The sequence below is a fragment of the Amycolatopsis vancoresmycina genome (assembly GCF_000716785.1).
Classification (GTDB): Bacteria; Actinomycetota; Actinomycetes; order Mycobacteriales; family Pseudonocardiaceae; genus Amycolatopsis; species Amycolatopsis vancoresmycina.
The window spans coordinates 1,029,165-1,086,370 of the sequence record NZ_JNYY01000001.1 but is presented as its reverse complement, the minus strand read 5'-3'; the positions used below and the strand labels follow the sequence as shown (position 1 = coordinate 1,086,370).

The 57,206-nt window shown below is 72.4% G+C and carries 51 protein-coding genes (2 of these 51 cut by a window edge); 25 read left to right on the top strand and 26 right to left on the bottom strand.

The window, feature by feature from the left end; all coding sequences use genetic code 11:
- The 7 genes from OO60_RS04590 to OO60_RS04560 all read right to left on the bottom strand — a co-directional run.
- Positions 1-826, bottom strand: partial view of a CE1 family esterase gene (locus tag OO60_RS04590; protein WP_004558965.1) — the 5' portion only. It extends 5 nt beyond the left edge of the window; only the first 826 of its 831 coding nucleotides appear in the window; the start codon lies at positions 824-826; its stop codon lies off the left edge, out of view.
- Positions 827-905: 79 nt separating this feature from the next.
- On the bottom strand, positions 906-1,814 hold the full coding sequence (locus OO60_RS04585) for an FG-GAP repeat domain-containing protein (RefSeq protein WP_004558966.1): 909 nt from the start codon (positions 1,812-1,814) through the stop codon (positions 906-908).
- 108 nt (positions 1,815-1,922) lie between these two features.
- Positions 1,923-3,923, bottom strand: coding sequence for a glycoside hydrolase family 31 protein (locus OO60_RS04580; protein ID WP_004558967.1), 2,001 nt, complete (start codon positions 3,921-3,923; stop codon positions 1,923-1,925).
- 9 nt (positions 3,924-3,932) lie between these two features.
- Positions 3,933-4,748, bottom strand: a complete 816-nt coding sequence (locus OO60_RS04575; protein ID WP_004558968.1) for a carbohydrate ABC transporter permease — start codon at positions 4,746-4,748, stop codon at positions 3,933-3,935.
- Positions 4,745-5,683 (bottom strand): carbohydrate ABC transporter permease, encoded by a 939-nt coding sequence (locus tag OO60_RS04570; protein ID WP_004558969.1) that lies wholly within the window; start codon positions 5,681-5,683, stop codon positions 4,745-4,747. Before OO60_RS04570 ends, OO60_RS04575 begins: the two co-directional genes overlap by 4 nt.
- Entirely contained in the window at positions 5,680-6,912 is a 1,233-nt protein-coding gene (locus OO60_RS04565; protein ID WP_004558970.1) for a sugar ABC transporter substrate-binding protein, read from the bottom strand. Before OO60_RS04565 ends, OO60_RS04570 begins: the two co-directional genes overlap by 4 nt.
- A 33-nt stretch (positions 6,913-6,945) precedes the next feature.
- Positions 6,946-7,953, bottom strand: coding sequence for a LacI family DNA-binding transcriptional regulator (locus tag OO60_RS04560; protein ID WP_004558971.1), 1,008 nt, complete (start codon positions 7,951-7,953; stop codon positions 6,946-6,948).
- Positions 7,954-8,301: 348 nt separating this feature from the next.
- Here OO60_RS04560 and OO60_RS04555 point away from each other — a divergent pair, with 348 nt between their 5' ends.
- The gene (locus OO60_RS04555; protein ID WP_004558972.1) at positions 8,302-11,229 is read left to right on the top strand and encodes a glycoside hydrolase family 3 protein; all 2,928 of its coding nucleotides are present in this window, start codon (positions 8,302-8,304) and stop codon (positions 11,227-11,229) included.
- A 55-nt stretch (positions 11,230-11,284) separates the two neighbouring features.
- On the opposite strand, the gene OO60_RS04550 is transcribed toward OO60_RS04555, so the two are convergent.
- Positions 11,285-12,106, bottom strand: coding sequence for an SAM-dependent methyltransferase (locus tag OO60_RS04550; protein WP_004558973.1), 822 nt, complete (start codon positions 12,104-12,106; stop codon positions 11,285-11,287).
- A 123-nt stretch (positions 12,107-12,229) separates the two neighbouring features.
- On the opposite strand from OO60_RS04550, the gene OO60_RS04545 reads away from it, so the two are divergent.
- From OO60_RS04545 to OO60_RS04535, 3 genes are all read left to right on the top strand, one after another.
- A complete protein-coding gene (locus tag OO60_RS04545; protein WP_004558974.1) occupies positions 12,230-13,561 on the top strand; it encodes a cytochrome P450 in 1,332 nt (443 codons plus the stop codon).
- A 78-nt stretch (positions 13,562-13,639) separates the two neighbouring features.
- Positions 13,640-14,737, top strand: coding sequence for an alpha/beta hydrolase (locus OO60_RS04540; protein ID WP_004558975.1), 1,098 nt, complete (start codon positions 13,640-13,642; stop codon positions 14,735-14,737).
- Positions 14,738-14,830: 93 nt separating this feature from the next.
- Positions 14,831-16,933, top strand: coding sequence for a putative bifunctional diguanylate cyclase/phosphodiesterase (locus OO60_RS04535; RefSeq protein ID WP_033260817.1), 2,103 nt, complete (start codon positions 14,831-14,833; stop codon positions 16,931-16,933).
- A 1-nt stretch (position 16,934) separates the two neighbouring features.
- On the opposite strand, the gene OO60_RS04530 is transcribed toward OO60_RS04535, so the two are convergent.
- A complete protein-coding gene (locus tag OO60_RS04530; RefSeq protein WP_004558372.1) occupies positions 16,935-17,597 on the bottom strand; it encodes a nitroreductase family protein in 663 nt (220 codons plus the stop codon).
- A gap of 221 nt (positions 17,598-17,818) precedes the next feature.
- Between OO60_RS04530 and OO60_RS04525 the strand changes: the two genes are divergently transcribed.
- The 4 genes from OO60_RS04525 to OO60_RS45345 all read left to right on the top strand — a co-directional run bounded on the left by OO60_RS04525 (position 17,819) and on the right by OO60_RS45345 (position 21,330).
- Positions 17,819-18,235 carry a hypothetical protein gene (locus OO60_RS04525; protein ID WP_004558371.1) on the top strand — a complete coding sequence of 139 codons (417 nt, stop codon included), beginning with the start codon at positions 17,819-17,821 and terminating at the stop codon, positions 18,233-18,235.
- 31 nt (positions 18,236-18,266) lie between these two features.
- Positions 18,267-20,360 carry a (Fe-S)-binding protein gene (locus OO60_RS04520; protein WP_004558370.1) on the top strand — a complete coding sequence of 698 codons (2,094 nt, stop codon included), beginning with the start codon at positions 18,267-18,269 and terminating at the stop codon, positions 20,358-20,360.
- Between the two features lie 85 nt (positions 20,361-20,445).
- Complete coding sequence (locus OO60_RS04515; RefSeq protein WP_004558369.1) at positions 20,446-21,183, top strand: FHA domain-containing protein; 738 nt, start codon at positions 20,446-20,448, stop codon at positions 21,181-21,183.
- A complete protein-coding gene (locus OO60_RS45345; RefSeq protein ID WP_155848986.1) occupies positions 21,184-21,330 on the top strand; it encodes a hypothetical protein in 147 nt (48 codons plus the stop codon).
- Here the strand turns inward: OO60_RS45345 and OO60_RS04510 are convergent.
- Together OO60_RS04510 and OO60_RS04505 are read right to left on the bottom strand one after the other, a co-directional pair.
- Positions 21,327-22,634: an MFS transporter gene (locus tag OO60_RS04510; RefSeq protein WP_004558368.1), complete on the bottom strand. Its 1,308-nt coding sequence runs from the start codon at positions 22,632-22,634 to the stop codon at positions 21,327-21,329. The genes OO60_RS45345 and OO60_RS04510 overlap by 4 nt on opposite strands.
- A gap of 137 nt (positions 22,635-22,771) precedes the next feature.
- Positions 22,772-23,416 (bottom strand): TetR/AcrR family transcriptional regulator, encoded by a 645-nt coding sequence (locus OO60_RS04505; protein WP_004558367.1) that lies wholly within the window; start codon positions 23,414-23,416, stop codon positions 22,772-22,774.
- A 112-nt stretch (positions 23,417-23,528) separates the two neighbouring features.
- On the opposite strand from OO60_RS04505, the gene OO60_RS04500 reads away from it, so the two are divergent.
- From OO60_RS04500 to OO60_RS04470, 7 genes are all read left to right on the top strand, one after another.
- Positions 23,529-24,377: a shikimate dehydrogenase gene (locus OO60_RS04500; protein WP_004558366.1), complete on the top strand. Its 849-nt coding sequence runs from the start codon at positions 23,529-23,531 to the stop codon at positions 24,375-24,377.
- Complete coding sequence (locus tag OO60_RS04495; protein WP_033260816.1) at positions 24,367-26,154, top strand: sugar phosphate isomerase/epimerase and 4-hydroxyphenylpyruvate domain-containing protein; 1,788 nt, start codon at positions 24,367-24,369, stop codon at positions 26,152-26,154. Before OO60_RS04500 ends, OO60_RS04495 begins: the two co-directional genes overlap by 11 nt.
- Positions 26,155-26,488: 334 nt before the next feature.
- Positions 26,489-27,793 carry a sugar ABC transporter substrate-binding protein gene (locus OO60_RS04490; RefSeq protein ID WP_003096597.1) on the top strand — a complete coding sequence of 435 codons (1,305 nt, stop codon included), beginning with the start codon at positions 26,489-26,491 and terminating at the stop codon, positions 27,791-27,793.
- Positions 27,790-28,776: a carbohydrate ABC transporter permease gene (locus OO60_RS04485; RefSeq protein WP_003096594.1), complete on the top strand. Its 987-nt coding sequence runs from the start codon at positions 27,790-27,792 to the stop codon at positions 28,774-28,776. The genes OO60_RS04490 and OO60_RS04485 overlap by 4 nt, the downstream gene beginning before the upstream one ends.
- Positions 28,773-29,603: a carbohydrate ABC transporter permease gene (locus OO60_RS04480; RefSeq protein ID WP_003096592.1), complete on the top strand. Its 831-nt coding sequence runs from the start codon at positions 28,773-28,775 to the stop codon at positions 29,601-29,603. Before OO60_RS04485 ends, OO60_RS04480 begins: the two co-directional genes overlap by 4 nt.
- Before the next feature lie 3 nt (positions 29,604-29,606).
- Complete coding sequence (locus OO60_RS04475) at positions 29,607-31,043, top strand: glycoside hydrolase family 3 protein (protein WP_033260815.1); 1,437 nt, start codon at positions 29,607-29,609, stop codon at positions 31,041-31,043.
- 137 nt (positions 31,044-31,180) lie between these two features.
- Positions 31,181-31,939, top strand: a complete 759-nt coding sequence (locus OO60_RS04470) for an SH3 domain-containing protein (RefSeq protein WP_033260814.1) — start codon at positions 31,181-31,183, stop codon at positions 31,937-31,939.
- Between the two features lie 112 nt (positions 31,940-32,051).
- Here OO60_RS04470 and OO60_RS04465 read toward each other — a convergent pair whose 3' ends face one another.
- From OO60_RS04465 to OO60_RS04440, 7 genes are all read right to left on the bottom strand, one after another.
- Positions 32,052-32,540, bottom strand: a complete 489-nt coding sequence (locus tag OO60_RS04465) for a GNAT family N-acetyltransferase (RefSeq protein ID WP_004559290.1) — start codon at positions 32,538-32,540, stop codon at positions 32,052-32,054.
- Complete coding sequence (locus tag OO60_RS04460) at positions 32,533-33,777, bottom strand: MDR family MFS transporter (RefSeq protein WP_033260813.1); 1,245 nt, start codon at positions 33,775-33,777, stop codon at positions 32,533-32,535. Before OO60_RS04460 ends, OO60_RS04465 begins: the two co-directional genes overlap by 8 nt.
- An 8-nt stretch (positions 33,778-33,785) precedes the next feature.
- Positions 33,786-35,963: a YcaO-like family protein gene (locus OO60_RS04455; RefSeq protein WP_033260812.1), complete on the bottom strand. Its 2,178-nt coding sequence runs from the start codon at positions 35,961-35,963 to the stop codon at positions 33,786-33,788.
- A gap of 78 nt (positions 35,964-36,041) precedes the next feature.
- Positions 36,042-36,176 carry a hypothetical protein gene (locus tag OO60_RS48155; protein ID WP_004561011.1) on the bottom strand — a complete coding sequence of 45 codons (135 nt, stop codon included), beginning with the start codon at positions 36,174-36,176 and terminating at the stop codon, positions 36,042-36,044.
- A 231-nt stretch (positions 36,177-36,407) separates the two neighbouring features.
- Complete coding sequence (locus tag OO60_RS04450; RefSeq protein ID WP_004561010.1) at positions 36,408-37,838, bottom strand: DUF1996 domain-containing protein; 1,431 nt, start codon at positions 37,836-37,838, stop codon at positions 36,408-36,410.
- 473 nt (positions 37,839-38,311) lie between these two features.
- Positions 38,312-38,830, bottom strand: a complete 519-nt coding sequence (locus tag OO60_RS04445) for a P-loop nucleotide/nucleoside kinase family protein (protein WP_004561009.1) — start codon at positions 38,828-38,830, stop codon at positions 38,312-38,314.
- A gap of 31 nt (positions 38,831-38,861) precedes the next feature.
- Positions 38,862-39,476: a sigma-70 family RNA polymerase sigma factor gene (locus tag OO60_RS04440; protein WP_004561008.1), complete on the bottom strand. Its 615-nt coding sequence runs from the start codon at positions 39,474-39,476 to the stop codon at positions 38,862-38,864.
- A gap of 242 nt (positions 39,477-39,718) precedes the next feature.
- Between OO60_RS04440 and OO60_RS04435 the strand changes: the two genes are divergently transcribed.
- The 4 genes from OO60_RS04435 (at position 39,719) to OO60_RS04420 (ending at position 42,995) form a co-directional block, all read left to right on the top strand.
- Entirely contained in the window at positions 39,719-40,126 is a 408-nt protein-coding gene (locus OO60_RS04435) for a pyridoxamine 5'-phosphate oxidase family protein (protein WP_004561007.1), read from the top strand.
- A 166-nt stretch (positions 40,127-40,292) separates the two neighbouring features.
- Positions 40,293-41,795: a GAF domain-containing sensor histidine kinase gene (locus tag OO60_RS04430; protein WP_033260943.1), complete on the top strand. Its 1,503-nt coding sequence runs from the start codon at positions 40,293-40,295 to the stop codon at positions 41,793-41,795.
- Positions 41,792-42,445, top strand: a complete 654-nt coding sequence (locus OO60_RS04425) for a response regulator (RefSeq protein WP_004561005.1) — start codon at positions 41,792-41,794, stop codon at positions 42,443-42,445. The genes OO60_RS04430 and OO60_RS04425 overlap by 4 nt, the downstream gene beginning before the upstream one ends.
- A 115-nt stretch (positions 42,446-42,560) precedes the next feature.
- A complete protein-coding gene (locus tag OO60_RS04420) occupies positions 42,561-42,995 on the top strand; it encodes a hypothetical protein (RefSeq protein WP_033260810.1) in 435 nt (144 codons plus the stop codon).
- On the opposite strand, the gene OO60_RS04415 is transcribed toward OO60_RS04420, so the two are convergent.
- A complete protein-coding gene (locus OO60_RS04415) occupies positions 42,992-43,438 on the bottom strand; it encodes an anthrone oxygenase family protein (protein ID WP_004559829.1) in 447 nt (148 codons plus the stop codon). The genes OO60_RS04420 and OO60_RS04415 overlap by 4 nt on opposite strands.
- A gap of 73 nt (positions 43,439-43,511) precedes the next feature.
- Here OO60_RS04415 and OO60_RS04410 point away from each other — a divergent pair, with 73 nt between their 5' ends.
- On the top strand, positions 43,512-44,204 hold the full coding sequence (locus OO60_RS04410; RefSeq protein WP_004559830.1) for a TetR family transcriptional regulator: 693 nt from the start codon (positions 43,512-43,514) through the stop codon (positions 44,202-44,204).
- Position 44,205: 1 nt separating this feature from the next.
- On the opposite strand, the gene OO60_RS04405 is transcribed toward OO60_RS04410, so the two are convergent.
- Complete coding sequence (locus tag OO60_RS04405) at positions 44,206-45,411, bottom strand: NAD(P)/FAD-dependent oxidoreductase (protein ID WP_209441371.1); 1,206 nt, start codon at positions 45,409-45,411, stop codon at positions 44,206-44,208.
- Entirely contained in the window at positions 45,411-46,031 is a 621-nt protein-coding gene (gene folE / locus OO60_RS04400; protein ID WP_033260809.1) for a GTP cyclohydrolase I FolE, read from the bottom strand. Before folE ends, OO60_RS04405 begins: the two co-directional genes overlap by 1 nt.
- Before the next feature lie 88 nt (positions 46,032-46,119).
- Here folE and OO60_RS04395 point away from each other — a divergent pair, with 88 nt between their 5' ends.
- The gene (locus OO60_RS04395; RefSeq protein ID WP_033260808.1) at positions 46,120-46,776 is read left to right on the top strand and encodes a helix-turn-helix transcriptional regulator; all 657 of its coding nucleotides are present in this window, start codon (positions 46,120-46,122) and stop codon (positions 46,774-46,776) included.
- A gap of 172 nt (positions 46,777-46,948) precedes the next feature.
- Here the strand turns inward: OO60_RS04395 and OO60_RS04390 are convergent, their stop codons facing one another.
- Both OO60_RS04390 and OO60_RS04385 read right to left on the bottom strand, forming a co-directional pair.
- Positions 46,949-48,073, bottom strand: a complete 1,125-nt coding sequence (locus OO60_RS04390) for a CU044_5270 family protein (protein ID WP_209441370.1) — start codon at positions 48,071-48,073, stop codon at positions 46,949-46,951.
- Positions 48,073-48,639, bottom strand: a complete 567-nt coding sequence (locus OO60_RS04385) for an RNA polymerase sigma factor (protein ID WP_033260807.1) — start codon at positions 48,637-48,639, stop codon at positions 48,073-48,075. Before OO60_RS04385 ends, OO60_RS04390 begins: the two co-directional genes overlap by 1 nt.
- Positions 48,640-48,754: 115 nt before the next feature.
- Here OO60_RS04385 and OO60_RS04380 point away from each other — a divergent pair, with 115 nt between their 5' ends.
- The 3 genes from OO60_RS04380 (at position 48,755) to OO60_RS04370 (ending at position 54,382) form a co-directional block, all read left to right on the top strand.
- Positions 48,755-49,039 (top strand): hypothetical protein, encoded by a 285-nt coding sequence (locus OO60_RS04380; RefSeq protein WP_156081294.1) that lies wholly within the window; start codon positions 48,755-48,757, stop codon positions 49,037-49,039.
- Positions 49,040-49,065: 26 nt separating this feature from the next.
- Positions 49,066-50,109 carry a LacI family DNA-binding transcriptional regulator gene (locus OO60_RS04375; RefSeq protein WP_051767627.1) on the top strand — a complete coding sequence of 348 codons (1,044 nt, stop codon included), beginning with the start codon at positions 49,066-49,068 and terminating at the stop codon, positions 50,107-50,109.
- Positions 50,110-50,263: 154 nt separating this feature from the next.
- Positions 50,264-54,382 carry a beta-galactosidase gene (locus OO60_RS04370; RefSeq protein WP_033260804.1) on the top strand — a complete coding sequence of 1,373 codons (4,119 nt, stop codon included), beginning with the start codon at positions 50,264-50,266 and terminating at the stop codon, positions 54,380-54,382.
- On the opposite strand, the gene OO60_RS04365 is transcribed toward OO60_RS04370, so the two are convergent.
- Positions 54,363-55,067: a DUF6008 family protein gene (locus OO60_RS04365; RefSeq protein WP_240490830.1), complete on the bottom strand. Its 705-nt coding sequence runs from the start codon at positions 55,065-55,067 to the stop codon at positions 54,363-54,365. The genes OO60_RS04370 and OO60_RS04365 overlap by 20 nt on opposite strands.
- Positions 55,068-55,179: 112 nt before the next feature.
- Positions 55,180-55,797, bottom strand: a complete 618-nt coding sequence (locus OO60_RS04360) for a LysE family transporter (RefSeq protein WP_205624250.1) — start codon at positions 55,795-55,797, stop codon at positions 55,180-55,182.
- A 218-nt stretch (positions 55,798-56,015) separates the two neighbouring features.
- Between OO60_RS04360 and OO60_RS04355 the strand changes: the two genes are divergently transcribed.
- Positions 56,016-56,810, top strand: coding sequence for an SDR family NAD(P)-dependent oxidoreductase (locus OO60_RS04355; protein WP_003057155.1), 795 nt, complete (start codon positions 56,016-56,018; stop codon positions 56,808-56,810).
- A 4-nt stretch (positions 56,811-56,814) separates the two neighbouring features.
- Here the strand turns inward: OO60_RS04355 and OO60_RS04350 are convergent, their stop codons facing one another.
- Positions 56,815-57,206, bottom strand: partial view of a cellulose binding domain-containing protein gene (locus OO60_RS04350; protein ID WP_420835529.1) — the final stretch only. It continues 1,042 nt past the right edge of the window; 392 of the gene's 1,434 nt are visible here — the last part of the coding sequence; its start codon lies off the right edge, out of view; its stop codon occupies positions 56,815-56,817.

The following is a 57,206-nucleotide window of genomic DNA, read 5'->3' as shown; positions in this document are numbered from 1 at the left end:
GCAGCGGGTTGCGCGCGAAGAACGCCCACATGCGTTCGGCGATGTCGGCCCGGTCGCCGTCCCCGGGCCAGAAGTGCGTGCCCCGGTAGACCCGCCAGACCACCTGGACGCCCGCGCGGCACGGGCCGTACACGGCGGCCTCCACCGGGACGCCCGGCTCGGTCACCGGCGTCGCCGGGCAGCCGTTGCGCTGCAGCCACTCGTTCCGGTGCGCCACCGCGAGCGGGGGCAGGCTGATCAGGTCGCCGTCGCTGTGGAACAGGCCCACCGAGATCGGCCGGTCCGGCGTGCACGGGCTGCCGGTGAACGCAGGGGACACGCCGGCGTAGGCGGCGACCGAGGCGAACACGTCTGAGGCGTCGCAGGCGAGCCGCGCGGACATGTTGGCGCCGCTGGAAAAGCCCTCCACGTGCACCCGGTGCGGATCGACGCACCAGGTCCGGGAGACGTCCTCGACGACGGCGCGCAGGTAGGCGACGTCCCCCGAACGCCGGTCGGCGTCCCACGCCGGCCCGGCCGCCGACGGGTAGGCGACGATGAAGTGCTTCGCGGCGGCGCTGTCCGACCACCGCGTCTCCCGTTCGTGCAGGGCGTACGGCTGGAGCGCGCCGTGGAGGCTGAGCAGCAGGGGCACCGGAGCTCCGGGCAGGCCCGGCGGCACGTTCACGTGGTAGGCCCGGCCCGCCGCCTCGCGGGCGACGGTGCCCGAAGTGGGGGCCAGGGTGCAGGCGGTGCTCGCGGACGCCGGTGGCGGGCCGGCCACGACCGGGCCCGTGCCCAGCAGGAAAGCGAGAACCGCCCCGGCGAGCTTTCGGGGGTGCAGCATGGGAACTCCTCGTCGACGACGGGGGTGAACCCGGCGCTTCCCCTCCCCCTCGGTGCGGGAAGCGCCGGGTTCACCGGGATCAGCCGAAGTTGCCGGTGGCGACGGCCTTCCACTCGTTCGCGCAGCCGGGGCCGCACTTCCAGGACAGCCGCGGGTCGCCGGTCACCCCGCCGTGGCCGTCGAGCGTCCAGGTCGCGACTTCACCGGTGGTGGCGTTGTGCCACACGACGTCGTTCTTGAAGTCGTTGTCGAAGTCGTTGACCCCGACGATCTGCCACTGGTTCGCGCAGTCGGGCCCGCACTTCCACGACAGCTTCAGGTCTCCGGTGACCGTCTGCTTGCCGTTGAGGAGCCACGCGGACACTTCGCCGGTCGTGGCGTTGTGCCACAACAGGTCGTCGAGGCCGTCTTCGTTGAAGTCCCCGGCGCCGACCACCTTCCACTGGTTGGCGCAGGCAGGCCCGCACGGCCAGGACAGGTCCGGGTTGCCGGTCACGTGCCCGTTCCCGTCGAGCAGCCACACGCTCACCTGGCCGGTGGTCGCGTTGTGCCACACGACGTCCGACTTGTTGTCGGCGTTGAAGTCCCCGATGGCGACGGCCTTCCACTGGTTCGCGCACTCCGGGCCGCACTTCCAGTCGAGCGACAGCGCCTTCGTGACGGTGCCCTGGCCGTCCAGGATCCACGCGGACAGCTCGCCCGTCGTGGCGTTGTGCCACAGCACGTCGGAGGTGAAGTCGTTGTCGAAGTCACCCGCGCCGACCACCCGCCACTGGTTCGCGCAGTCCGGCCCGCACTTCCAGGACAGCCGGTTGTCCTTGAGCACCGTGCCGTGCCCGTCGGTGAGCCAGGCACCCAGCTCCCCGGTCTTCGCGTCGTGCCACAGCAGGTCCGCGTTGCCCGCCACGGCTTCGGCGGGCGGCGCGACGGCGAACGCGAGCGCGGCCGACACCACCCCCGCCACGGCGGCGATCTTCCTTCCCAGCATGGTTCCTCCCCCTGGAGTCGACGATGTGGACCCGATGAGGATCCGCCGGCGCGGGGGAGCCCGGGTACCCCGAGCTTTGGGGGTTGACAAGATCGAATACGGCCGGTATCAATCGCGAATCGGCAGCTCCACGCCGTCGCGGAGGAACACCGGGATCCGCTCGGCCGGGGCCGGCGCCTCCACCCGGGTGCCACCTTCGTGGCGCGTGCCGGTCACCGCGTCCGTCCAGGAAGCGCCCGCGGGCAGGTACACCCGGCGGGCCGTCACGCCGGGTTCGAGGACCGGCGCCACCAGGAGGTCCGGGCCGAGCAGGAACTGGTCGTCGACGTCCCAGGCCGCCGCGTCCGCCGGGAAGTCGACGAACACCGGCCGCATCGGCGGGATGCCCTGCTCGTGCGCCACGCGCATCTGCTCCATCAGGTACGGCCGCAGCCGCTCGCGCAACCGCAGGGACGCCGTGATCGCCTCGTACGCCGGCGCACCGAACGACCAGACCTCGTTGGGGCCGCCGGTCATCTCCGGGCCGAACGCCGGCCGCGGGTCGCGGAAGCCGTGCAGCCGGAACAGCGGGCAGAACACGCCGTAGGAGAACCACCGCACCATCAGCTCGCGGTATCCGGGCGACGCCGGGTCGCCGCCGTGGAAGCCGCCGATGTCGGTCGTCCACCACGGGATGCCGGCCAGTGCCACGTTGAGCCCGGCCCGCACCTGCGCCCGCAGCGACTCCCACGTCGCCCCGACGTCACCCGACCACAGCGCCGCGCCGAACCGCTGGCTGCCCGCCCACGCCGACCGGCTCAGCAGCACCACCTCGTCGTCGCCCTCGGCGCGGATGCCGTCGTGGAACGTCTGCGCGTTCGCCTGCGGGTAGAGGTTGAACACCTCCGCGCCCGGGCCGGCGTGGAAGCCGAGGTTGTGCGGGTGGCCGGGCTGGATCTCCGGCTCGTCGCCGTCCAGCCACCACGCGCGCACACCCAGGTCGTAGTAGTTCTCCTTGACCTTGTTCCAGACGAACCGCCGCGCTTCCGGGTTGGTCGCGTCGTAGAACGCCACCGGCATCTCGACGCCGAACCCCTTGTCCTTCCACGGCGCGTGCGCCGGGACGCCGCTCTCGGCAGCCACCAGGAGCCCCTGTTCGTGCAGCTCGCGGTAGTTCTCCGAGAGCGGGCTGACCGACGGCCACACCGAAACCATCAGCTTGACGCCGAGCTCGGAAAGCGAGCGCACCAGCCCGGCCGGGTCCGGCCACTCCGCCGGGTCGAACTTCCAGTCGCCCAGGTGCGTCCAGTGGAAGAAGTCCGCCACGATCACCGAAAGCGGCAGCCCGCGCTCGTGGTACTCCCGGGCGACGGCCAGGAGCTCCTCCTGGGTGCGGTAGCGCAGTTTCGACTGCCAGAACCCGGCCGCCCACTCCGGCAGCATCGGCGCGTGGCCGGTCGCGTCGGCGTAGTGGCCCAGGATCTGCCGCGGGCCGTCGCCGGTGGTGATCCAGTAGTCGAGCTGGCGGGCGTCGTCGGCGACCCAGCGGGTGCCGTTCTCCGCCAGCTCGACCCGGCCGACGGCGGGGCTGTTCCACAGGAACCCGTAGCCGCGGCTGGACAGCAGGAACGGCACCGACACCTCGGCGTTGCGCTGCACCAGGTCGAGCACCAGGCCCTTCTGGTCGAGCCGGCCGTGCGTGTGCTGCCCCAGGCCGTAGAGCCGCTCGCCGTCGTAGGCGCTGAACCGCTGTTCCAGCCGGCCGTAGCCGTTGCGCGACGGCATGAACAGCCGGGCGCCGGGCCACCAGAAGTGCGCGCGCTGCTCGGACAGCAGCTCCTCGCCGGTGTCCGTGCGGACGAACCGCAGCTGCGCGTCGATCCCGGTGTCGGTGTCGGCGATCTCGACGATCGCGGTGAGGCCGCCGTTGACCACCCGGCCCGAGCGCCCGGACGCCTCCGCGGACGCCGCCGACGGCTTCGCGGGCAGCAGCGCGCCCGGGACGTCGTCGAGGATGCGGTGCCGCCCGGCGCGCACGCGCAGGCTGCCCTCGCCCCACGGCTCGATGCGCAGCACCTCGTGCCGCACGCTGACTTCGAGCGAGCGGCCGTCTTCGGTCGTGGCGATCAAGCGGACTCCTTAGTCTTTGACGGCGCCGCTGGTCAGCCCGGCGACGACGTAACGCTGGGCGACGACGAGCAGGACGGCCGCGGGGATCGCGGCGAGGACGGCGGTGGCCATGATCCCGTTCCAGTCGGCGGACTGGTTGCCGACGAACCGGTAGATGCCCACGGTGATGGGCTCGAACGACTGCCCGGTGGTGAGGGTGACGGCGAACAGGAAGTCGGCCCAGGCGAACAGGAACGCGAACAGCCCGGCGGTGACCAGCGCGTTGCGGCTGACCGGCAGGATGATCGAGAAGAACGTCCGCCAGTACCCGGCACCGTCCACCCGGGACGCTTCGGTGAGCTCCTTCGGCACGGAGATCATGAACGCCCGCAGCAGGAGGATGGCGAACGGGATGGTCGCGGTGGAGTCGGCCAGCACCAGCCCGAGGTAGTTGTCGATCAGGCCGAGGTTGCTGAACACCGTGTAGAGCGCGTTGGCCATCACGATCCCCGGGATCATCTGCACGATGAGCAGCACGAACACCAGCACCGGGCCGCCGCGCACCTTCAGCTGGGCCAGCGCGTACGACGCGGGCGCCGCCACCAGCAGCGACACGAGCACCGTGCCGGCCGCGACGACGACGCTGGAGAGCAGGTTCGGGCCCTGCGTGGCGAGGGCCTTCCGGTAGCCGTCCAGCGTGCCGCCGGTGGGGAAGAACGCCGGGTCCGGGCGCAGCAGCGCGCCGCTGGGCTGCAGGGAGGCGTTGACCATCCAGTACAGCGGGAACAGCAGCACCGCGACGATCAGCACGCCTGCCGCCGTCCGCGGCCAGTTCGCCGTCTTCACGCCGCCTCCGCCAGGGTCGCCTTCGCCGAACGCAGGTAGAGCAGCCCGAACACCGTGGCCACCACGATGAGGACGTTGCCGACCGCGGCGCCCTGGCCGAACGCGAAGTCCTGGAAGGACAGCCGGTAGGACCACGTCGTCAGCGTTTGGGTCGCGTTGGCCGGGCCGCCGCCGGTGACGACCATGATCACGTCGAACACCTTGATCGTGTAGACCAGCCCGAGCATCAGCACGATCCCGGTGACCGGCCGCAGCAGCGGCCAGGTGACGTGCCGGAACCGCTGCCACGCCCCGGCGCCGTCCAGCTCGGCGGCTTCGTAGAGCGACGCCGGGATCGCGCGCAGCCCGCCGTGCAGGATGACCAGGTTGAACGGGATGCCGATCCAGATGTTGGTGAGGATCACCGCCGGAAGGGCCCAGTTCGTGCTGCTCAGCCACGGCACCGCGTCGAGGCCGACGGCACGCAGGCCCGCGTTGAGCACGCCGTGGTCCTGGTCGAACATCCACCGCCAGACCGCGCCGCTGACCACCAGCGGCAGCAGCCACGGCAGCAGGAGCAGCGACCGCAGCAGCGCGCTGCCGAGGAAGCGGCCGTTGAAGAACACCGCGAGCGCCAGGCCGATGCCGAACTGGAAGACGAGCGACCCCGCGGTGAACAGCACCGTGTTCAGCGTCGCCGTCGAGAACAGCGGGTTGTTCAGCACGGCCGAGTAGTTCGCGAAGCCGACGAAAGGTGCCTCGCCGGTGTAGAACGACTTCACCGTGTAGTTCTGGGTGCTCATCACCAGGTTCGCGGCCAGCGGATAGCCGAAGAACACGACGACGTAGGCCAGGGCGGGCAGCAGGAACGCCCACGCGGCGAACCGGTTGTCCCGGCGGGACTTCCGGTTCGCGCGCGGCGCCGACGAGACCGCCGGGGCGGCGGCGAGCGTCACGAGCCGCTCGTCTGCTGCGCGGCCTTGAGGGCCTGGTCGACCGGGGTCTTGCCGGTCAGCGCCGCCTGGAGGGCGTCGGCCAGCGCCTGCGAGACCTTCGGGTACTTCTCGCCGAGCTCGGCGGTGCGGGACCGGGCCGTGCCGACCTCGTCGACGAACGCCTGCATCGCCGGCTGCTCGGTGCCGAACTTCTGCGCCGTGGCCGTCTTCGACGGGATGTAGGCGTGCGCCTTGCTCCACTCGAGCATCGTCGGCTCGGACAGGATGCAGGAGAGCACCTTGCCGGCGGCCTGCTGGCCGGGCCCGTTCGTGACCGGCACGGTGCCGACCTCGCCGCCGAGCGCGACCACCGGCTTGCCGCCGGCCTGCGGCACCGGGATCGGCACCACGCCGTAGTGCAGCGACTTCTGCTCGTCGAGCCGGGCGATGTTCCACGACCCGTTGACCATCATCGCCGCGTTGCCGCCGACGAACTGGTCGGCGACGTCGTTCTGGTTCCAGGTCACCACGGACTTCGACGCCGAACCGGAGTTCACCAGATCGGTGACGTACTGCAGCGCCTGCGTCGCCTGCGGAGAGTCCAATCGGGACAGTTCGGCGCCGTTGCTCCAGAAGAACGGCAGGAACTGCCAGGTGCCCTCTTCGGACGGGACGGCGGAGAAGGCGAGCCCGTACTTGCCGTCCTTGGTCAGCTTCGCCGCCGCGGCCTTCAGCTCGTCCCACGTCTTCGGCGGCTGGACGCCCGCGGCCTGCAGGAGGTCCTTGTTGTAGATGAGCGCGAGGCCGTTGACGCCGGGGGCGACCCCGTACACCTTGTCCTGGTAGGTGCCGGCCTTGACGATGCTCGGGGAGTAGCCGTCGGTGGTGATGCCGTAGCCGTCCAGCGGGGTCAGCGCGCCGGTCGCGGCGACCTGCTGCAGCGTCGGGTTGTCGGTGAACAGCAGGTTCGGCAGCGTCTTCGAGCTGGCGCCCTGCAGCACCTTCGGCAGCATCTGCGCGGTCGGCACCTTCTGGCGCTCGATCTTGATCCCGGTCTGCGCGGCGCACGTGTCGAGGATCTTCTGCCAGGCGGCGGAACCCTGTTCGTCGGCGTAGTAGTCGAGTTCGGTGATCGACGTGGCGGCCGGGGCGCCGGAGCCGGCCGGCGCGGACGGCGCCGGGCTGGGGCTGCAGGCGGCCAGCAGGGCGGCGCCGGCGGTCAGAACGAGGGCGCGACGAACTGAGGACATGGTGAATCTCCTTCGGCGGCGAAGCAGAACCGGTCAGGCGTGCGGCGCGGCGGTGCTCTCGCGCCGGGTGAGGCGGGGCCCGAGCAGCCGGACCTCCGGGGTGGTGTGGCCGGCGAGCCGGCGCATGGTCATCTCGACGGCCTGGGTGCCGACCTCCTCGGCCGGGATGGCCACGTTGGTCAGCGCGACGGCGTGCTGCTCGGCCATGCTGTCCGGGCACACGGCGATGACCGAGATGTCCTCGGGCACCCGCAGGCCGCGGTGGCGCAGGTCCGACAGCAGGCCGGGCAGCACGGCCTCGTTGTGCACGACCAGGCCGGTCAGGCCGGGGTCGGTGGCGAGCAGGTCGTCCAGGCAGGCGCTCACCGCTTCGTAGGAGTGGGCGCACGACCGGGAGGCCGCCCGCACGTCACGGCTTTTCGCGGCTTCGTCGAAACCGCGCAGGAACCGCGTCGCGTAGCTCGTGCCGCGCCGGTAGACCGCGGGGGAGGGGCCGATCAGCGCGATCGAGCAGTGGCCGAGGTCGGCCAGGTGCGCGACGCACGCCGAGGCGGCCGCGGTGAAGTCGAGGTCCACGCAGCTGAGCCCGGCCGGGTGGTCCGGCACGCCGATGAGCACCACCGGCAGGTCGAGGGCCAGCAGCATCGGCACCCGCGGGTCGGCGGTTTCGACGTCCATCACCATCAGCGCGTCGGCGATCGCCGACGACGCGACCCGTTGCAGCGCAGCGGGTCCCTCGTCCTTGGTGAGCAGCAGCAGGTCGTGGTCGTGCGCGCGGGCCGCGGTGACCGCCGAGGCGACGAACTCCATCACGACGGCGACGTTGAGGTCCGTGCGCAGCGGCACGACCAGCGCGAGGACGTTGGTCTTGCTGCTGGCCAGTGCCCGCGCCCCGGCGTGCGGGTGGTACCCGAGCTTGCGGATGCTGTCCTCGACCAGCCGCCGGGTCTTCGGCGAGATCGAGCGCTTGCCGCTGATCACGTACGACACCGTGCTCGGGGCGACCCCGGCCGCGTTGGCGACGTCGTTGATCGTGACCACGGGCGGCCTCCTGGGGACGGGGGAGGGTGCGTCGGTGTCGAAGCGCATCGACGATGGCACGAAGGTAGGTGACACCGGGCGGAAACACAAGCGCCATTCGCCGTTCGCCGGTATTCGATTCGGATTCGACAACGGGCCCGTGCGTCGAATTCGTCGAAACTGCCTGATAGCCGTTCTTGTCGCAGCTCAGCGCGGGATTGCCGGGGTCCGGCCGCTGCCTCTGGGAGCGTTCCCAGGAACCCTTGACCACATCCTCACCCGGCTGTAATAGTCGTCACGCTCCCACCCTTCGACGCGAATGTTCCGCGCCGCGCCGTCGAAACGATTCGACGATTCCGGAGGCCGTCCGTGCGCAAGTCCCTGTTCCGCCGTGCCCTCGTCCCGGCGGTGGCCGCGACCCTGCTGCTGGCCCCTTCGCCGGCGCTCGCGGCGCCGCCACCGCCGTTCCGCGACCCGTCGCTGCCGCTGGCCGCGCGGATCGACGACCTGCTGTCCCGGCTGACGGCGGACGAGAAGATCTCGCTGCTGCACCAGTACGAGCCGGCCATCCCGCGGCTCGGCATCGGCGTGTTCAAGACGGGCACCGAAGCCCTGCACGGCGTGGCCTGGTCGACCGACTACGACGACAAGGGCGCCGTCGTCAAAGCCGACGGCACGGTGTTCCCGCAGGCCATCGGCCTGGCCAGCACCTGGGACCCGCAGCTGGTCAAGCAGGTGGGCGCGGCCGTCGGGCAGGAGGCCCGCGGCTTCAACGTCCGCAACCCGACGCTGTGGGGCCTCAACCTCTGGGCCCCGGTGGTGAACCTGCTGCGCGACCCGCGGTGGGGCCGCAACGAAGAGGGCTACTCCGAAGACCCCTACCTGACCGGGAAGTTCGCGGTGGCGTACGGCCACGGCATCCAGGGCGACGACCCGCGCTACCTGCAGGCCGCCCCGACCCTGAAGCACTTCCTGGCCTACAACAACGAAGTCAACCGCGACACGAGCAACTCGTCCGTGCCGCCGAAGATCCTGCACGACTACGACGAGCAGGCGTTCAAGATCCCGCTGCAGGCGGGCGCGGCCAACGCTGTCATGCCGTCCTACAACCTGGTCAACGGGCGGCCCAACCACGTGAGCCCGGAGCTCGACGGGGCGCTGCGGAAATGGGCCCCCGGGGACATCGCCGTCGTCAGCGACGCGGGCGCGCCGTCCAACCTGGTCAACTCCGAGAAGTACTACGCCACCAAGGCCGAGGGGGACGCGGCGGCGATCAAGGCCGGGCTCGACAGCTTCACCGACAACGACACCGACGGCTCGATCACCGTCGCCGCGGTCAAGGAAGCTCTCGCCAAGGGCTTCCTGACCATGGCGGACGTCGAAAACGCCGACCGTCACCTGCTTTCGCTGCGGTTCCGGCTCGGGGAGTTCGACCCGCCGGGCCGCAACCCGTACGCGAAGATCACCCCGGCCGTCATCGGCTCGCCCGAACACCGGGCACTGGCCCGCACGACCGCCGACGAGCAGATGGTGCTGCTGCGCAACAACGGCGGCGCGCTGCCGCTGAACGCCGCGCGGAACAAGAAGATCGCCGTCGTCGGCCCGCTGTCGAACACGCTGTACGAAGACTGGTACAGCGGCGCGATGCAGTACAAGGTCACCCCGGTGCAGGGCATCGCGGAGCGGCTCGGCACCGCGGGCACGGTCGCGTCGTCGGAAGGCGTCGACCGGATCGCGCTGAAGGACCTCTCGACCGGCCGGTACCTGACGGCCCCGGCGGTCACCGGCAAGATCACTGCCGGTGGCACCGTCGCCGGAACGGCGGAGTCCTTCGACGTCTACGATTGGGGTGCGGGCAAGAACACCCTGCGCGCGGCCGCCAACGGCAAGTTCCTCAGCTACTCCGGCGGCGCGCTGGTGAACGACGTCGACCAGCCGGCCGGCTGGTTCGTGCAGCAGCAGCTCAAGCTCGACGCCCAGCCCGACGGCAGCTACGTGCTCGAATACGCGGGCAACGAGGTGACCGAGCCGTGGTTCGGCCCGAACAAGTTCGCCGTCGTCGGCGCGGACGGCGTCCTGACGATCTCCTCCCCGGACGCCGCCCACGCGACCAGGTTCGGCCGTGACGTGCTGACCAGCGGCGTCGGCAGCGCGGTCGCCGCCGCGAAGGACGCGGACACCGCCGTCGTCGTGGTCGGCAGCATGCCGTTCATCAACGGCCGCGAGGCGAACGACCGCACGAGCACCGAACTCGCCCCGGCGCAGCGCGCGCTGATCGAGGCGGTGCAGAAGGCGAACCCGCACACCGTCGTCGTGGTGGAGAACAGCTACCCGACGACCGGCTGGGACACCCTGTCCGTGCCCGGCATCCTGTGGACCAGCCACGCGGGCCAGGAGACCGGGCACGCGGTCGCCGACGTGCTCTTCGGCGACCGGGACCCGAGCGGGCGGCTCACCCAGACCTGGTACGCCGCCGACGCCGGGCTGCCGGACATCCACGACTACGACATCGCCAAGACCGGGATGACCTACCAGTACTACCGCGGGAAGCCGCTGTTCCCGTTCGGGTACGGGCTGAGCTACACCAGCTTCCGGTACGACGGCGTGCGTGCCGTGCGGGCCGGCGACAAGGTCCGGGTCAGTGTGGACGTGACGAACACCGGGGCCCGTGCCGGCACCGACGTCGTCCAGCTCTACTCGAAGAACTCCGGCGTGCAGCGGCTGCGGGACTTCTCGAAGGTGACCCTGGCCCCGAACCAGACCCGCACGCTGCGGTTCGAGGTGCCCGTGGCGGACCTGGCGTCCTGGGACGTCTCCCGGGACCGGTCCGTGGTGGCGGCGGGGGTGTACGAGTTCTCGGTGGGCCGCAACGCGGGAGAGCTTTCGGCACCGCAGCCGGTCTTCGTGCCGGGGGAACAGCCCCTGCCGCGCGACCTGAGCCGTCCGACGCAGGCCCAGAACTTCGACGACTACTCCGGGACGACGCTGACGGACACGGCGAAGGTGTCGGGTACGTCGGTCGCGGCCGTGGCCGGGAGCTGGGTGGCGTACCGCAATGCGGCGTTGACCGGCCCGGCGCGGTTCTCGGCTTCGGTGTCCGCGCCGGCGGCATCGCACGTCACGGTCCGCCTGGACTCGCCGACCGGCCGCGTACTGGGCACGGCTCCGGTGCCCGCCACCGGCGACCACTACGCCTACACGACGGTGACGGCGGCGCTGGCCAAGGTGTCCGGCCGCCACGACGTCTACCTGACGTTCGACGGCCCGGCGAACCTGGCAACGTTCTCCCTGCGGTGACGGTCGTGAGTGGTAAGGCGTGTTCTAACTCGCCTTACCACTCACGACCGCGGGGTCACGGCTTGCGGCCCACGCCGGCGTAGGGGAGGGAGTTGACCGACGGGGTGTCGGACATGTCGCCGGCCCCCTCCGGGTTCCACATCGCGCAGCCGACCAGGCCCGGCTCGACCAGGTCGAAGCCCTCGAAGAACCGGAGCACCTGGTCGTGCGTGCGCGGGAACGGCCGGTTCTGCTGGTTCTGCCGGTTCGTGTAGACCTCGATCGCCTCGTCGAGGCCCGCCGAGCCGGAGTCGGCCGCCACGTGCGTGACCGCCAGGAAGCTGCCCGGTGCGAGCCGGTCGCGGTAGCGGGCCAGGATGCCGGCCGGGTCCCACGAGTCGGGCACGAAGTGCAGCAGCAGCAACATGAACACGCCGGTCGGCTGGTCGGGGTCGAGCAGCCGGCGCGCCGGCTCGGCGTCGAAGATGTCGTTGACGTCGCGCAGGTCGGCCTGCAGCACCGCGCAGTTGTCGTTGCCCTGCAGCAGCAGCTCGCTGTGGGCGACCGCGACCGGCTCGCGGTCGACGTAGACCACCCGGCACGACGGGTCGGCCTGCTGGACGATCTCGTGCAGGTTGCCGACGGTCGGGATGCCGGAGCCGACGTCGAGGAACTGCCGGATCCCGGCGTTCACCATGTACCGCGCGGCGCGGCGCAGGAAGGCGCGGTTGAGCCGGGCCGCGTCGCGGATGCCCGGCATGATCCGGAGGATCTGCTCGCCGAGCGCGCGGTCGGCGGCGAAGTTGTGGTCGCCGTCGAGCCAGAAGTCGTACACCCGCGCCGGGTTCGGCACCGTGGTGTCGATCTCCGGCGGTACCCAGCTCAGCTCCCCGGTCACGGGACCTCCCACCCTCGCGGACTCTGGAGTGGCGAAGCTTAGCCCCCTCATCCGTTCGTGTGGACTCGCGCTCCGGGGCGGCGGTGCCCGGCTAGGGTGGCCCGGTCACGAGGAGGCGAGGCCATGGCGAACCCGCGTCCCGTTCCCGGCCGGCTGCCCCTGCTCGGGCACACCGTGCCCCTGCTGCGTGACCCGCTGAAGTTCTTCACTTCCCTGTCCGCGCACGGAGAAGTCGTCAAAATCCACCTCGGCCCGCTGCCGGTGCACGTGGTCACCACCCCGGAGCTGGCCTGGCAGGTGCTGGCCACCGACGGCGACAAGTTCGACAAGGGCCTGGTCTTCGACAAGATGCGCCCGCTCTTCGGCGACGGCCTGGCCACCTCGAACGGCGAGCTCAACCGCCGCCAGCGCCGCCTGGTGATGCCGGCCTTCGGGCGCACCCGGATCGCGGGCTACGCCGAGCACACCATGACGAAACTGGCCGACGAACTCGCGAGCTCCTGGCGCCCGGGCGAGGTCGTCCAGTTCGACCAGCGGATGCAGGACCTCGTGCTGACCATCGCCGGCCAGACGCTGTTCTCCACCGCGCTCGGCGACGAAGCACTGGCGGAGATCCGGCGCTCGATCCCCGTCATGCTCAGGTACGTGCTGGTCCGGGCGTTCTCCCCGGCGTTCGTCGAGAAGCTGCCGATCCCGCCGAACCGGCGGTTCGACGCCGCGGCCGCGCGCCTGCGCGACGTGATCGGCGAGACCGTCGTCAAGGCCCGCGAAGCCGGCGCCGACCACGGCGACCTGCTCTCGATGCTGCTGCTGGCCCGCGACGAGGAGACCGGCGAGGGCATGTCCGACCGCCAGGTGCACGACGAGGTCATCACCATCCTCACCACCGGCGCCGAGACCACCGCGGTCGCGCTGGCCTGGTTCTTCCACGAACTCGGACAGCACCCTGACGTCGAACGGCGGTTCCACGCGGAGGTCGACGAGGTCCTCGGCGGCCGGGCCGCGCGCTTCGAAGACCTGCCGGATCTCGGGTACACGCACCAGATCGTGAACGAGATCGTCCGCCGCACCCCGCCGCTGATCCTCATGCGCCGCGCCCGGGAGGACGTCGAACTCGGCGGGGTGGCGATCCCGGCGGGCAGCGAGGTCGCCGTCAGCCAGCACACCCTGCACCGCGATCCGCGCTGGTTCCCCGATCCGGACCGGTTCGACCCGGACCGCTGGGCGCCCGGCCGCGCCGCGGAACTGCCCAAGGGTGCGTACATCCCGTTCGGCGCCGGCGCCCGGCTGTGCCCGGGGCACGTCTTCGCGCCGACGGAGATCGGCATCGTCGCCGCGACGATCGGGGCGCGCTGGCGGCTGGTCCCGGTCCCGGGCCGGAAGGTGTACGCGCAGATCAAGGCCACGATGCAGCCGAACCGGCTGCCGATGACCGTGGTGCCCCGCCGGACCTGACGGTACCGGTTCCACTACCGGGTGTAGTGTTCTCGGGTCCTGAACAGCCAGCTGTGCCCGACGAAAGGGAACTACGGCGTGAGACGGCCGCTCAAGCTGACGTCGGCGTTGTTCGCCTGCGGTGTCCTGCTCGCCTCGCTGACCGCGGCGGTCCCCGCCGAGGCCGCGGCGATCTCCTGCACCGACACGGACCTGCCGGTTTCCGGGCCGGGCCTGCCACCCCTCGTGCCCGGCGCCCCGGCGACCGTGCACGGCCGGCTGTGCCTGCCCGCGGGTGCGGTGCCGGACACCGTCCAGCTGCTCGTGCACGGCGGGACGTACAACAGCGCGTACTGGGACCTGCCGTACGAGCCGGAGCAGTACTCCTACCAGCGCGACATGGCCGCGCACGGCTACGCGACGTTCGCCGCCGACCAGCTCGGCGCCGGGCGCAGCAGCCGGCCGCTGAGCCTGCCGCTGTCGGTCTGGGCCGAGGCGGAGTCGATGCACGAGGTGATCGGCCACCTGCGCGCCGGCCGGGCCGGCGGGGCGCCGTTCGCGAAGGTGGTCATCGTCGGCCACTCGGTCGGGTCGGGGATCGTCGCGGTGGAGGCGTCGACCTACCACGACGTCGACGGCGTCGTCCTCACCGGCATCACGCACCTGCCCGCGCTGCCCGTGCTGGCCCTCGGCGCGGCGCTCGGCCTGCAGCCGGCGATGCTCGACAGCCAGCTGGCGACGCTGGGCAGCGACCCGCTGTACTTCACGACGAGGCCGGGTGCGCGGGCCGGGTTGTTCTACGCCGCGGGCGACGCGGACCCCGCCGTGATCGCCGCCGACGAGGCGACCAAGGACCAGGTTTCGGTGCCGGGGATGGGCTCGGTCGCGTTGTTCGGCATCGTACTGCCGTCGACGTGGGGAATCACCGTACCGGTTTTCCAGGTGGTCGGGGAAAAGGACGTCCTTTTTTGCGGAGTTCTGGCGTTGCGTGACTGTTCGGACGCCGGCGTGCTGCGGGCGCAGGAAGCGCCCTACTACGCCGATCCGTCGAAGCTGTCGGTGTACGTGCTGCCCGGGGCGGGGCATTCCGTGGCGTTGCACGAAAACGCCGGCGAATACCGCAGTGCCACCCGTTCGTGGCTGCAGGACCGCCTGGGGATCGCTCCGCAGGGTTATCACTCGATCGGACGAAACTGAACCCGTGCGTTCCGCGCAATCCCGGGCCAAGATGAATCGGTCGACCCGACCCGGTGGGTGCCTTGAACTCCTGGAACTCTTGGACGGCCTGAGGTGACTGCTCCTCATCCCCGCGGTGACGATCCACGGAAGAAACCGTCCGCCGAACGCGCGGCGCGCCGGCTCGGCACGCTCGCGCGCAAGTGGGGTTACCTGATCAGCACCACGGCCTACCTGCCGCACACCCCCGAGGAGATCGAGCGTGAGCTGGCGGCCCTGTCCGGCCGGCTCTTCGAGGCGGTCGTGAGCGATCCGCCGGACGTCGAGGCGGCCGCCGCCGCGGGCGGCCGGCTGGTCGAGCTGCGGTGCGTCGGCGCGGACAGCCTGCGGCGCAGCCTGGAGGTGCTGGCCAAGGCGCTGCTGCGCGAGCCGGAGCTGCGCGGGGTCGACGGCCTCGCCGAGCGGGTCGTGCTGGTGCTCGGCGCGCTCAGCTCCGGCTACGGCGAGATGCTGCGCGAGGACATCCAGAAGCGGCAGGAGGGCCTGAGCCGCGCCCTGCTGAAGGTCGAGCAGGAGACGCGGCAGAAACAGGTCATCACCCGCGCGCAGTTCGAGGAGGTGTTCGCCGGCTCGGCCAGCGGCGTCGCGCTCACCGAGCCGGACGGCCGGGTGTTGCGGGCCAACGCGGCGCTGGCCAAGACGCTCAACCGCACGCCGGCCGAGATCGCCGCGCTGACCCTGTTCGACCTCGTCCACCCCGAGGACGTCGAGCAGCTGCGGGACGGCTACCGCGACCTGGTGGCGGGCCGGCTGCACCGGCTGCGCACCGGGCGGCGCCTGGTCGGCAAGGACGGCGAGCCGATGTGGGCCACCTTCGCCGCGTCGGTGATCCGGGACGCGGTGGGCACGCCCCGGCAGGTGCTCACCATCGTCGACGACGACACCGAGGTGTCGCTGCTGCAGCGGCGGCTGAGCCACCAGGCGCTGCACGACGTGCTGACCGGGCTGCCGAACCGGCAGTTCTTCAGCACCCGCCTGGAAACCCTGCTGCGCGACGCGGACCCGGCCCACGGCGCCACGCTCTTCCACCTCGACCTCGACGGCTTCTCGCAGATCAACGGCGGGCTCGGCCAGGAGCTCGGGGACCGGGTGCTGCGCGGGGCCGCCGCCAAGCTGAAGACGGTCTTCGAGCCGGAGAAGGCGCTGGTCGCCCGCCTCGGCGGCGACGAGTTCGGGGTCCTGGTGCAGAACACCGCGGACACCCCGGACGTGGCGACGCTGGTCCGCCGGATCACCCGCGAGTTCGCCGAGCCCGAGTACGTCGACGGGCAGCACGGGGTCGCGGTGTCGGCCGCCATCGGCGTCGTCCACCGGCCGCCACGGGACGTCACGCCCGCGGAGCTGCTCCGCGCGTCGGACCTGACGCTGCGGCGCGTGCGCCGGACGGGCAACCAGTGGGGCCTGTTCGACCGCGAGCTGGACCGGCGCGACCGGCACGGCTTCGGCCTGGCCGCGGCGATGGCGGGCGCGTGGGAGAACGGCGAAGTCGAAGTCGGCTACCGCGCGCTGGTGCGCCCGGAAGACGGCTCGGTCGAGAGCGTCGAAGCCCGGCTGCGCTGGAACCACCCCGGCGAAGGCGTGCTGGCGCACGAAACGTGCGTCCGGCTGGCGGCGGCGACCGGGCTCGCCCTGCCGCTGGGCACCTGGCTGCTGCGCACGGCGGCCGAGCGGCTGGCGGCGTCCGGGCTCGGCGTGCCGCTCGTCGTCGAGCTGACCGCGCCGCAGGCCGCCGACCCCGAGCTGGTCGGCGAAATCCGCCGCGTCCTGGACGACACCGGCCTGCCGCCGGACCGCCTGCGCCCCGGTTTCCCGGCCGCGGTGCTCACGGCGGACACCGGTGACGCGGCGGACAACATCCGGGTGCTCGCCGAAATCGGTGTCCCGGTGGAGCTCCACGGCTTCGGCGACGCGACCTGCCTCGCGGAGTTCCCGGTCCGCGGGGTCCGGCTCGCGCCGAACCTGGTGGCGCGCCGGGAGCACCCGCTGGTGACGGGCACGCTGTCGGCGCTGGTCGATGCGGCCCACGCGGCCGGGGCGTCGGTGTCGGCCGACGGCGTCGAGACCCCGGCGCAGGCGGAGTGGTGGCAGGAGCGGGGCGCGGACCTGGTTTCCGGCCCGGCGTTCCCCGAGCTGCCGGATGGCTTGCCGGCGTGCTGAGTCAGATCCGGACGAGGACTTCGCCGAGGGGCTTGCGCCGCAGGTCCGGAACGACGCAGTCGTCGGCCGGGTAGCCCACCGGGATCACCGCGAACGCCTTTTCGTTGCGGGGACGGCCCAGCAGCTCCCCGAGGAACCGCATCGGCGACGGCGTGTGCGTCAACGCCGCCAGGCCGGCCACCTGCAGCGCCGTGAGCAGCATGCCGACCGCGATGCCGACCGATTCGTCGACGTAGTAGTGCTTGCGGACGCCGCCGTCCTCGTCGAGGGCGAACCGTTGCTGGAACACGACGATCAGGTACGGCGCGTCCGTCAGGTGCGGCTTCACCGCGTCCGTGCCGAGGGGCCGCAGCGCGGCGAGCCATTCGTCGCCGAGCCGGCCGTCGTAGGAGAGCTGTTCTTCGGCTTCGGCGGCTTCGCGGATCCGGCGGCGCACGTCGGGATCGGCGACCAGGACGAACGTCCACGGCTGCTGGTGGGCTCCGCTCGGGGCGGTCGAGGCCACCGCGATCGCGTCGAGCACCGCGCGTTCGGGGACCGGGTCGGGGGAGAACATCCGGACCGAGCGCCGCGCCTCCATGTGCTGCCGCAGGGTGGCGGCCCGGGCGAGGCTCTCGTCGTCGGGCAGCCGGGCGGGCCGGTAGGGAACCGGGTGGTAGGTCATGTCCGGATTGTGGCGGGGAACACGGAGCCGGCAGCAGGGCCGAACGTACGATTTGCGGTGTGGAGCGTCCGTTCTACGGACAGTAAGGTGATCCTTGCTCCGCAAATTGCGCTGAACGGTGTAGGGCAACTAGTCCGTTCGGTCCTGTCGCGCGAAGTGATCTCCTCATTACCCTCCAGTAGCAGACAGTGGTGCCGATCACAGTCGCTCCAGGAGGCCAGATGGCGTCGCGCGTCCGAGGACCCGGCTCCGAAGACCGGCGCGAACTGCGGCTCAGGCACCTCACCGGCTGCCTCACCTGCACGCTCAAATGCGTGTACTGCGGGCTGCCGGTGCGGCTCGCCGGGCCGGGCGACCACCCCGGGTACGGCGTGGTCGAAGAACTGACCGGCGACCTCGTGCTGCTGCACCGGTTCTGCCGCAGCGCGCTCGGCCGCTGCCGGACGCGGGGGTGCGTGCTGCGGCGCGCCCACCTCGGCCGCGCGACCGAGCAGTACGAAACCGGCCGGCGGCCCGGGCGTTACCAGCGCCTCGGCGTCCGGCGGTCGCCCGACCTCGATCTGTACCGGAAACGCTGGCGGGTCGCGAAGATGCGGTACGCGTGCCAGGCGTGCCGGTACTACACCGGCTCGCACTGAGCCGGTCCTTCCATCACGACGCGGAGGACTCGTGCTCGTTCGTCTCATCCTCGGCCTGCTCATGACCGTCGTCGGCCTCGCCGTCGCCGGCAGGCGGGTGGCCTTCCTGTACCGGCTGATCAAGGCCGGCCAGCCCGACACCAAGCGGTCCGACGAGCTCGGTGCCCGCGTCTTCGCGCAGGTGCGCGAGGTGTTCGGCCAGCGGAAGCTGCTGAAGTGGTCGGTGCCCGGCCTGGCGCACTTCTTCACGTTCTGGGGCTTCGTGATCCTCGCTTCGGTGTACCTCGAGGCGTACGGCGCGCTGTTCGACGAGAGGTTCGCCATCCCGTGGATCGGCCACTGGGCGGTGCTCGGCTTCCTGCAGGACTTCATCGCCGTCGCGGTGGCCGTTTCGCTGGGCGTGTTCACGATCATCCGGATCCGGAACGCCCCCGAGCGCAAGGACCGCGCGTCCCGCTTCTACGGCTCGCACACCGGCGGCGCGTGGCTGATCCTGGTCATGATCTTCAACGTCGTCTGGACGATGTTCTTCTTCCGCGGCGCGTCCTCGGCGTCCGGGAACTTCCCCTACCAGTCGGGCGCGTACGTCTCGCTCGGCGTCGGGAACCTGCTGGAGCCGCTCGGCCACTCGACGACCGAGGTGCTGGAGACGGTCGGCCTGCTGCTGCACATCGGCGTGATGCTGGTGTTCCTGTCGATCGTGCTCTACTCCAAGCACCTGCACATCTTCGTCGCGCCGCTCAACGTCTCGGCCAAGCGGCTGCCGGACGCACTGGGCCCGCTGCTGCCGATGGAGTCCGCGGGCAAGCCGATCGACTTCGAGGACCCGGGCGAGGACGACACGTTCGGCCGCGGCAAGATCGGCGACTTCACCTGGAAGGGCATGCTGGACTTCGCCACGTGCACCGAGTGCGGCCGCTGCCAGTCGCAGTGCCCGGCGTGGAACACCGGCAAGCCGTTGTCGCCCAAGCTGGTCATCATGAACCTGCGCGACAACCTGTTCGAGGAGGCGCCCTACATCCTGGCGGGCACCGAGCACGAGGAGGCCCGCCCGCTCGTCGGCCCGGAGGCCGACGGCGGCGTGATCGACCCGGACGTCCTGTGGTCGTGCACCACCTGCGGCGCGTGCGTCGAGCAGTGCCCGGTGGACATCGAGCACGTCGACCACATCGTCGACATGCGCCGCTACCAGGTGATGATCGAGTCGGCGTTCCCGACCGAGCTGGGCGGGCTGTTCAAGAACCTGGAGACCAAGGGCAACCCGTGGGGCCAGAACAACTCCGAGCGGCTCGCGTGGACGAAGGACCTGGGCTTCGACGTCCCGGTGTTCGACGGTGAGCTGGCCGAGGACGTCGAGTACGTCTACTGGGTCGGCTGCGCGGGCGCGTTCGACGACCAGGCGCGCAAGACCGTCCGCGCCACGGCCGAGCTCCTGCACATCGCCGGGGTGAAGTACGTGGTGCTGGGCAACGAGGAGTCCTGCACCGGTGATCCGGCCCGTCGCGCGGGCAACGAGTTCCTGTTCCAGATGATGGCGCAGCAGACGGCGGAGACGTTGAACGCCGTGTTCGAGGGCCGCGAGCCGAGGCTGCGCAAGATCGTCACGACCTGCCCGCACTGCCTGAACACGCTGAGCCGCGAATACCCCCAGCTGGACGGCCACTACGAGGTGGTCCACCACACGCAGCTGCTCAACCGCCTGGTCCGTGGCGGGCAGCTCACGCCGGTCAAGCCGGTCGAGGACGGCCCGAAGGTCACCTACCACGACCCCTGCTACCTGGGCCGCCACAACAAGGTCTACACCCCGCCGCGCGAGCTGGTCGGCGCCACGGGCGCAACGCTGGCGGAGATGCCCCGCCACGCGGACCGCGCCCTGTGCTGCGGCGCGGGCGGCGCCCGCATGTGGATGGAGGAGCAGATCGGCAAGCGCATCAACCTGGAGCGGGTGGACGAGGCGATCGCCACGGACGCCGAGACGATCGTGACGGGCTGCCCGTTCTGCCGCGTGATGCTGACCGACGGGCTCGTCCAGCGGCAGAGCGAGCAGAAGGCGGAGAACGTCGACGTCCGCGACGTCGCCCAGCTGCTCTTGGAACGGGTCAAGGCGCCCGCGCCGAAACCCTGACCGGGTTCACCCGTTCGTCCGATATCTGCCCGCCCGCCGCACGGCTCTTCCTTGGCGAAGAAGCCGTGCGACGGGAAGAGGGCCGATGGCCGGGCAGGCTGAAGCGAGGATCGAGACGCTCGACGGGGCCGTCGCGCGGCTGGCCGTGCGGCGGGGCTCGTGGCTGGTCGGGCGCGGGCCCGACGCGGACCTGAGGCTGTACTCGGACCAGGTGTCGTTGCGGCACGCCTGGATCCGGCGCGACGGGCGGGGCACCTGGGTCTCCGATGCCGGGTCGCGCACCGGCACCCGGCTCAACGGGCGGCGGCTGGCCGCCGGGCAGGACCACCCGCTGCGGCACGGCGACCGGCTCGAGTTCGGCCCGATCACTGCGGTCTACTCCGACGGGCCGGTGCCGGTGGCGGCCACCCGGACGTGGCAGCGCGCCGGGGGTGTCTCGGTCGGGGACGTGCCGGCCGGGACGATCACCAACGCCGGGCGCGACGTCAACCACAGCTACGACAACCGGCGGCACTACGAATTCAGCACGCCCGAAGGGCAGCTGATCTCGGAACTGGCCACCGGTCGGGGCGCCGGCCGCGTGGTCATGGTGCTGGGGCTGCTGATGGTGCTGGCCGGGTTCGCGATCTGGGCGTCGGTGATCTTCCGGTTCGCCAAGGCGGTTTCCCGCGCCGGTTCCGACACGCCGCCGTCGCTGCTGGGCCCGGACGTCTTCGGCGGCGTGCCGCTGGGTGCGGTGGGCTTCGCGCTGTTCGGGCTGGGCGGGGTGATCGCGATGATCGGGCTGGTGCTGTCCAAAGCGGCGCGGCAGCGGAGGCGCTAGGTGGACGGCATCCACTTCCACGGCGGTCGGGGAGCGGGCGCGAAGGTCCAGGACCTGCTCCGGGACGCCGGCGGCTTGGCGACCGCCGGCGCCGGGCTGTGGACCGCGGTGCGCGCTCTCGCCGCCGCGGCCGGCGTGCCGCGCTAACCCTCCACAGTGGACGCGACCCGCGGCGGCGCGGGTTCGACGCCGCCGAGTTCCGCAGTCGGCACCCGGTAGGTCTCGCGAGCCGTCGCCGCGGAGAGCGCCGCTGCCACGCACACCGCCGCTGTGAAGATCGCGACGCCGAGCCAGTCCTCTTTGCCGGAGCCGATCGCTGCCACCACGCTCGGTGCGAACCCCGCCACCGCGAAACCGATCTGGGTGCCGATCGCCATGCCGGACAGGCGGACCCGGGCGCTGAACATCTCGCCGTACAGCGCCGGCCAGACCCCGTTGACACCGGAGTACGCCACCCCGAACAGCACGATGCCGAGCACGAACAGCAGCGCGTAGGAGCCGATCGAGATCGACCACAGGTACGGGAAGATCAGCACCCCGCAGGCGAGGCACCCGGCGATGAACACCGGTTTGCGCCCGACGCGGTCGGCGAGCCGGGCCAGCAGCGGGATCGCCGCCAGCGCGACGACGTTCGCGAGCACACCGACCCACAGCATCGGGGTGCGGGCCAGGCCGATCGTGTTGACCGCGTAGCTGAGCGCGTAGACGGTGAAGATCGTGCTCACCGAGGCGATCGTCGCCGCGACCACCACGCGCAGGACGTCCGCCCAGTGGTGGCGGAACAGGATCGCGACCGGCAGCTTCGCGACCTCGGTGCGTTCGAACACCGGCGTCTCCTCGAGCTTGCGGCGGATCACGAACCCGACGACCACGACGAGCGCGCTGCCCCAGAACGGCAGCCGCCAGCCCCAGGTGAGCAGGTCCGGGGCGGGCAGCGCGGCGACCGGCAGGAAGATCGCGGTGGCCAGGATCTGCCCGGCCTGCGTGCCGCTCAGGGTGAAGCTGGTGAAGTACGCCCGCCGGTGTTCCGGGGCGTGTTCCAGCGACATCGAGTTGGCGCCGGCCTGCTCACCGGCCGCGGAAAGCCCCTGCAGCAGGCGAAGCACGACCAGCAGCACAGGCGCCAGGACGCCGGCGCTCGCGTACGTCGGCAGGCAGCCGACGCAGAACGTCGCGAAACCCATGAGCAGCAGGGTGAAGACGAGCACCCGCTTGCGGCCGAACCGGTCCCCGACGTGGCCGAGCACGAAGGCGCCGACCGGCCGGGCGAGGTAGCCGACGCCGAAGGTGGCCAGGGCCAGCAGGGTGCCGGTGGCCGGGGCGGAGGCGGGGAAGAACACCTTGCCGAACACGAGCGCGGCGGCGGTGCCGTAGATGAAGAAGTCGTAGTACTCGAGCGCGCTGCCGATCCAGGCGGCGAGCGCCGCCTTGCGGGGCATCGATCCGGTCACGGGGAGGTGCTCCTGACGTCCGTGCTTCGTTGCGCAGACTGCGACGGGAAGCAATGTACGGTCTAGTTAGTTAATAGAGGGTGCGAGACCGGACCCCGGGTGTCAAGAGATCCTTTTGCCGGGCGGGAGCGCGGAGCTCAGCGCGCGGTCAGGTATTCGATCAGCAAGGTGCCGAGCATCGCGCGGTAGTGCTCGCGGCGGCCCGGGTCCAGCATGTCGCGGCCGAAGATCGCCTGGAACGTGTGCCGGTTCGCCAGCCGGAACACGCAGAACGAGCTGATGAGCATGTGGACGTCGAGCGCGTCGACGTCCTCGCGGAACAAACCGGCCTTCCGGCCCCGCTCGAGGATCCGGGTGATCCCGCCGAGGGCCGGGTCGGCCAGGCCGGCCAGGATTTCCGAGCGTGACAGGTGTTCCGCGTGGTGGATGTTCTCGATGCTGACCAGCCGGATGAAGTCCGGGTTCGCCTCGTGGTGGTCGAACGTCAGCGCGGCCAGCTGCCGCAGGGCGTCCTCGGGGTCGAGGTGCTCGACGTCGAGCTGCTTCTCCGAGGCTCGCAACGCCGAGTACGCCCGCTCCAGCACCGCGATGTACAGCTGTTCCTTGCCGCCGAAGTAGTAGTAGATCATCCGCTTGGTCGTGCTGGTGCGGGCGGCGATCTCGTCGACGCGGGCCCCGGTGTAGCCCTTGTCCGCGAACTCCCGGGTGGCCACCGCGAGGATGTCGGCGCGCGTGCGTTCCTTGTCGCGCTGGCGCTCGGCCTCCGACGATGGTGCGGCCACCGGGCTCCCTCCACTGCAGGTCGACGGCCTCACTCTAGCCCAGCCCTTCCGCACCGGCTCCCGCCGCGCTACCGTGAACGTACTAGTTCGTACATTAACTCGGAGGCGTCGCTTGGCCAGCTACCTGATCGGGCTCGTCGGCTCGGGCATCGGCCCGTCGGCCAGCCCGGCGCTGCACGAACGCGAGGCCGACGAGCTCGGCCTCCGCTACGTCTACCGCCTGCTGGACCTCGACGCGCTGCGCCGCCCGGTCGCCGACGTCCTCGCCGCCGCCCGGCTCGCCGGGTTCGACGGGCTCAACGTCACCCACCCGGCCAAGCAGCTGGTCCTGGAGCACCTCGACGAGCTGTCACCCGAGGCCGCCGCCCTCGGCGCGGTCAACACCGTCGTCTTCCGCAACCACCGCGCGGTCGGCCACAACACCGACGCCACCGGCTTCGCCCGCAGCCTCACCCGTGGCCTGCCCGACGTCCGCCTGGATGACGTCGTCCTGCTCGGCGCCGGGGGAGCAGGCGCCGCGGTCGCGCACGCCCTCCTCTCGCTCGGCGCCGGCCGGCTCACGATCCACGACGTCGACCGCGAGCGCGGCGCGAAGCTCGCCGGGACACTGCGCGAAAAGTTCGGCCCGGGCCGCGCGGTGACCGGCGACCTGACCGCGGTGCAGCACGCCGACGGCCTGGTGCACGCCACCCCGACCGGGATGGCGGCCCACCCCGGCTCGCCGCTCCCGGCCGAGCTGCTGCGCCCGGACCTGTGGGTCGCCGACATCGTCTACCGGCCGCTGGAGACCGCCCTGCTGGCCGCCGCCCGCGCCCGTGGCTGCCGCGTGCTGCACGGCGGCGGCATGGTCGTGCTGCAGGCCGCGGAGTCGTTCCGGCTGTTCACCGGCGTCGACCCGGATCCGGCGCGGATGCTGCGGCACTTCGACGCCCTCGAAGGGGAGGCCGCCCATGCCGCCTGAACCGCGCACCGCGATCGCCACCGTCTGCCTGTCCGGCACGCTGGAGGACAAGCTCGCCGCGGCGGCCGCGGCCGGGTTCGACGGCGTCGAGCTGTTCGAGAACGACCTGCTGGTCTCCCCGTCGAGCCCGGCGGACATCCGCCGCCGCTGCGCCGGCCTCGGCCTGTCGATCGACCTCTACCAGCCGTTCCGCGACTTCGAAGCGGTCCCGCCGGACGTCCACGCGGCCAACCTCCGCCGCGCGGCGCACAAGTTCGACGTCATGGCTCAGCTCGGTACGGACACCGTGCTGGTCTGCTCGTCGGTCTCCCCGGACGCGATCGACGACGACGAACTCGCCGCCGAACAGCTGCGCGCCCTGGCCGACCTCGCGCAGCAGCGCGGGATGCGGATCGCGTACGAAGCCCTGGCCTGGGGACGGCACGTCAGCGGGTACGAGCACGCCTGGCGGATCGTGCGCCGCGCCGCGCACCCCGCGCTCGGCGTCTGCCTCGACAGCTTCCACATCCTGTCGAAGGGCCACGACCCGGCGCCGATCCGCGCGATCCCCGGCGAGAAGATCTTCTTCCTGCAGCTCGCCGACGCCCCGCGCCTGCCCATGGACGTCCTGCCGTGGAGCCGCCACCACCGGCTCTTCCCCGGCCAGGGCGACTTCGACCTGACGGCGTTCACCGGGCACGTGCTGGCCGCGGGCTACCGCGGACCGCTGTCGCTGGAGGTCTTCAACGACGTGTACCGCCAGGCCGACCCGCGCCCGGCCGCGGTCGACGCCCGGCGGTCCCTGCTGGCGCTGGAGGAGTCGCTCGGCGTGCGGGACCTGCCGGCCGCGCCGCGGCTGACCGGTCACGCGTTCGCCGAGGTCGTCACCGACCCGGGTGCGGGGGCGATCCTGGCGTCCCTCGGTTTCGCGCGCACCGGCGTCCACCGGACCAAGCCGGTGCAGCTGTGGGAACAGGGCGAAGCCCGGGTGGTGGTCAACGAAGGCGGCGCGGCGCACGGCGCGGTCGGCGCGCTGGCCGTGGCCAGCACCGACCCGGCCCGCTCGGCCCGCCGGGCCGAAGCCCTGCTCGCGCCGGTCCTGCCGCGGGTGCGCGGCCCGCGCGAGGCTGACCTGGCGTCGGTGGCGGCGCCGGACGGTACCCAGGTGTTCCTCTGCGGCGACGACTGGCGCGACGACTTCGTGCCGACCGGCGAAACGGCGGCCGGCGCGGGAATCCTCGGAATCGATCACGTGGCGCTCAGCCAGCCCTTCGACCACTTCGACGAGGCGGCACTGTTCTACCGGTCGGTGTTCGGGCTGACGCCGTCGCCGGTGGCCGAGTTCGCGGCGCCGTTCGGGCTGGTGCGCAGCCGCGCGGTGGCGGCGGAGGAGGTCCGGCTGACCCTGGACAGCGCGCTGGTCCGCCGCGGCGAATGGGCGCCGGCGGTGCCCGAACCCCAGCACGTGGCCTTCGCCTGCGCGGACGCCCTCGCGGCGGCCGCGGCGATGCGGGCCGCGGGCGCGCCGCTGCTGACGATCCCGGCCAACTACTACGACGACCTCGAAGCCCGCCTCGACGTGCCGCCCGGCCTGCGGGAGCACTCGGTGCTGTACGACCGGGACGACCACGGCGAGTACCTGCACTTCGCCACCGCGCTGGCCGGGACCCGGGTGTTCTTCGAGGTCGTGCAGCGGATCGGCGGGTACCGCGGGTACGGGGTGGTCAACGCCCCGGTGCGGATGGCCGCCCACCGCGCGCACCGCCGCGCCGGGGCGCCGGCGAAAACCGCGGTCTGACCAGCGAAAACCACGCCGTCCACGAGAGCGCCGCCCCGGGAAGCCTTTCCCGGGGCGGTTTTCGTCGTGCGGCCCTTCGGCGGCCGCGCGGGATTTCCGCTGTCCCGCGGTGAAAAACGGCCGGGACGCCTTCCTATCAGGACGACTTCTGGCGCCCGCGCGTCGCTTGCCGGTAACCGTCCGGCTACTGCTCGTACAACTCCCCGGTGGGTTTACAACGTTCCGGCAACCGCCTTGACAGGGCCTGTGGTACGTACCACTCTAACCCCAACATTGGTCTACACCATTTGGGGCGCCTGGCCACGGTGGCCGGGCATCGAAAGGACGGCATCGAGTGAAACGCTGGCTCAAGCTGGCGGCGGGCGCCGCCGCAGTCACGCTCGCGACCGCAGGGTGCGCGGGCTCCGGCGGCACGGACACGGCCGCTTCGTCGAGCGCTGCGCCCGCGCAGCTCAGCGGCACGGTCACGGTCTGGCTGATGACGGGGTCCGCGCCGACCACGCTCACCGACGCGCTGAACAAGGAGTTCGAGGCCGCGCACCCCGGCGTCAAGGTCAAGTACGAAATCCAGCAGTGGGACGGCATCCAGCAGAAGCTGACCACCGCGCTGGCCGGCGGCACCCCGCCGGACGTCATCGAGATCGGCAACACGCAGACCGCGGCGTTCGCCTCGCAGGACGGCGTCCTGACCGACCTTTCCGGTGACAAGGACAGCTTCAACGGCGCCCAATGGCTGAAGGGCCTCGCGGACTCCGGCACCTACGACGGCAAGACCTACGGCGTCCCGTTCTACGCGGCCAACCGCGAGGTCATCTACCGCAAGGACATGTTCGAGCAGGCCGGCATCACCAAGGCGCCGGCGTCGAACGACGAGTGGATCGACGCGATCGGCAAGCTGAAGACCAAGTTCGGCTCCGACCCCGACTTCCAGCCGCTGTACATGCCGGGCCAGAACTGGTACGCGCTGCTGTCGTTCATCTGGGACAACGGCGGTGACATCGCCAAGGCCGACGGCAAGAACTACAAGGCCACCCTCGACACCCCCGAGGCCAAGGCCGGCCTGGACTTCTACAAGAAGCTCGTCGACACCTCCGCCACCAAGGCGCCCAAGGACGCCGACGAGGCCAAGCCGCAGCAGGCGACCGTCTACGGCGCCGGCAAGGTGGCCATGATGATCGGTCTCCCGTGGGAGCTCGCGACGGCGGCGAAGACCGACCCGAGCCTGACCGCCAAGACCGGCGCGTTCGCGATCCCGAGCAAGACCGCGGGCCAGAGCGCCCCGGTGTTCCTGGGCGGGTCGAACCTGGCGATCCCGGCCAACAGCAAGAACGCGGCCGCGGCCAAGGAGTACATCAAGCTGCTCTCCAGCCCGAAGTACCAGAGCCAGCTCGCCGCCGCCGGCGTCGTGCCCGGCACGTCGACCGACCTCACCGGCCTGGACAAGGACCCGCTGGGCAGCGTGATGGCGAAGGCGTCCGCCAACGGCAAGGCCGTCCCGGCCAGCCCGAAGTGGGGTGACGTCGAGTCCGGCCAGAACCCGATCAAGGACATGCTGACCGCGTACCTGACCGGCAAGAAGACGCTCGACCAGGCGACCGCCGACGCCAACGCAGCGCTCAACAAGCTCATCGGCGGATGACAGCGACCGCGAACGTGACGATGCCGGCGGGGGCGACCCCGCCGGCATCGCCGCGCGACCCGGGGGTCAAGCGACGCAGGCGGGGCCGGTTCGGCGACCGGGTGCTCCCGTACCTGCTCCTGCTCCCCGCGTTGGCGGCCATCCTGGTGCTGCTCGCCTGGCCGCTGGTCCAGGTGCTCGGGATCAGCTTCCGCAAGCTCGACATCGGCCAGCTCGTCTCCGGCAAGACGATCTGGATCGGGTTCGACAACTACACGAACACCCTGTCCGACCCCGAGTTCTGGACGGTCACCGTCCGGACCCTGGTCTTCACCGCCGCCATCGTGGCCGCGACCATCCTCGGCGGCCTGCTGCTGGCCGTGCTGATGCGCCACCTCGACCCGGTCGTGCGGATCATCGTGCAGGTGACGCTGGTGCTGGCGTGGGCGACCCCGGTGATCGCCACCACCACGGTGTTCCAGTGGATCTTCGACGAGCAGTACGGCATCCTCAACAAGACGCTGGACCGGCTCGGGTTCCACGGCTTCATCGGCTTCTCGTGGTTCTCCAGCGGCGCCAGCACGCTGACCGTGATCGGGCTGCTCATCGTGTGGCAGGCCGTCCCGTTCGTGACGTTCTCGCTGTACGCCGGCATCATCGGCGTCTCGCGCGAGCAGTACGAGGCCGCGGGCATCGACGGCGCCAGCGCGTGGCAGACCTTCCGCGCGGTCACCTGGCCCGCCATCCGGCCGATCACCACCATGGTGACGTTCCTGTCGGTGCTGTGGGACTTCAACGCGTTCGCGCAGATCTGGGCGATCCGGGAGGGCGGCCCGGACGGCGGGAGCACCACGCTGGCCGTCGTGCTGTACCTCAAGGGCATCGCGGGCAACCACTTCGGCGCGGCGGGGGCGATCGCCACGCTGATGCTGATCGTGCTCGCGCTCATCACCGGCCGGTACATCCAGCTGCTGGTCCGGACCCCGGAAGGTGATCTCAAGTGAGGAAGTCGCTGCCGCAGCGGATCGCGCTCTCGGTCGTCGGCGTGGTCGTGGCGCTGCTGATCCTCTTCCCGACGTACTGGATGTTCGTCACGTCGCTGCGGACGCCGGGGGAGATCCTCTCGCCCAAGTACGACCTGATCCCGACGTCGTTCTCGTTCGGCAACTTCGCCACCGCGCTGGGCAAGGACAACTTCCCGACGTACCTGATGAACAGCCTGATCGTCACGGTCGGGTCGGTGCTGTGCGCGCTGGTCGCCGGGACGCTGGCGGCCATCCCGCTGTCGCGGCTGCGCTTCACCGGCCGCAAGGGCTTCCTGGTGCTGGTCATGGTGGCGCAGCTGGCCCCGGTGTCGGCGCTGTTCATCCCGCTGTTCCTGCTGATGCGGGACGCCGGGCTGCTCAACACGCTGCCGTCGTTGCTGCTGATCTACTTCGCCACCACGCTGCCGTTCACGGTGTGGATGCTCTACGGCTTCGTCAACGGGATCCCGTACGAGCTGGAAGAGGCCGCGATGATCGACGGCTGCAGCCAGACCGGCGCGTTCCGCCGGGTGACGCTGCCGCTGCTCGGGCCGGGACTGGTCACCACGTCGGTGTTCAGCTTCATCACCGCCTGGAACGAGTACCTGTTCGCGCTGGTCTTCATCCAGGACAAGCCGAAGGAGACGCTGCCGGTGTGGCTGGCGTCGTTCCGCACGGCGTTCGCCACCGACTGGGGCGGCGTGATGGCCGCGTCGGTCATCTACGCGATCCCGGCGCTGATCTTCTTCCTGCTCGTGCAACGCAAGCTGGTGTCCGGCGCGACCGCCGGCGCCGTGAAGGGGTAGCGGTTGACCACACCCGAGAAGCTCGCCGAAGCCGTCCTCCTGCCCGGGTTCGCCGGGACCACCGCGCCGGACTGGCTGCGCAGGCGCGTCGCCGGCGGGCTGGGCGGGGTGGTGCTGTTCGGCCGCAACGTCGTCGACGACCAGCAGGTCGCCGCGCTCACCGCGCAGCTGCGGGGTGAACGCGGCGGCGTCGTGGTCGGGATCGACGAGGAGGGTGGCGACGTCACCCGCCTCGACGTCAACACGGGCTCGTTCGTGCCGGGGCCCCTCGCCCTCGGCGCGGCGGACGACCCGGAGCTGACCACGGCCGTCGCGGCCGCCCTCGGCGAACGGCTGGCGGCCTGCGGCGTCACGCTGAACCTGGCGCCGTGCGCGGACCTCACCCTGGCGGCCGAGGACCCGATCATCGGCGTCCGGGCGTTCGGGTCCGACCCGGCGAAGGCGTCACCGCACGTCGCCGCGTACGTCACCGGCCTGCAGAAGTTCGGGGTCGCGGCCTGCGCGAAGCACTTCCCGGGCCACGGCGCGGCCACCGAGGACTCGCACGTGGCCCTGCCGGTGCTGCCGCGGACGGTCGAAGAGCTGCGGGAGATCGAGCTGGTCCCGTTCGCCGCGGCGATCCGAGCCGGGGTGCGCTCGGTGATGTCGGGCCACCTGGTCGTGCGGGCCTGGGGCGACGAGCCGGCCACGCTCAACCACACGGCGCTGACCGGTGTCCTGCGCGGCGAGCTCGGCTTCACCGGCGCGGTGATCACCGACGCGCTGGAGATGGGCGCGGTGTCCGGCGCGTACGGCAAGCACGACGGTCTCGGCCGGTCGGCCGTGCGGGCGCTGGCCGCCGGCGCGGACGCCCTGTGCCTCGGTGGCGCGGCCTTCGAGGCCGAGCACCTGGACGCCTGCGTGGCGGCGATCGTGGCCGCCGTCGAGGCGGGGGCGCTTCCCCTGGGCCGGCTCGAAGAGGCGGCGTCGCGGACGGCGGCGCTGGGCACCGACCCGGCACCGGCCCAGGTGGGCCCGGTGGACCGGCGGCTCGGCCTCGAGGCGGCCCGCAAGGCGCTCCGGGTGCAGGGCGAGCCGCGGCTGGCCGGCCCGCCGCTGGTGGTCGACGTCCAGACCGAGCCGACGATCGCCGCCGGCCCGATGCCGTGGGGGCTCGGCGCGCACCTGGCCGAGCTCGTGCCGGGGACGCGGGCGATGACCGCGACCCCCGAAGACGCCGCCGAAGTCCTGGCGGCGGCGCGGGAGTCCCGCAGCGTCGTCGTGGTCACGCGGGAGGCGCACCGGCACCCGCGGGTGCGGGCGCTGCTCGCCGCGTTGTCCACTGTGGACTTCATCCGGGTGGAAACCGGCGTGCCGGGCCCCGCGGGCGACGGTCCGCGGATCGACACGTTCAGCGGCTCGTGGGTCAGTTTGCGCGCCGCCGCGGAATATCTGGCCTGAAACCGGGCGAAACCCCGCGGCGCACGCGGGGTTTCGTCCGGTTTGCCGCAACTCCAGAACCCCGGCCGCGCTTTGTACGGGCCTTGTACCGGCGGTCTCCATGCTGTCCTCACACCGGAAAACTGGAGGACGGAACAATGAACATGGGGATCGTGAAGCGGATGGCCGGGGTGGCCGGCATCGCCGCGGCGATCGTGGTCGCCGGGGCGGGCCCGGCGTTCGCGGCATCGGGCACGGTGCACACCGACTCGGGCGCCGCGCTGACCGTGCGGGCCACCCCGAGCACCAGCGGCGCCTCGGTCGGGTCCATCGCCGACGGCACCGCCGTGACCATCAGCTGCCAGACCAACGGCTCGACGGTCGACGGCAAGTACGGCACCTCGGACATCTGGGACAAGGTGGGCGACGGCTACGTCAGCGACGCCTACGTCTACACCGGCTCCGACGGCCGGGTCGCCCCGGACTGCGCGGGCTCGACGCTGACCTGCTCCACCGCGGGCACCGGCGACCCGAACACCTGCGCCGAGGCGGTCGCCAAGGCGAAGTCCCGCATCCACACCAACGACCTCGACTCCTACGAGGGCTGGTGCGACCGGATCAACGCGCAGAACTACGGCTGGTCCGCCTCGGGCTCGGAGACGGCCTACATCCACTGGACCCAGATCCCGGCGTCGTTCAAGCACCCGGGTGACTACCAGGTCCCGGCCGGCGGCCTCGCGTTCTTCAAGAGCAGCGGTGCCGGCCACACGATGATCTCGATCGGCGGCGGCAAGTTCCTGTCGAACGACATCAACGGCTACGGCAGCTACACCGAGACGACGATCGCGCAGATCAAGAGCAAGTGGGGCCAGACCTACCTCGGCTGGTCGCAGCCGTGGTTCAAGGTGAACCACTGACCCGCTGAAGTCCCACCGGAGGGCGAGCGCCCCGGCCACCATCCCCGGCCGGGGGCGCCCACCACCCGAACCGGCCCCTGCCCCCCTTCCCCGGGCAGGGGCCTTTCGCGGCTCAGCCGCGCACCCGGACGTCCAGCGGCCGGGCGAGCAGGGCCGGACCCGGCGTCAGCGCCCCGATCCGCTCCCAGCCCCACCGCAGGTACATCGCGTACGCCGGCGCGGCGGGCGCGGCCGCGAGGACCGCGAAGGGCTCGGGCCGCCCGGCCAGCAGGTCGCGCAGCAACCCGCCGCCGTGCCCACGCCCTCGCCGGTCCGGCAGGACGGCGAGTTCGTAGACGTAGAACAGCGGGCTCCCGGCCAGCCACGGCGGCGCCGGGGTCGCGGCGGCCGGGTGCCACCAGCCGGGTTCGTGACCGACGCCGTAGGCGAACCCGCCGAGCGCCTCGCCGTCGCGGACCGTCGCCAGTGCGAACCCGGGCAGCTTCGAATGCCGCACCACGGTTTCGCGGAAGCGGGCCGCGTCGGCGGCGTCCTCACCGTACGGTGGCTCGCGGTAGACCGAGAGGTACGCGTCCGCCAGCTCGTCCCACCGGTCACGCACCCGCCGGCTCCTTCGCTTCGGCCACCACCGCCGTCGCCGGCTTCAGCCCGGCCAGCACGGCGAACGCCAGCCCGCAGCACCCGGCGAGCACCAGCCACGGTAGCAGCGCGCTCCCGGCCAGCAACGCCGTGAACGTCACCGGCGCGATGACCCGGGCCGCGCCCCACAGCAGTTCTTCGAGCCCGAAGTACCGCCCCCGCAGGTGGGGCGGGGCCAGCGCGACCGTCAGCGCGCTGCTCGTCGGCGCCTGCAGCAGTTCGGCAGCGGTGAACACCGCGGTCGCCACCGTGAGCACGGCGATCGCCGCGCCGGGCACGGCCGCGGGCACCACCGCGAACAGCAGGAACGACAGCGCCCACACCGCGGCCGCGACCTGCAGCACCCGCGGCTGGCCGCGGCCTTCGAGCCGGCTCGCCACGACCGTCTGCCCGGCCACCACCAGCACGGTGTTGAGGGCGAACAGCAGGCCCGGCTGCCACGACGGCAGGCCGAGGGTGTCGATCACGTACGCCGACAGCAGCACGGTGAAAGCCAAGTCGCACAGGGCGAACACGAACACGGTCACCAGCACGCGCCGGAAGGCCCGGTCGGCGAGCACGGCCCGGTAGCCGGTGCGCGCCTCGGCCTCCCGCAGCGGGTGCGGTGGCGCGGCGGCCGATCCCCGCCAGGAGGCGACCAGCCCGGCCGCGACCAGGAACGTCGCCGCGTTCGCCAGCACGATCGCGGTGTAGCCGCCCACGCCGCCCCAGGCGACGAGGACGCCGCCGGCCAGCCCGCCGGCGCCGATGCCGACGTTGCGCAGCGCGCGGTCCATCGCGTACCAGCGGGCGCGCTGGCCGTCGTCGGCCACCTGCGCCACGAGCGCGCTCGAGGCGGGCCAGAACAGTCCCTCGCCCCAGAAGGTCAGGGCGGCCAGCACGACCAGCTGCCACAGCGAGCCCGCGACGACGTACCCGGCGAAGGTCAGCACGCGCAGCAGGTTCGCGATGACGACGACCCGCCGGGCGCCGAGCCGGTCGACCAGCGGACCCGCGAGCGGGCCCGCGGGCAGCGCCAGCAATGCGGCGGCCGAGAGCGCCGCGCCGGCCGCGGTCAGCGGGAGGCCCTTGGCCGCGTGGAAGTACACGACGGCGAACGGGAGGAACAGGCCCGTGCCGAGCGCGTCGACGGCCTGCGCGGCGACCAGCGGCCGCCGGCCGCGGGTGCGTGGCAGGCCGAGCAGTTCGGTGACCGGCATCGCCGTCCTCACGCGTGCGGGAGCGGGAAGGTGTTCAGCCGCTCCTCGGGCAGGGGCGCGGACCGCCAGCCGAGGTCGACGGCGGCGCGCCGGATCCGGCCGTCGCCCCAGTAGGGGAGCCCGGCGGGGAAGTTGGACACCAGGCCCGGCACGATCGTGTGCGCGGCGCGGAACCCGGCGGCGGCGACGTCCCGGGTGGTCAGGTCGACGCTGATCACCTCGAAACCGCGTTCCTCCACGCGTTCCTGGTACGCCTTCAGCCGTCGCTCGCCCAGCGCGGGCAGTCCTTCCCACGAGCGCACCGGCAGGTCGCGCACCCACGGCGCCACCCGCGTCGCGGCCCGCGGGTCGAGGTAGACCTGCTGCTGGCACAGCAGGTCCACGACGTCGCCGAAGTCTTCCCGGTAGGAGTCGAGGTAGCGCCGGTCGGCGCGGTAGGGCTTCAGGTTGCCCAGGTGCGGCAGGTCCGCCTGCATCCCGGCGAGCTCGCGCTCGTCGTCGAGGGCGAGGCAGGTGTGGTGCAGCGTGAACCCTTCGGCCAGCGCTTTCTTGGCCGCCTCGAACGCGTCCGGGCGGGTGGCGAACCCGATCGACAGCCAGCGCCGGGCCCGGTCGAACACGGCCGCGGCGACGATCGGCACCGAGAACTCGTTGTCCAGCGGGATCAGCGTGACGTCGTAGGTGCCGGTCGTGTCGGCGATGAGCGGCCGGAGCTCGGCGGGCATCGGCAGCCGGCGCAGTCGCGGGGCGTTGGCCCACCAGATCATGGTGGCGTCGCGTTCGAGGACCTCCTCCAGCCCGGACGTGACCGCGTGCTCTTCGCTCGTGCCGCTGGCCAGCCCGGCGATCAGGGGATCGGTGAAGCGGCCGCGGTCGGCTTCGGAGGAGACCAGGCAGGCGGGCACCCACACCTCTTCCTCGGTGGTGTGGGAGAAGGCTTCCAGCCAGGTGCACACCGTGTCGGGCGTCAGCGGCTCGAAGGGGAAGCCGGGGGTGGCGTGCTGCCGCGGTGAATACAGGTTGAGGCGGCGCGGGTCGAGCGTGGGCACGCCGTCGCGGCACAGCTGCCGGTAGCTCGCGCGCTTGAGGTCGCGTTCCGGCGGCAGCCAGCTGCCGCAGTAGCGTTCGACGGCCTCCCCGATCGCGGAGTCGCGGGCGAGGTCGAAGTCGTGCCACGACGTACCGAACGCCTGGCGGTCGTTGGGCCAGTCGACGACCCGGCGCATGTCGGCGACGTCGACCGCGCACACCTTGAGCCGGGCGGGCATCCCCTCGGCGGGCGGCAGTTCGTGGACCGCCGTCACGATCCCGGTCCGGTCGTCGACGAGCAACTCGGGCCGCGCGCCGCGCGCCTCGACCGGCCGGGGGCGGTCCGGCAGCGGCAGCACCGGCCGCGGGAGCACGGCCAGCCGGACGGGGTCGAGCTCGAGCTCCCCGGTGGTCGTCTCGGCGGGTTCGCCGGCGAGCCAGCGTTCGAGCTGGACGGCGAGCACGGTCAGCATCCACTGGGCGTCGCCGGTGCGGAACCGGCGGCCCGGCGGCGGCGTGGCGGTGGCGAAGGCGTCGACCACGCGCGGGTCGAGGGCCGCGGACCGGCGCCGGGCCAGCACGTCGGCGAAGTCGGGGCCGGGGCCGCCGGGGGTGATCGCGGGCCCGGCGACGCCCTGGCCGCGTTCGCAGCGGAAGGGCAGCAGCCGCAGCCCGCGGTCCGCGCAGTAGGCGTCGAGGGCGGTGAGTTCGGAATACGCCGGGTGGGTGAAGGCGGCGACGACGACGGTGTCGGCCGGGTCGGCGGGGAAGGGGCCGTCGATGTCCGAGAGGGTTTCGACCCGCGCGTAGCCCGCCGGGGCGAGGATCCGCGCGAGGGGCACGGTCAGCTCGGGCGTGCCGGCGATGAGGACGGTGGTGGCGGCGGGGTTCCGAGCGCCGTCGAGGTCCGCGGCCGGACGGAGGCTGCCGTCGCCGGCGAGGACGTCGAGCACCTCCGCGTAGGCGGGGTCCATCCCGGACAGCAGCTGCGCCCGGGTGCGGGTGCCGTCGCAGCGGGCGAGCCACGCGCGGAACTCCCCGGTCGGCGCGGTGATCCGGTACTGGCCGCCGTTCGGCGTGACGAGCAGGCACAGCTCCGGCTCGAGGTCGTGCACCTCGATCCCGGTCAGTTCCAGGCGGACGTCGTCCGAAAGCATGGCGGACCCCCTTGTCGGATGCGGCGTGCCGCGGCCCCGGGGCGGGGCCGCGGCACGGAGGCGGGAGGAGCGGGCGGGCTACTTCGCCGAGGCGCGGTTGTGGACGACGGCCCGGTTGTGGACCACCGCGCGGTTGTGGACGACGGCGCGGTTGTGCACCACGGCGCGGTTGTGGACGACAGCGGCGGCGGGGCGCTCGAAGGACGAGATCAAGTTTTCCTCCAGTGGGTCGGGTCTCCGGGGTGGATTCCGGGACGGGGTGACGTGAACAAGTTTGTGGTCCGGGTGTGCACCGTGACGTCTTCAGAAGTGCGATCCGCACACCCGGGCTCGGGAGCCGTGCACGGACGCGGGTGTGCGAAATCCACGGGGCCGGTGTGACGCACGCACGAACGCCCCGCCACCCGCGAGGGGTGACGGGGCGCGCGCGTGCGTCCGATGTGGTCAGGCCCGGCAGGCCCGCCCGCGGTTCACGCAGTTGACCAGCCCGTTCATGATCCGCTGCGACATCACGTTGGCGAAGTCGTCGTGGTCGGACAGCGGGTTGTGCTTCTCCTGCGGGAAAGCGTCCACTTTGTACTGCTTCTTGACCTGGATGTCGTGCGGGATGTCGTAGGTCAGCGAAATCTGCAGCTGCGGCACCGCCTTGAACCCCTTGGCGCACCGGCCGAACTGGTCCGGGAACACGATGTGCGTGCGGTGGTTGGCGCTGTCGGTGTTCTTGCCGTCCCAGCAGCTCGGGAACGTGTGGATGCGCTTGACCTTGCTGTTCGGCGGGCAGATCGGGTACTTGTCGGTGACGCGGTTTTCGAACCCGGTGCACGTCCAGCTCGCCTTGGCGTTGGCCGGGCCGTTGGTGCTCTGCTTGGCGTCGCCGTAGAGCACGCGCAGGAAGCGCGGCATGGCCACGACCTTCCCGACCGGGCTGCCGCGGAAGGTGATCTGCACCCGCTGCGGGCGCAGGATCTTGCCGTCGTTGCCGGGCAGCTCGTTGTTCTCGTCCTGGCCGGGCAGCGCGCCGCCGGCCGTGGTGCTCGGCGGGGGCGTCGGCGTGCCGGTGTCCTTGCCCGGCTTCGTCGCGCACGGCGCGAGCCCGCCGAGGTCGCCCGGCTTCGGCGCGAACCGGCCGATCGCGGTGGCGATCCGGTCGATGATCGCGGCGCGGCGGTCCTTGAGCGGGTTCAGGATCGCGTTGCGCACGAAGTCCGGGCCGCCCTGGCCCTGCGTCGCGGCGATGCGCTGGTTGGCCTCGTCGGCCTGGCTGTCGAGCTGGTCGAGGTTGCTGTCGACCTCGGCCATCGCCTGGTCGGGGATGTCGGCCAGCTTGCTGGCCACGTCCGGGCAGGCGACCTGCGGGGTCTTGCTCTCCCGGTCGGCCTGCGCGCGGTCGCCGTCGGGCACCTTGGCGGGCTCGTTCTTCTCCTCCTCGCCGGTGTCGATGCGGACGACGGGCCAGAAGTAGGCGGACTTGTCGCCGTTGCGGCAGGTGGTGCCGGCCTTGACGAGGCTCTTGTTGTTCGAGTCGGCGTTCGTGGAGAGGTTGCCGACGTAGTCGTGCAGGTGCTGGGCGCCGTTGCGGACGCCGGGCTGGGCGATGAAGTTGTCGGGGTTGAAGTGCTGGTTCTCGTTGCGGCCGCAGTCGACGGTGAACGTGCCCGTCGACGCGCCGGTGACCGGGCGCGGGTCGAACTGGTTCGGCTTCACCTTCAGGATGTCGACGAAGAAGGCGGGGTTCGCTTCGTCGGCGCTGGCTTCACCGGTGTGGCCGGTGGTCGTCGCGACGACGATGCCGCCGACCGCGATCGCGAGGGCGAGCCCGCCGGTCGCGATCTTCGTGCGGCGGGACAGCCGATGCCGTCCTTGGGTGCGGGACATGGGAAATCCTCCGGATGTCGGGCTGGCGGGAGCGCGCACGACTCTGACCGGGGACGAGACCGGGCTCGCCGGGGTCAGGCGGGGTTCGTGCGCGATGTGCTGGCAATGTGGTGCGTCGGCAGGAACGGCGCCGGCTGGTCCACTGACCCGACATCAGTGGGCGCGCGGCACACCTACCCGTGGCCGCGCCGTCAACCGGCTGGTTATCGTTCCGTTATGCAACCTACACGGGCATTTGACACCGGGCAAGAAGTTCTTTTCCGTCGTCACGAACCGTCAGGCCGGGTTCGCGCCTGCGTCACCGCACCCGGTGCTGACCTGGGGATTTGCCCCCTCCGGGGCGGCGGCGGAAAAAAGTTTGAACCGAAGTGAACCGGCATCCGTATCCCCGGGTGAGGCCCGCCGAATGCCCACCGCGCGGCAGCTCGCGGAAATGGTCGTGAAATGGGCGGGCCGTGCGCTCGGCGACCCATTCAGAACTGCGGGCCGCCAATAGCGGCGGCAATGGCGGACACCGCTTCCCCGACCGGCCGCCCGGCCGTGTCGACGACGAGGCGGTCGCGGTTCCACGGCTCGTATTCGCGGGCGGTGATCTCCGCCCAGGTCGGCGGGACGAGCCCGGGAACGCCGGGGTCGCGGGTTTCCGCCCGGCGCCGGTGTTCGGCCGGGTCGGAGCAGACGATCTCGACCTCGAGCACCCGTGCCCCCGCGCCGAGGCCGGTCGCCCGCCAGGCATCACGGGTCACGGACAGCGGGTTGACGCACTCGGCGATCACGCTCACGCCGGTGCCGAGCACGTCCGCGGCGACCTCCCTGGCGACGACGTAACCGACCGGCCCCAGCGGCGGCCCGAGCGGGCCGGTGCGCAGGATCGCCTGCTCGATCGTGTCGACCCGCAGGAAGGCGAACCCGGTGCGGCGGGCCAGATCCGTGGCGACGGTGGTCTTCCCGGTCGCGGGCAGGCCGCCGAGGACGATCAGGAGCGGGGACACCGGGGCATGATCGCAGACGCGGCCTTCGCCGTCAGGACGCCGCTCCGTTCCCGGCGAGCAGCCGGCGCAACGTGGTGAGGGCGCGGTGCTGGGCGACGCGGACCGCGCCGGCGCTGCCGAGCCCGACCGCCGCGGCCGTCTCCTCGGCCGTCATGCCGAGGATGATCCGCAGGACGAGGATTTCGCGCTGGCGCGGCGGGAGCGTGTCGAGCAGCCCGGCCGACCAGTCGAGCGCGGCCGACCGCTCGGCCTCTTCGCTCGTCGGGTCCGCGCCGCCGTCGCGCCCCGCGGGCGGCTCGGCGACCGGGCTGGTGCGGTCGCGCGCCCGGCGCCGGTGGAAGTCGGAGACCTTGTGCGCGGCGATCCCGAAGACGAACGGCAGGAAGCCGTCGAGTTCGTGGGTGTACCCGGGCAGCTCACGGACGATCGCGAGCAGCACGTCCTGTGCGCAGTCCTCGGCGTCGGACGAGCCGTCCTGCCAGCTGCGGAGCCGGCCGAGGCAGTAGCGGAACACCATCGGCCGCAGCGCGCGGAGCAGCCCGGCGACGGCGGCGCGGTTGCCCTGCACCGCCGACTGGACGAGCAGCGGGTCGAGGGAAAACGCCACCGTGGGCGTGTGGCCTCCCTCGGCGGAGTACGACGCCATCGGCCTCACCCCCTTCTTCACCTTCCCGGCAACGGACGGTCACGACGCTAGGTGACTCCGCGTGGTCGGCGCACCGGCCGGGTGACCGTCGCGAACCGGGTCTTCCGGCCCTGGTCACCGGCGCCGGGATGTGCCCGGCCCGGCCCCGGCGCCGTCGGCCGGGCCGAACGGCCCTATCGGGGGACGGGGCCCACCGATCACGCTGGTGGCCGGGGATTTCACAGGAGAAACACAGGGACGCGATGGTGGACGACGTGGGCTTCGGGCTGCTGCTCGACCGGCAGCAGTGCCTCGCCTTGCTCCGGACGGCGAGCCTCGGCCGGGTGATCTTCACCCACCGGGCGATGCCCGCCGTCCGCCCGGTGCGCTTCACCGTGGTCGACGACGCCGTGGTGTTCGCCGTCCCGGCCGGCAGCCCGCTGTACGCCGGGGCGCGTGACGCCGTCGTCGCCTTCGAAGCCGACGAATTCGCCGCCGACACCGGCGCGGGCTGGTACGTCAGCCTGCTGGGCCGGGCCGCCGAGTCCGGGGTGACCGACTTCGGCGACATCGCCTGCGCGTGCCCGGGCCCGGTCCGGGCCGGTCACCGGTTCCTGCGCGTCCCCGCCGAGACGATCAGCGGTCACCGGATCGGGTGTCACGCGGAGTGACTACGCGGCGTCCGTAACGGGAAGGGCCCCGTCATCGACCCACCGGATGGACGAACCTGATTGGGCCGGCACGGGCAGTCACCTGTGGGACCCTTGACGGCCCGGGGCAGGCCCGGGATTCGGGCGGACCCAGCGGAGTCGACGGGACGTGGCGGACGAAATCAGCATGCCGGCGATCCTCGCGGCGGTGGGCGGCATCGCCCGCGAGCTGGAGCTGCCGGCGTTGCCGGCCCGCGCGGTGGCGGTGACCTGCGAACTGCTCGGTGCCCGGCGCGGCCGGCTGGACCTGGCCGAGCACGGCTTCGCCGAGTACGGCCGGGGCCCGTTCGGCGAAGGGGCCGTGGAACTGCCGGTCCGCGCGGCCACCGAGACGTTCGGGACCCTCACGATCGAGCCCGGCGACGGCCGGGAGTTCGGCCGCCGTGAGCGCGAAGTGCTCGGTGCGCTCGCCGCGGCCACCGGGATGGCCGTCGAGAAGGCCCTGCTCGTCGACCGGATGCGCCGCCGCGAACGCTGGCTCGAGGCGTCCTACGACGTCACGCGCGCCCTGCTCGCGGCGCAGGACCTGCGGGCCACCCTCCGGCTGGTCGCCGAACGCGCCCGCGTGGTCGCCGGCGGGACCGCGGGGGCGATCGCGCGGCCCGACGGACCGGGCCGGCTCGTGTTCGACGTCGTCGAGCCGCCGGGCGAGGACGCCGACCGCCTCACCGGGCTGACCGTGCCGACCGAGGGGACCGCCACCGGGATGGCGTTCACCACCCGGCGCCCGGTCGTGGTGCGCGACTACGGCGAGCGCGTGCAGGAGCAGCAGCGGGACCACGCCGGGCCGATGCCGGCGATGATCAAGGACCTGGACTCGGCGATCTCGGTGCCGCTGATCGTCGGCGAGGAGACCCTCGGGGTGCTGGTGGTGGCCAAGTTCCGCGACCGGTCGCCGTTCACCGACTCCGACGTCCAGCTGGCCGAGACGTTCGCCGGGCACGCCGCGCTGGCCGTCGAGTTCTCCCGGGCGCAGGAGGCGCGCCAGCAGCTGGCGGTGTTCTCCGACCGCGACCGGATCGCCCGCGACCTGCACGACCTGGTGATCCAGCGGCTGTTCGCGACCGGGCTCGGGCTGGAGGGCGTCAGCAGGCTGATCGCCGACCAGGCGGTCGCCGCCCGGGTCGCCGGGTTCGCCCAGGACCTCGACGGCACGATCCGCGAGATCCGCAACAGCATCTTCTCGCTCCAGGCGCCCGCGCAGGCGCAGGGCAGCCTCCGCGCGGAGCTGCTGCGGGTGGCCGTGGACGCGCGCGACGCGCTCGGCTTCGAGCCGCGGGTCGGGTTCGACGGCCCGCTGGACGCGGCCGTGCCCGACGCGGTCCGCTCCGACCTGATCGCGTCGCTGCGCGAAGCCCTGACGAACGTCGCGAGGCACGCCGGGGCGAAATCGTCGTCGGTGGAGGTGACCGTGGACCGGTTCGGCCGCCGGCTGACGCTGGTGGTGCGCGACGACGGCGACGGCCCGCCCGCCGAGGCCGGCCGGATCAGCGGGCTCGCGAACCTGTCCGCGCGGGCGGCCCGCTGGGGCGGGCACTGCGTGCTGGCGGCCGCCGGGGACGGCGGGTCGCGGCTGGAGTGGACGGCGGACCTGCCGGCGACGACCGGCGAGCAGGGAGGTGGACGATGACGATCGCGGTGTTCCTGCTGGACGACCACGAGCTGGTCCGGACCGGGCTGAAGACCGTCTTCGAGCCCGAGGCCGACATCGAGGTGGTGGGGGAGGCCGGGACGGCGGCCGAAGCGCTGGTGCGCATCCCGCAGGCGCGCCCGGACGTGGCCGTGCTGGACGTCCGGCTGCCGGACGGCGAAGGGGTGGCGGTGTGCCGGGAGATCCGGTCCACAGTGGACCCGCCGCCGGCCTGCCTGATGCTGACGTCCTATTCGGACGACGACGCCCTGTTCGGCGCGATCATGGCCGGCGCGGCCGGCTACATGCTGAAACAGGTCTCCGGCCGCTCGCTGGTCGAGGCCGTCCGCACGGTGGCGGGCGGCGGTTCCCTGCTGGACGCCACGCTGACCGCGTCGGTGATGAACAAGCTGCGCGGCGAGAACGTCTCGGCGCCCGACCCGCGCTACGAGCAGCTGAGCCCGCAGGAGCGGCGCGTGCTGGACCTCGTCGCGGAGGGCCTGACCAACCGCCAGATCGCCGAGCGGCTGTTCCTGGCCGAGAAGACGGTGAAGAACTACGTCTCGTCGGTCCTGCACAAGCTCGGCGTCGAGCGGCGGACGTCGGCGGCGGTGTACATGTCCCAGCGGAAGGCCGAACCGGGACGATAGGGCGAACTTCGCGCCTGATCGGACGAAACCGGTGGGGCGTTCGACGTATCCAGCCGTCCATGGAGTACACCTGTCGGGTGACGCACGAGTTCGCGTGCGCGGCAGAGGGGACGGCATGTCGGGGTTGTCGGGCGGGGACTATGTCACGCAGCAGATCCGGGCACTCGCGCAAGCGGTGCGCCGGGAAGGGGCCGGCGGGGTGGGCACGCGCAGCTTCCAGCTGGCGGAGCACCTGGCGGCGGAGGGAGGCGTCCACCGCGGCGACATCCTGACGGCCACGGCGACACTGCTGGCGATGACGGCGTGGTGCGACGGCGAAGTGGAGGCGGCCCGCCGGTTCGCGGAGCTGGCCGGCGAGTGCGACGAGGAGTCGCGGGAGCTGGTGACGCACCTGCTCCGGCTGGAGGCGGCCGCCGACCAGGGCTGGCTGCCGGAGGCCCAGGCGGAGGCGCTGCTGGAGTACTCGCGCCGCGCCCGCCGGGGTGACCTGGCCACGCGGGTCCGGGCGCTGGCGGGTGCGCGCCGCGGACGGCACCGGCGCGAGGACTAACGCGCCTGCGCGAGGATCGCGCACAGGAACGCGGCCGCCGCGGCGGCCGAGCGCAGCACGTCGATCCGGGCCCAGCGGCGCACCACCCGCTCCCAGTCCGGCGGGGGTGCGTCCGCTCGCCAGCGGTCGACCTGGATGTTGATCGGTACCGTGCCGAGGAACGACAGCAACAGGAACGCCGCCATCGCGAGCGCGGCCGCCCACCGCAGCGCGAGGCCGGGGCCGGTGACCACCACGAGGACCGCCGCGGTGAGCGCGGCCGCAAGGAGCATCACGATCGGCACCACCACCCGCAGGCGGCGCACCAGCGCCTGGCGGGCCAGCAGGTGCGCGTGCTCGTCCAGCCGGGACAGCGCCGGGTGGAGGCCGTACCGGACGATCAGTTCCTCGCCCGCGAGGACACCGGTCAGGAACAGGCCCGCGTACTGCAGAACGCTACTCACGCTGAAAGATTACTGTCACTGAAGTTATCCTGGCAAGGACAATGTTCTGTCACGGTAGAAGTACAGTGGGTGTATGACGATGCCCACGGTGGACTGGGGGACGCCAAGCGCGTCCGGCACGGAGGGACTGCGGGAGCGCAAGAAGCGGCTGCTGCGACGGCGGTTGACCGACACTGCCACCGCCATGTTTCTGGAGCGCGGCTTCGACGCGGTCCGCGTCGCCGAGATCGCCGCGGCCTGCGAGGTGTCGGAGAAGACCGTCTTCAACTACTTCCCCAGCAAGGAAGCCCTGGTCCTCGACCGGCCCGAGGCCACGATGGCCGCGCTGCGCACCGGCCTGGCCCGGGCCGGCCGCGCCCCGGTCGACGCGGTGCTGGACGTCCTGGCCGGTGAGCTCGACGCCCTCCTGTCCTGGCTGGCGGCCCAGCCGGACCTGGCCGCGGCGTGCGCGCGGGTCCAGGCGTTCACCGCGCTGGTCCGGTCGACTCCCGCGCTGCGTGCGCACCACCGCGAGATGGCCGAGCACCTGGAGGGCGCGGTGGCCGAGGCGCTGGCCGACCGGACCGGCCGCACCGTCGACGACCCGCTGTGCCAGGTCGCGGCGACCGCGTTGCTCGGGCTCTGCCGGGTCCAGTCGTCCTCCTTGCGCCGGAACCTCGACGGCGCACGCACCCCCGAGGAGATCCGCGTCGCCGTCACCGCCGACGTGCGCAGCGCGGCCCGGCTCGTCGACACCGGCCTGGCTGGGTTCGCCCCGGCCGGGTGAATCAGTCCGCCGGCGGCTGCGCCGGATCGGCCAGCCGGTCCGGGTCCACGGTCCGGCCGCTGACGATCAGCTCGCGCATCGCGTCGAGGCCCTCGTCCCACTTGTTCACGTGCAGTCCCGCGACCACGCGGCCGCCGGTCAGCCAGAACGCGTGGAACGCCTCGGCGTCGCCGCGGGTCACCACGCGGTCGTAGCCGCCCGGCGGGAACCACCCGGTGAACTCCATGCCGGCGTCGTACTGGTCCGAGAAGAAGTACGGCAGGTCGTCGTGGACCACTTCGCGGCCGAGCATCGCCAGCGCCGCCGCCGGGCCGCCGTTCGTCGCCGCGGCCCAGTGCTCCACGCGGATGCGCCGTCCGTAGCGTTCCTGCCACACGCTCGCGACGTCGCCGGCCGCGAACACGTCCGGGTCTTCGGTGCGCAGGCCCGCGTCCACCAGGACGCCGTCGTCGACGGCCAGGCCCGCGTCGGCGGCCAGCTGCGTCTCGGGCCGGGCGCCGATGCCGACCACGACCACGTCGGCCGGGATCTCGCCGTCGTCGGTCAGCACCGCGGAGACCGTGGAGTCGCCGGCGAAGCCTGTCACGCCGGTGCCGAGCCGCAGGTCGACGCCGTTGCGGCGGTGCAGATCGGCGAAGAACCCGCCCACCTCGGGCCCGAGCGTGGCGTGCAGCGGGCTCGCGGCCGGCTCGACGATCGTCACGGAACAGCCGTAGTGGCGGGCGGCCGCGGCGGTCTCCAGGCCGATCCAGCCGGCGCCGGCGACCACGACCCGGCCGCCGGCCGCCAGTGCGTCGCGCAGCCGGTCGGCGTGCGCGAGCCGGCGCAGGTAGTGGACGCCGTCGAGGTCGTTGCCCGGCACCCGCAGCCGCCGCGGCGACGACCCGGTCGCGAGCAGCAGCTTCGTGTACCCGATCCGTTCGCCGCCGGCCAGCTCCACCTCGTGCGCGGCCCGGTCCAGCGCCGTGACGCGCCGGCCGGTCAGCACCTCGATGCCCTGGTCGGCGTACCACTTCTCGTCGTGGACGAACACCGACGGCCGGTCGTCCTGGCCGAGCAGGTAGCCCTTCGACAGCGGTGGCCGCTCGTAGGGCAGGTCCGGCTCGGCGCCGACGAGCACGATGCGGTCGGCGAACCCTTCGGCGCGCAGGGTTTCCACGGCCTTCGCGCCGGTCAGGCCGGCGCCGGCGACGACGAAGGTGTCCATCAGGCACTCACCCCGGTCAGGGCGAAGAACTCCTGCCGCGTCTTGGGTTCCTCGCGCAGCAGGCCGTGCAGCGACGACGTGACGGTCAGCGCGCCGCTCGCCCGCACCCCGCGCAGCGACATGCACAGGTGCTCGGCCTCGATCACGACGCCGACGCCCTTCGGGTCCAGGTGCTCCTGCAACCAGTCCGCGACCTGCTTGGTGAGCCGTTCCTGCACCTGCAGGTCGCGCGCGAACATCTCGACGACGCGGGCGAGCTTCGACAGCCCGAGGATCCGTTCGCCGGGCAGGTAGCCGACGTGCGCGACGCCGCGGAAGGGCAGCAGGTGGTGCTCGCACAGCGACTGCACCGGGATGCTCTTCGCCAGCACGAGCTCGTCGTAGCCCTCGTCGTTGGGGAACGTCGTGAGCTGGAAGTCGCGCGGCTGCAGCATTTCGGCGTAGGCGTGGGCCACCCGGCGCGGGGTGTCGCCGAGGTGCTCCGACGCCGGGTCCTTGCCGAGGGCACGCAGCAGATCGGCGACCGCGCGCTCCGCCGCGCGCAGGTCGACGGTGTCGCGGTGGTGGACGACACCGAGGTGCCGCAGCGGGACCGGTGCGCTGACGGGATCGACGGTCACGGGGGTGCCTCCTTCTAAAATCAAGTCGGACTGACGCTAGAAGCTCCCCGGGGTTTTCGTCAACAGTTATGTGTTTTAGAATGCGCAGATGTACGAAACCCAGGCGGGCGCGCTGGCCGCGGTGGCGGCGCTGGACGAGCCGACCCGGCGCCGGCTCTACGAATACGTGGTCCGCCGCCCCGGACCGGTGAGCCGCGACGACGTGGCGGCCGCACTGGGCGTACCGCGGGCGACGGTCGCGTTCCACCTCGACCGCCTGGTGGAGGAGCAGCTGCTGGCGGTGGGCCACGAGCGCCGCACGGGCCGCAGCGGACCGGGCGCGGGCCGCCCGGCGAAGCTGTACCGCCGCTCGGACCGCCAGGTCAGCGTGTCCCTGCCGGAGCGCCACTACGAGCTGGCGGGCACCCTCCTGGCGGCGGCGGTGGAGGAGGCCGACGAAACGGGCGCCCCGGCCCGCGAGGTCCTGGGCCGCCGCGCCCGGGAGCGTGGAGCGGAGCTGGCGGCCGGAGCACCGGACATCGTGGGAACGCTGGAGGAGAACGGCTTCGAGCCCCGGGCTGAGGGAGCGGAGGTGCTGCTCGGCAACTGCCCGTTCCACCGGCTGGCCGAGACGCACACGCGCCTGGTGTGCGAGATGAACCTGAGCCTGGTGGAGGGAATGCTCGAAGGCGCGGGGGAGCCCGGCCTGCGGGCGCGGCTGGACCCGCAGCCGGGCTTCTGCTGCGTGCGCCTGACACGGGACTGAGCCTGGGTGCTCGCGGGGTGGCCGACCGGCTTTCGGGCGCGCCGGGTGGGCCGCCTTGCGCCGGGTTTTCGCGCTGGTGCTGGAAACCCCTTCGCGGCGGTGGGTGGCTTGGCGCCGTGAGCCCCTTCGCGGCGGACGGGCCGCCTCCCGTCGGAAGCGGCCCACCCGGCCCCTACTTCGCCGGCACCTCACCGAGCCGGTCGGCCACCGCCGTCGTGATCGCGCTGGCGCCGAGCTCCGTGCCCGGCTTTATCCACGGCTCGTCCGGCTGCGGTCCCGCGATCGTGCGCTCGCCGATGAACGCGCCCGTCGCCGGGTCGATGATCAGCTGGCGGATCTCGTGGCTGTCGGCCAGGCCCAGCGCCACTCCGGTGCGGCCGTCGAGGTTCGTCGACGCCGCCAGGACCGTGATGCCCGGGATCTTCGCCAGCGCCCGGTACCACTGGGCGCGCAGCGGGGCCGGCATCTGGCCCGCGCGGAGGATCTCGATGCCGAAGTGGAACATCACCGACGGTGTCGAACCGCGGTGCTTCGTCAGGTCCTTCAGCTTCGCGTACAGCGCCGCCGCGTCGTGGGGGAGGGCCGCGTAGAACGCCGGGCTGTCCCAGTCCGTTGCGTCGCCGCACTTCTTCGGGGGCTTGGCCTGGGGGAAGAAGTCGCCGCAGCGGCCCTGCCACTGGCCCTGGTCGGTGTCGTCGACCGGCGGCTCGGGGGCCTGCGACTGCGGCACCGACCCGCCGAGGAACTTGCCGGTGTGCAGGATCTTGCGCGTCTCCTGCCAGACGTCGTGCTCGTCCGCCGGGATCCAGCGGTCCACCTGCTGCTCCCACAGGTACGTGTAGCCCTTGCCGTCGCCGGTCTGGACGCCGCGTTGCACCCACGTGTGCTCGGCGACGTACCGGAACCGGCCGGGGCCGACCGGCTGGTCGGCCGCGCCGACGGTCAGGTCCGCCGCCCGGGTCAGCACCTGGACCGCCGACATCAGCCGGATGTCCGGGACCGCCGCCGTCGGGTCCGGGTCCGGGTCCGGGGCCGGCGCCGCGGACGGGACCGGCGGTGCGGCGGCCGGCCGCGGGTCCGGCGGCCGCTGCAGGACGGCGACCGCGGTCACCGCGACCACGCCGGCCGCGGCGGCGGCGATCGGCAGCACGAACCGGCGCCGGTGCCGCGGGACGACGGGGGCCGGCCGCTCGGCGTCGAGTTCGGCCAGCAGGCGGGCGCGGGCCGCGGTCAGGTCCGCCGGGGCGGTGCGGGCTTCGCGGTGGAGCAGCCCGAGGGTTTCGTCGAGCTCGTTCATCAGTGGTTCTCCTCGGTGGGGACGAGCAGGGCCTGGAGCCGGTGGCGCACGCGGTGCAGGCGCGAGCGCACCGTGCTCGCGGGCACGCCGAGCGCCTCGGCGACTTCGGCCGGTTCGAGACCGGCCCAGGACGTGAGCAGCAGGACGTCCCGGTCCTGTTCGGACAGTGCGGCGAGGGCGGCGGCGAGCACGCGCAGGCGCGCCGCCGCGTCGACCCGGCCGGCGACCGCGGCGTCGTGGTTCTCGGCCGGGCGGTCTTCGGCACCGGCCCGCGCGGTCAGCTGGAACCCGCGGACCTCCTGGCGCACGTGGTTGCGCAGGAGGTTGGTGGCGATCCCGTAGAGCCAGCCGCGGATCGGCGCCCGGCCGGGGTCGTAGCTCGCCCGTCTTCGCAGCGCGACGACGAACGTCTCCGCCACGAGGTCGTCGGCGACGTGCACGCCCACCCGGCCCGCGAGGTAGCCGCGCAGGGGAGGGGCGTACTCGTCGAAGAGCCGCGCGAAGACCTCTTTCGGGTCCCGTGCGGCGAGGTCGGGCCGGTCCAGCCGTTCGACGATTCTGGTCACGCTACTGGTTGTCGGCGCCCGTCACCCGCGTCCCCGGTCGCCCGCCCGGATGAGACGCACGCCACACCCGGCGGCTCCGCGCGAACACCGTGGCGGACTGCGGACAAGAGCCGGTATGCACAGGGGAACCGCGATGCTGGTCGCCGGGACGTGTGCCGGTGCCGTGGTGGCGGTGCTCGGGGTGGCCGCGGCGGTACGCCCGCCGGACCCGGCCGGCCCGCCGCCCGAGCCGCCGCTGATCACGAGCGTGGCGACCACGGCGACCGCGGCGCCGCCGGAACCGGGCTCCCTGGTGTCGTGCCCGGGACGCCCGGCTCCCCCGGCCGCGAGAGCCACCCGGGTCCGGTCCGGCGCGGGACGTCCGGAACTCGCCGGTTCGGCGGTACCGTCTCGGGGGTGAGCCGGTACGACGTGGAGGGGGCCAGGGTGGTGGACCGGGCGAAGCCGGGGGAGCAGACGAGGGCGCCCTTGCCGGGGCCCCGCCAGCCGAGCCTGGCCGACGTCGCCGGCATGGCCGGTGTCTCGCACATGACCGTCTCGCGCGTGGTCAACGAAAGCGGGCCGGTGCGCCCGGAAACCCGCGAGCGGGTGCTCGCCGCGGTGCAGAAGCTCGGGTACCGGCCCAACACCGCCGCGCGGGCCCTGGTCACCGGGCGGTCCGGCACCCTCGGCGTGGTCGCGCTCGAGTCCAACCTGTACGGCCCGGCGAGCACCCTCTACGGCATCGAGAACGCGGCCCGCGAGGCCGGCTACGGGGTCGCGATCTGCAGCGTGACGCGGCCGGGCCGGACCTCGATCGGCGACGCGGTGGAGAGCCTGCGGCGCCAGGCCGTCGAGGGGATCGTGGTGATCGCGCCGCACGTCACGGCCGGCCGGGCGCTCGACGCGGCGCCCTCGGACATCCCGCTGGTCGCGGTCGGCGGCGGTGACGCCGCGCCGGTGCCGGTGATCTCGGTCGACCAGTACGACGGGGCCCGCCGCGCCACCGAGCACCTGCTGTCACTCGGCCACCGGACGGTCTGGCACCTAGCCGGGCCGGAGGACTGGCTGGAGGCCCGCGACCGCGAACGCGGCTGGCGCGACACCCTGGAAGCGCGTGGCCTGCGGGTTCCCGCGGTCGTGCGCGGCGACTGGAGCCCGCGCTCGGGGTACGAGGCCGGCCGGGCGCTCGTCGGCAAGCGCGGCCTCAAGGCGGTCTTTTCCGCCAACGACCAGATGGCGCTCGGCCTGCTGCGGGCGTTCACCGAGGCCGGCATCCGGGTCCCGGAGGACGTCCACGTCGCCGGCTTCGACGACGTCCCGGAGGCCGCCTACTTCACCCCGCCGCTGACGACGGTCCGCCAGGACTTCATCGAGGTCGGCCGCCGCACGTTCGGGCTGCTGGAAGAGCGGATGGCGGGCGGGGACGCGGGAGCCCGCCACCTGGTGCCCGCCGAGCTCGTCGTCCGGGACAGCACCCGGCCGCGCTGAACCGGTCCGTCACGGGCGACGGGTTCGCGCGCCGACTGTTAGCGCTAACAATACCACCGCACTGATCCATTGTGGTGTTGTATCTTGACCGCTTCTGTGTGATCGGCAAAGGTTCGTGTTCGATTGTGGTCCCCGCCGCTTCAGGAGGCTCCGCATGCGCCCCGCCCGCCGCCGTCGCCGGACGCTGTTCACCATCTTGCTTTCCGCCCTGTTCGCCTTCGCCGGGATCGCCGTCCCGCAGGCCGCGGTGGCCGCACCCGCACCTGCACCCGCGCCGCGGGCCGGCCACACCGTCACCTACGACGGCTACTCGTTCCTGGTCGACGGGAAGCGGACCTACCTGTGGTCCGGCGAGTTCCACTCCTACCGGCTGCCGAGCCCCGACCTGTGGCTCGACATCTTCCAGAAGATGAAAGCGGCCGGCTTCAACGCGACCTCGCTGTACTTCGACTGGGGCTACCACTCGCCGCGCCAAGGCGTTTACGACTTCTCCGGCGTCCGGGACCTCGACAAGCTCCTCGACATGGCCCAGCAGGCCGGGCTCTACGTCATCGCGCGGCCCGGGCCGTACATCAACGCCGAGGTCGACGGCGGCGGGTTCCCGACCTGGCTGTCCACCACGCCCGGCCACACCCGCAGCGCCGACCCGGTGTACCTGAAGTACTCCGACGAGTGGCAGACGCAGATCGACCGGATCATCGCCCGCCACCAGCTCACCGACGGGACCGGCAGCGTGCTGGCCTACCAGGTCGAAAACGAGTACTACAACGGCAACGCCGACGGCCGCGCCTACATGCAGCACCTCGAGGACAAGGCCCGCGCCGACGGCATCACCGTTCCCCTGGTCGGCAACAACAACGGCACCTTCAACGCCGGTGCCGCCGCGCTCGACGTCGACGCCGCCGACTCCTACCCGCAGGGCTTCGACTGCTCGAACCCGACGCGGTGGAACGGCGTGCCGGACATCAGCTACGACCACGTCCCCGGGAAGCCGCTGATCACCGCCGAATTCCAGGGCGGCGCCTTCGACCCGTGGGGCGGCCCGGGCTACGAGAAGTGCGCGCAGCTCATCAACGACCAGTTCGCGAACGTGTTCTACAAGCAGAACATCGCCGTCGGCGCGACCGGCCAGAGCTTCTACATGCTGCACGGCGGCACGTCCTGGGGCTGGAGCGCGATCCCGCAGAACTACACCTCCTACGACTACGGCGCCGCGATCACCGAAGGCCGCCAGTTCGACCCGAAGTACCACGAGGACAAGCTGATCGGGTACTTCACCCAGTCCGTCGCCCCGCTGACCAAGACCGACGGGCTGGCCGGGGCGCCGCTGACCGACCCGGCGCTGACCGACACCGCCCGGATCAACCCCGACACCCGCACGCAGTTCCACACCCTGCGCCACAGCGACTCGACGTCCACCGCCACGAACACCACGAGTGTCGCGCTCGACCTCGCCGCGCACGCGGGCTACACCTACGACGACCCCGCGGCCGAAGTCGCCTACACCGGCACCTGGAGCCACGTCGGCCCCGAGGTGAACTACACCGGCGGCGACTACCAGCACACGGAGTCGTTCTCGGACGTCACCGGGGACAGCGTCAGCATTCCCTTCAGCGGCACCGGGATCCGCTGGGTGACCTCGAAGGACGGCAACCACGGCCTCGCCGACGTCTACCTCGACGACGCGAAGGTCAGCACCGTCGACCTCTACGCGGGCAGCAAGCAGAACCAGATCACCGGCTACGAGGTCCGCGGCCTGCCCGCCGGGGCGCACACGCTGAAGATCGTGGTCACCGGGCAGAAGAACGCCGCCGCCACCGGGAACTTCGTCGTCGTGGACGCCGTCGACCTGCTGTCCGGCAGCGCGGACTACTACCCGGTCGTGCCGCAGCAGCCCGGCACCGGCATCACGCTGAACGGGCGGCAGTCGAAGATCCTCGTCGCCGGCTACGACCTCGGCGCCACGCGGATGCAGTACTCGACGTCGGAAATCATGACGACCGCCGCCATCGGCAACCGGGACGTCGCGGTGCTCTACGGCGACAAGGGCGGCCCCGGCGAGACCGTCCTGCGGTTCGCGAAGCAGCCCGCGGTGCAGGTCCTCGGCGGCACCGCGACGAGCACCTGGGACGCCGCCCGCGGCGACCTGCGGCTCGACTACGCCCACGACGGCCTGACCCGCGTGCTGGTCACCGCGCCGGGCGCGCGGCCGCTGCTCCTACTGCTGGCGGACAAGGCGACAGCGGCGACGTTCTGGCGCCAGGACACCGCGGCCGGCCCGGTGCTGGTCCGCGGCACCCACCTGGTCCGGACCGCGGCCGACCAGTACGGGATGCTGAGCTTGACCGGCGACACCGGCACCGACGGCGCCTTCGAGGTCTTCGGCACGGAGAAAGCCGTGCTGTGGAACGGTTCCCGGGTGCCGGTCCAGCCGACGTCCAGCGGCAGCCTCACCGGCACCGCCCCGGCCGCGAACGCCGTGCCGCTGCCCGCCCTGACCGGCTGGAAGCACCAGCAGGAGTCCCCGGAGAGCCAGCCGGCCTTCGACGACTCGGCGTGGCCGGTGGCGGACAAGGACACCACCAACAGCTCGACCGCGCTCGGCACGAAGCCGGTGCTCTTCGCCGACGACTACGGCTTCCACACCGGCAACACCTGGTACCGCGGGCACTTCACCGGCGACGGGAAGCAGACCGGGATCACGCTGTCGAGCCAGAGCGGCGGCCCGGCGGGCGCGTTCTCGGCGTGGCTCAACGGCGTCTTCCTCGGCAGCTCGACCAGCCCGCAGCACACGTTCTCCTTCCCGGCCGGGGCCCTGCACCAGGGCGACAACGAAATCTCCGTGCTGACCGTGAACATGGGCCACGAGGAGGACTACGGCGCCAGCAACGGCAACAAGGCCGCCCGCGGGCTCACCAGCGCGCGGCTGACCGGCACCCCGCTGACGTCGGTGACCTGGCGGCTGCAGGGCGTCCGCGGCGGCGAAACCGGCCTGGACCCGGTGCGCGGGCCGCTCAACACCGGTGGCCTGTACGGCGAGCGCGCGGGCTGGTCGCTGCCCGGCTTCCCGGACCGCGGCTGGGCACCGGCGTCGCTCCCGGCGAAGGACACCACCCCCGGCGTCTCGTGGTACCGGACGACGGCGGACCTCGACCTGCCGCGCGGCCAGGACACCTCGCTCGGCCTGACCATCACCGACGACCCGGCGCGGCAGTACCGCGCGCTGATCTTCGTCAACGGCTGGCAGCTCGGCCAGTACGTGAACTACCTCGGCCCGCAGCACAGCTTCCCGATCCCGGACGGCGTGCTGAACCCGAACGGGCACAACACGATCGCCGTCGCGGTGTGGAACCTCGACGGCAGCACCGGTGGCCTCGGCAAGATCGAGTGGACGAACTACGGCAGCTACCGCTCGCCGCTGACCTTCCGGCCGAACGCCTCGCCCGGCTACGACCCCGCGCGGTACGCGATGCCGCCGGCGCCCATGGCCGGGGTGTCGCTCACCGCGCCGGACACGGCCTCGGGCGGGCAGCCGTTCACCGCGTCGGCAACCGTGCGGGTGCCGGCGGGCGCGCCGGCCGCGTTCGACGTCAAGCCGGCGCTCACCGCCCCGGCCGGGTGGACGGCCGGGGCCGCCTCGCCGCCGTCGGTCGCGCGGATCGACGGCGGGAAGTCGGCGACCTTCACCTGGACCGTGACGCCGCCGTCCACTGTGGACACCGCGGCGCTGAAGGTCGCGGTGGCCTACCGGCAGGCGGGCCGCGCGGGTTCGGTCACCGGCGAGCGGATCGTGGGTGCGGTGCCCCCGGCGCCGCCCGCGGGCCAGGTCGCGGTCGGTTCCCTGCCGTTCCTCACCGCCACGAACGGCTGGGGCCCGGTCGAGCGCGACACGAGCAACGGCGAGGCGGCCGCGGGCGACGGCAAGCCGATGACCATCGGCGGCGTGGCCTACGCCAAGGGGCTCGGCGTCCACGCGGCGAGCGACGTCCAGCTCTACCTGGCCGGCGCCTGCACCCGGCTGACCGCTTCGGTGGGCGTCGACGGCGAAACCGGCACCGGCGGCAGCGTGAGCTTCAGCGTGGCGGCCGACGGCACCACCAAGGTGACGACGCCGGTGGTCCGCGGCGGCCAGGCGGCGGTGCCGATCGACGTCGACGTCACCGGCGCCCAGGTGCTCGACCTGGTGGTGGGCGACGGCGGCGACGGGAACGGCAACGACCACGCGGACTGGGCGGTGCCGACGCTGACCTGCGTCACGCCGCCCGCCCGGTGACCGCCGGCAGCGGCCGGAGCACGAAGGTGGCGCGGACCTCCCGCCGTTCGCGCCACAGGTGGTACAGCGCCAGCCCGAAGATGATCGAGCCGACGACGTTCGCGACGAAGTGCCACCAGACGCGGTAGGTGGTCAGCCCCGGGCCGGGGTCCACGAGCCCGAAGAACGTGGACAGCCCGATCGCCCGGGGCGCGCCGAACCCGATCGACAGCGTCAGGACCAGGTGCTCCAGCCCGTGCAGGCCCTGCATCCAGACACCCATCTTCGCCCAGCGGCGGGTGCGGGTGCGGGCCGCGTGGCGGGTGATCACCATGACACCCGCCAGCCCGGCCAGGAACAGGAAGTTGCCGGTGAGGTGCAGCAGCTCCATCCCGAACGTCGGACGGCCCGGGAGGACCTGCTGCAGCCCGGCCGCCAGCCCGGCTCCCCACGGCGTCATCCAGGCCGGGGAGTTCGGGTGGCCGAGCCAGTACCCGGCCTGGGCGACGTGCTCTTGGACGTGCCCGAGCTGCCCGAGGACGCCGAGGCCGATCACCGCGACCGAGCCGCGGTACACCCATCGCCGCACCGGGCGGCGGTTGGCGAGGGCGAGCACGCCCACCGCCGTCCACATGGCCACCGCCCAGAGCACCAGCAGCACCGCGCCCGCGGTGTCCCAGCCCGAAGCGGGCATCGGCATTGTCATGGCCGCCTCCCGAGGTCGCTTTCCCCGACGCTAACCGGGGCGGGCCCCGCCAAACGTCTCTTGCAGTGCGCCCGGCAACCGGACAAACCGTTACAGGACAACGGTTTCCGGTTCAGGAGAGGACAAGCCGGACGGCCAGGGCGGTGATCACCGCACTCGACGCGAGCGCCGTCGCCAGCCGGCCCCGCGGCCCGGTGAGGACCCGCCCGAGCAGCGCCCCGCCGCCGGCCAGGGCGGCTTGCCAGCTCGCCGACGCGGCGAACGCGGCGAGCACGAACACGCCCAGGTCGAGCACCGGGACGGCGGTGCCGGCGCGGCCGCCGACGACCAGCGCCGTGAAGTACACGACCGTGGCCGGGTTGACGAGCGTGATGCCCAGCAGGCTGACGTAGGCGCGGCCGGGGCCGAGCGGTGTCACGGCCCGGGTGGTGGGTTCGCGGTGGGACCGGATCGCGCGGTACGCGCCGAGCGCCGCCAGCGCGATCAGGATCGCCGCCGAAACCAGCCGCAGCGGCCCGGCGACCGGGGCGACGACACCGGCGATCGCGGCCCCGCCGAGGACCGCGACCAGCGCGTACACCCCGTCGGCGGTGGCGACGCCGAGCGCCGCGGCGAGGCCGGTCCGCAGCGACGTGCGGGCGGTGAGCGCGACCAGGTAGGTCCCGACGGCGCCGACCGGGATGGCGATGCCGTAGCCGGCGACCAGGCCGGCGAGCAGCGCGGCGCTCACGGCCGCGGTGCGCTCGGCCTCCGCGGACGGCACGGCTGCTGCCGGACCGGCGCGGTGGTCGCGGCGGCGGTCGGCAGGAGCGGGGTGCGGTGCGTCGTCATGGGCCGATCGTGACGGCGGCGGCCGGGGCCGGGCAACCGGATTTCCAGCCGGTGGGGTCCGCCGGGCTGTGCTTGAATCGGCCGGGGGAGCCACGGCGGCGAGGAAGGGCTTTCACGATGCGGGTCGACCTGAGCGGGAAGACGGCGCTGGTCACCGGGTCCACCCAGGGCATCGGCGCGGCGATCGCGGCGGGCCTGGCGGCGGCGGGCGCGCGGGTCGCGATCAACGGCCGGAGCGAGACCGGCGTCCACAAGGCCATCGCCCGGCTGCGCGAGGACGTCCCGGACGCGGAGTTCCTGCCCGCCCCGGGTGACGTCTCCGAGGAGGCCGGCGCCGCCCAGGTGGTCGAGGAGGTGCCGGACGCCGACATCCTGGTCAACAACCTCGGCATCTTCGGCGCCCAGGAACCCCTGGACATCACCGACGCCGAATGGCGGCACTACTTCGAGGTCAACGTCCTGGCGGCGGTCCGCCTCACCCGCGCGTACCTGCCGGGCATGACCGAGCGCGGCTGGGGCCGGATCCAGTACATCGCCAGCGATTCGGCGATCGTCATCCCGGCCGAGATGATCCACTATGGAGTGTCGAAGACGGCGCTGCTGGGCGTGTCACGAGGGTTCGCCAAGCACGCGGCCGGAACCGGCGTCACCGTCAACGCGGTGATCGCCGGCCCGACCCACACCGGCGGTGTCGAGGACTTCGTCTACGAACTGGTGGACAAGGACCTGCCCTGGGACGAGGCCCAGCGCGAGTTCATGAAGCGGCACCGCCCGCAGTCGTTGCTGCAGCGCCTGATCGAGCCGGCGGAGATCGCGCACCTGGTGGTGTACCTGAGTTCCCCGTTCGCCTCGGCGACCACCGGCGCGGCGGTCCGGGTGGACGGCGGGTACGTCGACTCGATCGTGCCGTGACCGCTCAGGGCGTGACCGGGATGTTGGTCAGCCCCGACCGGGCGTTGGTCACCGTGTTCGACGCGTACACCACGTTCGGCCGCGCCGCGCACTTCGACACCGAGCTGATCTTGATCGCGTAGGCGCCCACGCCGCCGAGGTCGGACTTGTTGCCGCGCCACACGTTCCCGCACCCGTTGTCGAACGACGGGCTCGTGCTCGGGTTGTGGTTCTCGTAGCCGTTGGCGAACACCCCGGGCGGGGCGAACGTGCCCGTGTTGCCCTCGATCGTGTAGCCGATGCCCTTGACGTCGATCCAGGAGTCCGCCGAGTTCTCGCCGGTGATCCCGCGGCCGTCGAACGTGTTGCCGCGGATCACGCCGTCGAACGTGCCCTCCTTGACGTCGATCGGTTCCG

What these genes read in the sequence shown, in the direction of transcription:
- OO60_RS04585 (WP_004558966.1), bottom strand. Translation starts at nt 1,814, where the DNA reads ATGCTGGGAAGGAAGATCGCCGCCGTGGCGGGGGTGGTGTCGGCCGCG.
- OO60_RS04565 (WP_004558970.1), bottom strand. Translation starts at nt 6,912, where the DNA reads ATGTCCTCAGTTCGTCGCGCCCTCGTTCTGACCGCCGGCGCCGCCCTG.
- OO60_RS04545 (WP_004558974.1), top strand. Translation starts at nt 12,230, where the DNA reads ATGGCGAACCCGCGTCCCGTTCCCGGCCGGCTGCCCCTGCTCGGGCAC.
- OO60_RS04530 (WP_004558372.1), bottom strand. Translation starts at nt 17,597, where the DNA reads ATGACCTACCACCCGGTTCCCTACCGGCCCGCCCGGCTGCCCGACGAC.
- OO60_RS04525 (WP_004558371.1), top strand. Translation starts at nt 17,819, where the DNA reads ATGGCGTCGCGCGTCCGAGGACCCGGCTCCGAAGACCGGCGCGAACTG.
- OO60_RS04515 (WP_004558369.1), top strand. Translation starts at nt 20,446, where the DNA reads ATGGCCGGGCAGGCTGAAGCGAGGATCGAGACGCTCGACGGGGCCGTC.
- OO60_RS04495 (WP_033260816.1), top strand. Translation starts at nt 24,367, where the DNA reads ATGCCGCCTGAACCGCGCACCGCGATCGCCACCGTCTGCCTGTCCGGC.
- OO60_RS04485 (WP_003096594.1), top strand. Translation starts at nt 27,790, where the DNA reads ATGACAGCGACCGCGAACGTGACGATGCCGGCGGGGGCGACCCCGCCG.
- OO60_RS04470 (WP_033260814.1), top strand. Translation starts at nt 31,181, where the DNA reads ATGAACATGGGGATCGTGAAGCGGATGGCCGGGGTGGCCGGCATCGCC.
- OO60_RS04460 (WP_033260813.1), bottom strand. Translation starts at nt 33,777, where the DNA reads ATGCCGGTCACCGAACTGCTCGGCCTGCCACGCACCCGCGGCCGGCGG.
- OO60_RS04455 (WP_033260812.1), bottom strand. Translation starts at nt 35,963, where the DNA reads ATGCTTTCGGACGACGTCCGCCTGGAACTGACCGGGATCGAGGTGCAC.
- OO60_RS04450 (WP_004561010.1), bottom strand. Translation starts at nt 37,838, where the DNA reads ATGTCCCGCACCCAAGGACGGCATCGGCTGTCCCGCCGCACGAAGATC.
- OO60_RS04440 (WP_004561008.1), bottom strand. Translation starts at nt 39,476, where the DNA reads ATGGCGTCGTACTCCGCCGAGGGAGGCCACACGCCCACGGTGGCGTTT.
- OO60_RS04435 (WP_004561007.1), top strand. Translation starts at nt 39,719, where the DNA reads ATGGTGGACGACGTGGGCTTCGGGCTGCTGCTCGACCGGCAGCAGTGC.
- OO60_RS04430 (WP_033260943.1), top strand. Translation starts at nt 40,293, where the DNA reads ATGCCGGCGATCCTCGCGGCGGTGGGCGGCATCGCCCGCGAGCTGGAG.
- OO60_RS04425 (WP_004561005.1), top strand. Translation starts at nt 41,792, where the DNA reads ATGACGATCGCGGTGTTCCTGCTGGACGACCACGAGCTGGTCCGGACC.
- OO60_RS04420 (WP_033260810.1), top strand. Translation starts at nt 42,561, where the DNA reads ATGTCGGGGTTGTCGGGCGGGGACTATGTCACGCAGCAGATCCGGGCA.
- OO60_RS04410 (WP_004559830.1), top strand. Translation starts at nt 43,512, where the DNA reads ATGACGATGCCCACGGTGGACTGGGGGACGCCAAGCGCGTCCGGCACG.
- OO60_RS04405 (WP_209441371.1), bottom strand. Translation starts at nt 45,411, where the DNA reads ATGGACACCTTCGTCGTCGCCGGCGCCGGCCTGACCGGCGCGAAGGCC.
- OO60_RS04395 (WP_033260808.1), top strand. Translation starts at nt 46,120, where the DNA reads ATGTACGAAACCCAGGCGGGCGCGCTGGCCGCGGTGGCGGCGCTGGAC.
- OO60_RS04390 (WP_209441370.1), bottom strand. Translation starts at nt 48,073, where the DNA reads ATGAACGAGCTCGACGAAACCCTCGGGCTGCTCCACCGCGAAGCCCGC.
- OO60_RS04380 (WP_156081294.1), top strand. Translation starts at nt 48,755, where the DNA reads ATGCACAGGGGAACCGCGATGCTGGTCGCCGGGACGTGTGCCGGTGCC.
- OO60_RS04370 (WP_033260804.1), top strand. Translation starts at nt 50,264, where the DNA reads ATGCGCCCCGCCCGCCGCCGTCGCCGGACGCTGTTCACCATCTTGCTT.
- OO60_RS04365 (WP_240490830.1), bottom strand. Translation starts at nt 55,067, where the DNA reads ATGACAATGCCGATGCCCGCTTCGGGCTGGGACACCGCGGGCGCGGTG.
- OO60_RS04355 (WP_003057155.1), top strand. Translation starts at nt 56,016, where the DNA reads ATGCGGGTCGACCTGAGCGGGAAGACGGCGCTGGTCACCGGGTCCACC.